This window comes from Streptomyces zinciresistens K42 (assembly GCF_000225525.1).
Taxonomy (GTDB): Bacteria; Actinomycetota; Actinomycetes; order Streptomycetales; family Streptomycetaceae; genus Streptomyces; species Streptomyces zinciresistens.
Genome location: NZ_AGBF01000008.1, coordinates 1 through 57671, shown reverse-complemented (window position 1 = coordinate 57671; position 57671 = coordinate 1). Strand labels below are relative to the sequence as shown.

The window sequence follows — 57671 nt, the reverse complement described above, 5'->3', positions numbered from 1 at the left end:
GGGTGCGCTGGCCCCGGGGGAGCGCGGCGACGAAGAACCAGGTGTCGTAGCGGCGGGGTTCGAACTCCGGGGTGATCCAGCGGGTCCAGGCGCCCAGGAGGTCGGAGCGGACCGCGAGGCCGCGGCGGTCCAGGAACTCGGCGAACGACACGTCGCGGGCGACCAGGGCGGCGCGGTCCGCCTCCCAGTCGTCGCCGGTGGTGTCGCCCACGACCGTTTCCTCCGTGGGGCCCGCGAGCAGGACGCCGGCCTCCTCGTACGTCTCGCGGACGGCGGCGCACACGATGGCCTGGGCGGTGGAGTCCTCCACGCCGAGCCGGTTCGCCCACCACGCGCGTGTGGGGCCCGCCCAGCGGACGGGCTGTTCGTCCCGGGGGTCCACGCCGCCGCCGGGGTAGGCGTACGCGCCGCCCGCGAAGGCCATGGAGGCGCGGCGGCGCAGCATGTGAACGGTGGGGCCGGCGGGGGCTGTGTGGCCCGTGGGGGCGGAGTCCTTGAGCAGCATGACGGTGGCCGCGCGCTTCGGGGCGACGGGGGTGAGACGTCCGTCCGCCAGCGCGCGGATGCGGTCCGGCCACTCCGGTGGGTACCACTGCCCGTTCGCCATGGCCGGAGGCTATCTCGTGGCGGGCGGATGTTCGAGAGGGGAGCGGGGTGCCTGCGGCGCCTGTGCGGGGTGACGGGGCGCGGGTGATCGCGTGTCCGCGCGCGTGCGGTGCCTCGGGGGCGTGTCCTCGCGTGGGGTGCGCCGCTTTGGCGGGGGTGCGCGGGGTGCCAGCGGCGCCTGTGCGGCGTACGCGCGGGCTCGCGTCGCGCTTGCGGTGGCGTTCTGGGGTGGGGCTGTGCCGGGGGGTGTCCGTCCTCGGTCCGGCGGTTCCGCGGGTCGGGGAGTGCAGCCTCTTTTGACGCCGGACGCCGGACGCCGGACGCCGGACGCCGGACGCCGGACGCCGGACGCCGGACGCCGGACGCCGCGGGCGGGCCCCGCACGTCCCCTCCTCGCCGTACGCGGCCAACGCCCGTGCCCTCTGGCGCGGGCGCCCTCGTCGTACGTGGCGGCCCTGGGCGGTCGCCGGTTCGTGGGCGTCTTTCCGGCCGGGGCACGCGTGCGGGGTCCCGTCTGCCGGGAGGCGGGACCCCGTGGTGGTGTGGAGGGTCAGCGGGAGCGCTTCGCCAGGCGCTCCACGTCCAGGAGGATCACCGCGCGCGCCTCCAGTCGCAGCCAGCCTCGGCCCGCGAAGTCGGCCAGCGCCTTGTTGACCGTCTCGCGGGACGCGCCGACCAGCTGGGCGAGTTCTTCCTGCGTCAGGTCGTGCACGACGTGGATGCCCTCCTCGGACTGCACGCCGAAGCGGCGCGAGAGGTCCAGGAGGGCGCGGGCCACGCGGCCGGGGACGTCGGAGAAGACGAGGTCGGACATCGCGTCGTTGGTGCGGCGCAGCCTGCGGGCGACGGCGCGCAGGAGCGCGGTGGCCACCTCGGGGCGGGCGTTGAGCCAGGGCTGGAGGTCGCCGTGGCCCAGGCCCAGGAGCTTGACCTCGGTCAGCGCGGTGGCGGTCGCCGTGCGCGGGCCGGGGTCGAAGAGGGAGAGCTCGCCGATGAGCTCTCCGGGGCCGACGACGGCGAGCATGTTCTCCCGGCCGTCGGGCGAGGTGCGGTGCAGCTTCACCTTGCCTTCCGTGACGACATAGAGCCGGTCGCCCGGGTCTCCCTCGTGGAACAGGGAGTCGCCACGGGCGAGCGTCACCTCACTCATGGAGGCGCGCAGTTCCGCGGACTGCTCGTCGTCGAGAGCCGCGAAGAGCGGATTGCGCCGCAGAGGGTCGTCCACGAGTTCTCTCCTTGTCGACCTGCTCAGGGGATCTTTCCCCTGCGTACCAGGGGTCCGAGTTCCCCATCTTGCCGGACGGTCCAAACAGTGTGATCTGTCACAAGGATGCCGCACACCTGTCCCGCGGTAAGCGGCAGGGGTCCAATCGGGGGCTGATCTTCAGGGTCCGGGGCGGATGTCAGTGCCGGGCTTTAGGCTGGCCGGGTGTCCAAATCGCCGGTGAGAGCACAGGCCAAGGGGGCTGAGCGGGTGGTTGCACGGCGCGATTCCGCTGTGGGCGAACAGAACCCGGGCGGCGGAAGGAAAAAGGCGAAAGCGGCGAAAGTGACGCCGAGTGGGATGACGGCACATGGTGGGAAATCTGCGGTGAAGAAGACGACCAGCAAGAACACCGATGGTGAGAAGACGTCCGGCGGGGAAAGCGTTACCGCGAAAAGGGCCGTCGCCGGGAAACCCGCCGCCGTTCCCGAGAAGGCCGCCGCCGCGGTGAAGGGCGCCGGTGCCGTGAAGGGCGTCGCCGCCGAGCCCGCGAAGGCCGAGTCGCGCACCGCTCTCGTGCGCCGTGCCCGGAGGATCGACCGCGAGCTCGCCGGCGTCTATCCGTACGCGCACCCGGAGCTGGATTTCGACAACCCCTTCCAACTCCTCGTCGCCACGGTCCTGTCCGCCCAGACGACCGACCTGCGGGTCAACCAGACGACACCGGCGCTGTTCGCCGCGTACCCCACGCCCGAGGACCTCGCCGCGGCCGATCCGGAGGCGGTCGAGGAGATCCTGCGCCCGACCGGGTTCTTCCGGGCGAAGACCAAGTCGGTGATGGGCCTGTCCAAGGCCCTGGCCGAGGAGTACGGCGGTGAGGTGCCCGGACGGCTGGAGGACCTGGTCAAGCTGCCGGGCGTGGGCCGCAAGACCGCCTTCGTCGTCCTGGGCAACGCCTTCGGGCGGCCCGGCATCACCGTGGACACCCACTTTCAGCGGCTGGTGCGGCGCTGGAAGTGGACCGAGCAGACCGACCCCGACAAGATCGAGGCCGAGATCGCCGGGCTGTTCCCCAAGAGCGACTGGACCGACCTCTCCCACCACGTGGTCTGGCACGGCCGCCGTATCTGCCACGCGCGCAAGCCCGCCTGCGGCGCCTGTCCCATCGCGCCGCTCTGCCCGGCCTTCGGTGAGGGCGAGACGGACCCGGAGAAGGCCCGAAAGCTCCTGAAGTACGAGAAGGGCGGCTTCCCGGGGCAGCGGCTGAAGCCCCCGCAGTCCTACCTCGACGCGGGCGGCAAGCCGGCCCCGCCGCTGGGGGCCGGGTGACGGGGCCGGCCCGGGGTCCCGCGGCACACCGGCGCGCGCCGGGCGGGTGTACCACCCCCGGCGCCTTGAGCGCTCCTTCGGAACGATCCCGGTGCCGCCGGGCGTTGGACGGGGCAGGACGACGGGGGTGGCGATGACACGGGCGAGCGACACGCGGGACGGGCCGGTGGTACTGAGCAAGGACGGGCTGCCGGACTGGCTGGAGCCGGTGGCGCGGGTCGTCGAGACGGTCGAGCCGATCCAGCTGAGCCGCTTCCTGCCGCCGGAGAGCGGCGCGGGGCGCCAGTCCGCCGTCCTGGTCCTCTTCGGGGAGGGCGAGCGGGGGCCCGAGCTGCTGTTGATGGAGCGGGCGAGTTCGCTGCGCTCGCACGCCGGGCAGCCCGCGTTCCCGGGCGGCGCCCTCGACGCCGAGGACGGCGACCCGCAGGCGGACGGGCCGCTGCGGGCCGCCCTGCGCGAGGCCGAGGAGGAGACCGGGCTCGATCCGAGCGGGGTCCAGCTCTTCGGAGTGCTGCCCAGGCTCTACATCCCCGTGAGCGGTTTCGTGGTGACACCGGTGCTGGGCTGGTGGCGCGAGCCGAGCCCGGTCGACGTCGTCGATCCGAACGAGACGGCACGCGTGTTCACCGTCCCCGTGGCGGATCTCACGAATCCGGACAACCGCGCCACCACCGTCCATCCCAGCGGCCACCGGGGTCCGGCATTCCTGGTCGAATCGGCCCTTGTCTGGGGGTTCACGGCCGGTGTGATCGACCGTCTGCTGCATTTCTCGGGGTGGGAGCGCCCGTGGGACCGGGGGAAGCAGGTCCCGCTCGACTGGCGGTCATGACAGGGTGTGCACGAACCACCCCCGGTGAGCGAAGCGTGATGAGGCGAGGCTAGAACACGGTGAACGTGCTGGACATCCTGTTGCTGGTCGCCGCCGTGTGGTTCGCGATCGTGGGCTACCGCCAGGGTTTCGTCGTCGGCATCCTGTCGGTGATCGGCTTCCTCGGCGGCGGGCTGGTCGCGGTGTACCTCCTGCCGGTCATCTGGGACGCCCTCACCGACAACGCCGAGGTGAGCACGACGGCCGCGGTCGTCGCGGTCGTCGTCGTCATCGTCTGCGCCTCCGTCGGCCAGGCCCTGACCACCCATCTGGGCAGCAAGCTGCGCCGGTACATCACCTGGTCCCCGGCCCGCGCCCTGGACGCCACGGGCGGCGCCCTGGTCAACGTCGTCGCGATGCTCCTGGTGGCCTGGCTCATCGGCTCGGCCCTCGCGGGCACGACGCTGCCGACGCTCGGCAAGGAGGTCCGCAACTCCAAGGTGCTGCTCGGTGTCGCGCGGGCGCTGCCGGCCCAGGCGGACACCTGGTTCGCGGACTTCTCCTCCGTCCTCGCGCAGAACGGCTTCCCGCAGGTCTTCAGCCCGTTCTCGAACGAGCCCATCAACGAGGTCCAGCCCCCCGACCCCGCCCTCGCGGGCAGCCCGGTCGCCACCCGCGCGCAGCGGTCCATCGTCAAGGTCGTGGGCACGGCGACCAGTTGCGGCAAGGTGCTGGAGGGCTCGGGCTTCGTCTTCGCGCAGCGCCGGGTGATGACCAACGCGCATGTCGTCGGCGGCGTCGACGAACCGACCGTCCAGATAGGCGGCGAGGGCAGGAGGTACGACGCGACGGTCGTCCTGTACGACTGGAAGCGCGACATCGCGGTGCTCGACGTGCCCGATCTCCAGGCCCCCGTACTGCGGTTCACCGCGACCGGCGCCCGCAGCGGCGACGGCGCGATCATCGCGGGCTTCCCGGAGAACGGCTCGTACGACGTGCGCGCCGCGCGCGTGCGCGGGCGCCTGCCGGCCAACGGCCCCGACATCTACCACCGCGGCACCGTGCGGCGCGACGTCTACTCCCTGTTCGCGACCGTGCGGCAGGGCAACTCCGGCGGCCCGCTGCTCACGCCCGAGGGCAAGGTCTACGGCGTGGTGTTCGCCAAGTCCCTCGACGACGCCGACACCGGCTACGCGCTGACCGCCGACGAGATCCGCGAGGACATCGCCAAGGGCCGTACCGCCAACCAGCAGGTGGACAGCGACAGCTGTGCCATGTAGTGCCGTGACCGGGAGGGTTCACCGGCTCGACCTTCCCCGGCACCGGCCCCGAGCCGGGGCGGGCGAGGGTGGGGGAGCCGGCGGCCCGTCAGCCGCGCGGGTGGCGCAGTCGTACCGAGACCCAGCGGGCCCGGCGGCGGAGGATACGCGGAATGCCCACGCGGAGATCGGCGCCCGCCGTCTGCGGGGTGCTGCCTCGCTGGTGGGGGCTCAGCCCATTGGCCGAGCGGCGATTGCGTGCTGCGTCACTGTAGTCGTGCGTCCAGCCCATACACCGACGTCTGCCCCCGCCCAAAGGTCGATAACCTCCGCCGAGGGCCCCAATTGGCCTATGCGCCAGGCAATTGGCCGTTCGTAGTACGCGTGTTCAGTTCCGCATGCCGGGGGCGCCGGAACGGTCACCGATCGGGTTCGGGATCCTTCAGCCAGTTGATGAGTTCGGTGGAGAACGCCACCGGGTCCTCCTCGTGCGGGAAGTGCCCGAGACCGTCGAACAGCCGCCAGCGGTAAGGCGCTTCGACGTACTCCCCGGAGCCCGCCGCGCTGCGGGTGCGCTGTACGGGGTCCAGCGATCCGTGCAGATGCAGCGTCGGCACCCGGACCGGCCGCTTCATCCGGCGGTTGAACTGGATGCCGTCGGGGCGGGCGAGGGAGCGCACCATCCAGCGGTACGGCTCGATCGAGCAGTGCGCCGTGGAGGGGATGCGGATCGCGCGGCGGTACGTCTCCACCGCGTCGTCGTCCGGCAGCCGCGGGCCGGACCAGTCGCGGATCAGCCGGCCCACCAGCGCACCGTCGTCGGCCATGAGCCGGCGCTCGGGGATCCAGGGCCGCTGGAACCCCCAGATGTAGGAACTCGCACTGGTCTGCTTGACGTCGGAGAGCATCGCCGAGCGCCAGCGCCGGGGGTGCGGCATGGACGCCACCGCGAGCCGCCGTACGAGCTTGGGGCGCATCGCGGCCGCCGTCCACGCCAGATATCCGCCCAGGTCGTGGCCGACCAGCGCGGCGTCGGGCTCGCCCAGGGAGCGGATCACGCCGGTGACGTCGAGGGCGAGGTTGGCCGGGTCGTAGCCGCGCGGGGTGCGGTCGCTGCCGCCGACGCCGCGCAGGTCCATGGCGACGGCCCGGAAACCCGCGTCGGCGAGGGCGGGGAGCTGGTGCCGCCAGGCCCACCAGAACTGGGGGAAGCCGTGCAGCAGCAGCACCAGCGGCCCGTCGCCCATCTCGGCGATGTGGAAGCGCGCGCCGTTGGCGGCCACGTCCCGGTGGGTCCAGGGACCGTCCAGTCGTACGACCGAGGAAGGGGGCTGGGCCGCGGGGGCGGCGGGATCCGTCATGACGACGAGCGTGCCACAGCCTCGATGGCCGCGGGCGCACGGTCCTCCAGCTCGGGCTTGGTCACGGGGCGCGGGTGGGGCTTGGCGTTCTGCAGGACGCCCGCCGACTCCTTCACGGAGGCCGCGACCTTCTGCGGGCCCTTGCCCTTCTTGGCCTTCTTCGCGAAGACGACGCCGATCAGCGCCAGCACCGCGGCGACGAGGACGTTCGCGGCGAAGGACAGCAGGAAGCAGATCGCGAGGTTCCAGTTGCTCCAGGTCCTGATGCCGTACGCGAGGGCGAAGTTCAGCATCGGCAGGGAGAACACCAGTACGGCACCGGCCAGCGAGAACGCCCCGCCGCTCGTCGCGCCGCGCTTGACGTCCTGCTTCAGCTGCGCCTTGGCCAGCGCGATCTCGTCGTGCACCAGTGCCGACAAGTCGGTCGTCGCCGAGGCGAACAGCTGTCCGATGCTGCGTTCGGCGCCGACCGGGCTGCCGTCGGGTGCGCTCATCGCGGTCTCCCTCGTCGTGTTCGGTTCCGTCTTGTGTCTGACCGAGTACGGTTCCGTCTTTTGTACCGTCCCGTCAGATCATGCCCGACGGTGCCCCTCCTCGCCTGCCCTGCCCGTCACTTCGGCAAGCGCGTGGCGCGCGGCGCGTTTCTCCTCGGCGAGCCGGCGGTGCTCGGCGGCCTTGCGCTCGTGCAGGGCGGCCATCCGCAGGTGGTACTCCGGCTCGTCCTGCTCGTAGATGTCCGGGATGCCGTCCGCGTCCTCGTCGCGGTCCTCGGCCTCGACCAGCGAGCGGTACTCGGCGTTGCGGATCTTCAGCAGCACGGTCGCCGTGGTCGCCGCGATGAGCGAGCCGAGCAGGACGGCGGCCTTCACCTCGTCGGTCAGCGCGGCCCGGCCGGCGAAGGCGAGTTCGCCGATGAGGAGGGAGACGGTGAAGCCGATGCCGGCGAGGGTCGCCACGGCGAACACGTCGGCCCACTTCAGCTCCTCGCTCAGCGAGGCCCGGGTGAAGCGTGCCGTCAGCCAGGTGCCGCCGAAGATGCCGAGTGTCTTGCCGACCACCAGGCCGAGGACCACACCCAGCGTCTCGGGCTGGGTGAACACCTCGCCGAGCGCCCCGCCGGAGACCGCCACACCGGCGCTGAACAGCGCGAACAACGGCACCGCCAGACCGGCCGACAGGGGGCGCACGAGGTGTTCGATGCGCTCACCGGGGCTCTGCTGCTCGCCCTCGCGCCGGGTGCAGCGCAGCATCAGGCCCATCGCCACGCCCGCGATGGTGGCGTGCACGCCGCTGTTGTACATCAGCGCCCAGATCACCAGGGCCAGCGGGACGTACACGTACCAGCCGCGTACGCCCGCGCGCAGCAGGAACCAGAAGAGTGCCAGGCAGGCGGCGGCACCGCCGAGCGCGGCGAAGTTCAGGTCGGAGGTGAAGAAGACCGCGATGATCAGGATTGCGAGCATGTCGTCGACGACGGCGAGCGTCAGCAGGAACGCGCGCAGGGCGCTGGGCAGCGAGGTGCCGATGACGGCCAGTACGGCCAGCGCGAAGGCGATGTCGGTGGCGGTCGGGACGGCCCAGCCGGCGAGCGAGCCGCCCTGGCTCACGTTGGTGAGCGTGTAGACCAGCGCGGGTACCGCCATGCCGCAGAGCGCGGCGGCGACCGGAAGGGCGGCCGCCTTCGGGTCCTTGAGGTCGCCGGCCACCAGTTCGCGCTTGAGCTCGATTCCGGCGACGAAGAAGAAGAGCGAGAGGAGTCCGCTGGCGGCCCAGTACTGGATCGACAGGTCGAGGCCGAGGGCGGCGGGGCCGAGGTGGAAGTCGCTGACGGCCTCGTAACTGTCCTTGAGCGCGGGGACGTTGGCCCAGATGAGCGCGGCGACGGCGGCCACCAGCAGGAGCACGCCGCCGACGGTCTCGGTGCGCAGCGCGTCCGCGACGTACGTCCGCTCCGGCAGGGACAGCCGGCCGAGGACCTTGCGTGCGGTGGCGGGGGTGCGGGGCGCGGCCACGGGGGAGACCTCCGGTCGGTGGGCAGGACGAAAAAACTGCCGACCAGACTTCCCGGCGCACCTGAGGATCACGCGTTTTGGTTAGTTTACCTAAGCGAGTTTACCTGGTGGCGCGGCGGGCCGCATCCGTTCCCGTCCGCCGTACGCACGGCGGGGCATCCGGCGCGCCACCGGCGCCGGATGCCCTCGGGGCCGTCCTCAGTCCTCGCTGGGCGCGGTCGGGAGCTTCGCCTGGATGAGATCCATGACGGCGGAGTCCGTCAGGGTCGTCACATCGCCGAGCTGGCGGTTCTCGGCGACGTCCCTCAGCAGCCGGCGCATGATCTTGCCCGAACGGGTCTTCGGCAGCTCGGCCACCGGAAGCACCCGCTTCGGCTTGGCGATCGGGCCGAGCGTGGAACCGACGTGGTTGCGCAGCTCCCCGACGAGGTCCTCGCTCTCGGCGGCGGTGCCGCGCAGGATGACGAACGCGACGATGGCCTGCCCGGTCGTCTCGTCCGCGGCGCCGACCACGGCCGCCTCGGCGACCGAGGGGTGCGACACGAGCGCCGACTCCACCTCGGTGGTCGAGATGTTGTGCCCGGACACGAGCATCACGTCGTCGACGCGGCCCAGCAGCCAGATGTCGCCGTCGTCGTCCTTCTTCGCCCCGTCGCCCGCGAAGTACCTGCCCTCGAAACGCGACCAGTACGTGTCGAGGAAGCGCTGGTCGTCGCCCCAGATGGTGCGCAGCATCGACGGCCACGGCTCGGTCAGGACCAGGTAGCCGCCACCGCCGTCGGGCACCTCGCTGGCCTCGTCGTCGACGACGGTTGCGGAGATGCCGGGCAGCGGGCGCTGCGCCGAGCCGGGCTTGGCCTCGGTCACGCCCGGCAGCGGCGAGATCATCATCGCGCCGGTCTCGGTCTGCCACCAGGTGTCGACGACCGGGGTGCGGTCGCCGCCGATGTTCTTGCGGTACCAGACCCATGCCTCGGGGTTGATCGGCTCACCGACGGAGCCGAGGACGCGCAGCGAGGAGAGGTCGAACTTGGCGGGGATGTCGTCCCCCCACTTCATGAACGTGCGGATGGCGGTCGGCGCCGTGTACAGGATCGTCACCCCGTACTTCTGCACGATCTCCCAGAAGCGGCCCTGGTGCGGGGTGTCCGGGGTGCCCTCGTACATCACCTGCGTCGCGCCGTTGGCGAGCGGTCCGTAGACGATGTACGAGTGCCCGGTGACCCAGCCGACGTCGGCGGTGCACCAGTAGACGTCGGTCTCCGGCTTGAGGTCGAAGACCGCGTGGTGGGTGTAGGCGGTCTGGGTGAGGTAGCCGCCGGAGGTGTGCAGGATGCCCTTCGGCTTACCCGTCGTGCCCGACGTGTAGAGGATGAAGAGCGGCTGCTCGGCCTCGAACGCCTCCGGGGTGTGCGCGGTGGACTGCCGGTCCACGAGTTCGTGCCACCACACGTCGCGGCTGTCGTTCCAGGCGACGTCCTGGCCGGTGCGGCGGACCACGAGCACGTGCTCGACGTTGCCCGCCTTGTCGGCGGCGTCGTCGACGGCCGGCTTGAGCGCGGAGGGCTTGCCGCGCCGGTAGCCGCCGTCGGAGGTGATGACGACCTTGGCGTCCGCGTCCTGGATCCGGGTGGCGAGGGCGTCCGCCGAGAAGCCGCCGAAGACGACCGAGTGCGCGGCGCCGATACGTGCGCAGGCCAGCATCGCGACCGCCGTCTCGGGGATCATCGGCATGTAGACCGCGACCCGGTCGCCCTTGCGGACTCCCAGCTCCAGCAGGGCGTTGGCGGCCTTGGAGACCTCGTCCTTCAGCTCGGCGTAGGTGACGGCGCGGCTGTCGCCCGGCTCGCCCTCGAAGTGGATGGCCACCCGGTCGCCGTGCCCGGCCTCGACGTGCCGGTCGACGCAGTTGTACGCGACGTTGAGCTCGCCGTCCTTGAACCACTTGGCGAACGGCGGGTTCGACCAGTCCAGCGTCTCCGCCGGCTCCTTGGCCCAGGTCAGCCGACGGGCCTGCGCGGCCCAGAAGCCTAGCCTGTCAGCCTTGGCCTGTTCATACGCCTCCGCCGTGACGTTGGCGTGGGCGGCCAGGTCGGCGGGGGGTGCGAACCTGCGCTCTTCCCTCAGCAGGTTGGCCAGGCTTTCGTTGCTCACGACATCTCCCTTTCCCAGGGTGTCCGTTGTGTCCCAGGCCACAGCTCATCAGACCGGGGGGCCCGATGACAAGGGTCGGCGGAAAATTGGTTTAGACCTGTCGGGCAACGGGTCCTGAGCTGCTTCTGTCGCCGCGGTCACTCGTTCCCACGGACGCCGGACGGGCGCGGTTCAGGTCTGCGACTCCTTTCCCCTTCCCTGCCGGGTCCGGCCGCGACACGGATCGCCCCCGGGGGCCGTACGGCGCGGGTCCCGCGACGGGCGGCTCGGCGAGGCGCGACCCCGCGACGGCACGCGGCCCCGCACCGGGGCGGGGCCACACCTCCGTCTCCCTCCCCCGCCGTCTCACACGGACAGGCCGGCCACCCCGACATGGTCGAACACCTCGTCGTCGCCCGTCTCCGTGAGCAGATACGCCTGTGCCTCACCCACGTGGAAGTACATCCCGTGCAGCGCCAGCGCCCCCGCCCGCAGGGCGCGCGCCACCGACTCGTGGGCGCGCAGGTGCTCCAGCTGCTGGATCACGTTGGTCAGGCAGAGCTGCTCGACCGCGTCGGCCGGTGCCCGCCCGGCGAGCCTGGCCCACGGGCGGCCGTCGTCGGACATCCGCTCCACACTGGGCCGCCCGTGCCGCAGCCATCTTCGGAGCGGGGTCTGCGCGCCGTCCGGCTCGGCGGCCAGCAGGGCCTGCATCGCCCCGCAACCCGAGTGCCCGCACACCGTGACGGACCGCACCCGCAGCACGTCCACCGCGTACTCGATGGCCGCCGCCACCGAGTCGTCGCCGCTCTCCCGGCCGGGCGGCGGGACGAGGTTGCCGACGTTGCGCACGACGAACAGGTCGCCCGGACCGCTGGACGTGATCATCGACGTCACCAGCCGTGAGTCCGCGCACGTCAGGAACAGCTGCGAAGGCTGCTGTCCCTCGCGCGCCAGCCGCGCCAGCTCGCCGCGCACCAGGGGGGCGGTGTTGCGCTGGAACGCGCTGATGCCCCGGGCCAGTTGGTGCCCGCTCATCCGGCCCGCCTGGGAACCACCGGCTCCGTCACCGTCGCCACCGGACAGACCGGCGGGACGGGCGGGACGGGCAGGACTCGTGGGGTCTGTGGGGCCCGTGGGTCCGGCAGGGGCGGCGGGTGTGGTGGGTTCGGCGGAGGCGCCGGTGGTGGCGGTCGCCGCGGAGGCTTCCGGCCTGTCGGCAGGGTCGGTGGCTGCGGCGGGGCGTCCGGTGTCGGCCGACCTCCTTCCCGTGCTGTCGTGGTCGTCCTCGTCCTCGGCCCCTGGACCCTTCTCGCGCCACCCCGGTCGGGTGTCGCGGGCCGGGTCCGCGTGCGGGATCTCGCACTGGTGGTTGCGCCAGGGCGTCCAGGGGTGGCATCGGCAGCCGGTCGGCTCGGCCGTCGCCGTCCCCGCGTCGAGATGGAGTCGCACCGCTCCCGCCGGCTCACCGATGCGGACGCCCGATCTGCGGCCGACCAGCTCGACGGTGCCGCCGTGCGCGGCCTGGGTGTTCTGCCAGTCCTGCAAGGACTCGTAGGCCGCGTGGTCCATGAACGACCCGTCCAACTCCACGACGGCATGGGCGCCCTGGGGCACGAGATGCAGGGCCCGGCTGAGCCGGGGCACGGCGAGGAACGTCAACTGCCCTCGCACTCTGACGTGGTGGACCCCCTCCTTCTCGTCGTGGGTGATGCGGGTGCGGGTGAGGCGGTGCAGGGCGACCGCGACGGCCATGCCGATCCCCAGCGCGACGCCTTCCAGGACGCCGAGGAAGACCACGCCGAGGGTGGTGACGGCGTAGACGAGCACTTCGCGATGGCGGGTCACCGTGCGGATGTGGTGCAGGGACACCATCTGGATGCCGACAGCCATCACCAGGGCGGCGAGCGAGGCGAGCGGGATGAACTCCAGGACCGGGACCATCAGCAGCGCGGCGATCACTACGAGAACGCCGTGCAGCATCGTGGAGTTCCGGCTGACGGCACCCGCTTGGACATTGGCGGAACTGCGCACGGCCACGCCGGCGACCGGCAGTCCGCCGAGGGTGCCGGAGACCACGTTGGCTGCACCCTGCCCGAGCAGCTCCCTGTCCAGGTCGGAGCGGCCGACGCGGGCGGAGAGCTCGGGCCGTCCGGCGACCAGCTTGTCCACGGCGACCGCGCCGAGCAGCGACTGCACGCTGCACACCAGCGTGATGGTCAGCACGGCGGCGACCAGCCCGAGCACCGGACCCTCGGGCAGCGAGGCCAGGGCGTGACTGCTCCACGACGGCAGGTCCACCTTCGGCAGGCTCAGCCCGGCGAGCGAGGCGGTCGAGGTCGCGACCGCGACGGCCACGAGCGGCGCGGGCACCTTGCGCAGCATGAGTCCGGCGCGTCCCGGCAGCCGTGGCCAGAGCATGAGCAGGGCGAGCGTGAGCACGCTCACCGAGATCGCGGCGGGGCGGACGACGGCCAACTGGGCAGGAAGCTCGTGCAGGTTCTCCAGGACCGAGCTGCGCGGGGTGCCGCCCAGGACGATGTGCAGCTGTGCGACGGCGATGGTGACACCGATGCCGGCGAGCATGCCGTGCACGATGGCGGGGCTGACGGCGAGCGCGGTGCGCGCCACGCGCAGCAGGCCGAGGCCGAGCTGGGCGAGTCCGGCGAGCACCGTGATGGCACAGGTCGTACGCCATCCGTAGCGCTGGATGAGTTCGGCCGTGACGACGGTGAGTCCGGCCGCGGGGCCGCTGACCTGGAGCGCGGACCCGCCGAGCCGCCCGGCGACGACGCCGCCGACGGCCGCGGCGACCAGGCCGGCCTGGAGGGGTGCGCCGGTGGCGAGGGCGATTCCCAGGGAGAGGGGGAGGGCGATCAGGAAGACCGCGACGGAGGCGGACACGTCCGCGCCCGCGAGACCGCGGCGGCGCGGCGGCGGGCTGTGGGGCTCGTGAAACCGCTTCTCACGGTCGGGGCGGTCGGTGCGGGCAGGGACGAAGGCTGTCATGTTTCCCGTCTCCTCCGGGGCAGCGCGGTCGCGGTTGTGGGGGGTCCCCGCGCTTCTCGGCGAGGAGTGGGTCGCGGCCGTGTGGTCACGGCGTGCAGCGGCGGGATTGCGGCAACAATCGGTAAACGGATCGTAATGCAGAGTAAAGGTCCGGAATATGCTTTACGAGCAAATGGACGAATGAATCCCTCTAGAGAGTGATGTGGTCGATTAGTCGGCTTGTCGTACTAATTCCTTCTCTGTCTCATGCGACTTTGACGGCGCTGTCGGCACCCGGAGAGAGACCCGAGAGAAGCCCGAGAGAAGCCCGAAAAGGCACGGAGGAGCCACCGGGAAGGGCACCGACAGAGCACCGACAGGCGCCCGAGAAGAGCCCGAGAAGAGCCCGAGAGAAGGAAGAAGGTGGACGGAGCATGGCCGCCACCCGCAGGATCGCTGTTCTCCGCGTGATCGCAGCCCGCCGCCGGGGCCCCGGCGCGGGTACCGTCACCGGCCCGCGCGGGATCGCCGCGGGCGCCGCGCTCGCCGCCCTCTGCGTCACGTCACTCGCCGCGTGCGGCATCGGCGCCGACGAGGCCGGACGGGCCGCATCGGGGCCGCAGAAGCAGAAGCCGGTGGCGCCCGCGCCGAAGAGCGCGATCCGCGTGATCGGAGACGGCTCCACCGCGTATACCGGCGCCCAGCCGCGGCTGCCGCGACCGGAGCGGCTGAAGCCGGGGCAGAAGCCGCCGCAGTTCGTGGTCTTCTCCTGGGACGGCGCCGGCGAGGACAGCCAGAAGCTCTTCTCCCACTTCCGCAAGGTCGCCCGGGAGAACAACGCGACGATGACGTACTTCCTCAGCGGCGTGTACATGCTGCCCGAGGACAAGCGCGACCAGTACCGTCCGCCGCAGCACTCCCCGGGCCGCTCCGACATCGGCTTCAACGACCAGCGGGGCATCGCCGACACCGCGGAGCAACTGCGCCTCGCGTGGCTGGAGGGCAACGAGGTCGGCACCCACTTCAACGGGCACTTCTGCGGCAGCGGCGGCGGTGTCGGCGAATGGTCGGTGAAGGAGTGGAAGGACGAGATCTCCCAGGCGAAACGGTTCGTGAAGTCCTGGAAGACCAGCACCGGAATGGCACAGGCGGCGCCCCTGCCGTTCGACTACGACAAGGAGCTGATCGGCGCCCGCACGCCCTGCCTGGAAGGCAGGACCAACTTCGTGAAGGCCGCTCGGGAGATGGGCTTCCGCTACGACTCCAGCGGTGTCAACAACCAGGTCTGGCCCACCGAGAAGCAGGGCATGTGGGACCTGTCGATGCAGCTCGTGCCGTTCCCCGGCCACACCTACGAGCAGTTGACCATGGACTACAACTTCATGGTCAACCAGTCGGGCGCCACCAGCCAGGGCGACCCCGCCAAGCACGGCCTCTGGGGCGACCAGATGCGCGACGGCCTGCTCATGGGCTTCAGTCGCGCCTACGACGGCAACCGCGCGCCCCTGATCATCGGCAACCACTTCGAGTCCTGGAACGGCGGCACCTACATGCGTGCCGTGGAACAGGTCGTGCGAAGTGTCTGCAACAAGCCCGACGTGCGCTGTGTGTCCTTCCGCCAACTGGCCGACTGGCTGGACGCCCAGGACCCGGCGGTCCTCAAGAAGCTGCGCACCCTCACGGTCGGTGAGGCCCCGAAGCAGGGCTGGGCGTCCTTCCTGTCCGGCCCCTCGGCACCGGCCCCGAGGGGCGTACCGGGGGCACCGGCCGTCAAACCGTAGGCATGCTTGCGGAGTCGGCCGCCAACCCGCAGGCGGTGCGGGCGGAGCCGGCGGCGGAGGGGACACCGTGGTCCTCGCCCAGGACGAACCCGGGGTCGATCTGAGCCGCCAGGTCGGCCCCCGTCCGCTCGTTCCCCCAGGAGTGGGCGTTCTTCAGGTGGAAGTGGGTCATCTGCCGGGTGTACCGCTCCCAGTCCCGGGACGCGTACGTCTGGTCCGCGGCCCTCCGCAACCGGTCCAGGGCACGGCGGTTGACGTCCTCCAGGAGACCGAACCGGGGCGGCCGGCCCTTCTCCATGGCGCGCACCCAGTCCGAGTGCGCCACGGTCTCCAGCAGGTCGTCCCCGATCTCGGCGCGGAGGAAGTCGAGGTCGTCCTGGCCCTGCACCTTGTTGCCGACGACCTTGAGGGCGATCCCGAAGTCGCGGGCGTACTCGGCGTACTGGCGGTAGACGGAGACCCCCTTCCGGGTCGGCTCGGCGACGAGGAACGTGATGTCGAAGCGGGTGAACATCCCGGAGGCGAAAGAGTCCGAGCCCGCGGTCATGTCGACCACGACGTATTCGTCGGGGCCGTCCACCAGATGGTTCAGGAACAACTCCACCGCTCCGGTCTTGGAGTGGTAGCAGGCGACTCCGAGATCGGAGTCCGTGAAAGGGCCGGTGACCATCAAACGGACGGCGCCGCCGTCGAGTTCCACCGGCCGGGCGCAGGCGTCGTACACCGGGTTCTTCTCGACCACCCGCAGCAGACGCGATCCCCTGCCGGGCGGTGTCGTCTTGATCATCTCCGCGGCGGAGGCGATGCGCGGATTGGCGCCGCGCAGGTAGTCCTTGATGAGCGGAAGCCGCTCACCCAGCGCGGGCAGCGCGGCGGCGTCCGCCTCGTCGAGGCCGAGTGCGGCGCCCAGGTGCTGGTTGATGTCGGCGTCGATGGCGACGACCGGTGCGCCGGCGGCAGTGAGGTGCCGGACGAAGAGGGACGACAGGGTCGTCTTGCCGCTGCCGCCCTTCCCGACGAAAGCAATTTTCATGTTCACTAAGAGTAGTGCTGTCATTTCCCTGCGTGGTGGATGCGGGGTGGGGGGTCACCCGTTCGAGGCGCGGGGGGTCGGGCGGGGCGGGGCTGGCGGCGGAGGCCCGGGGAGGGGTGAGGTTGCCGCGAGGGTGCAGGTCAGGGCGGGTGCGAGGCGGGCGGCGGCCTGCGGGGCCAGGCGGGCGCGTAGTGTCTTACTCATGAGTACGACAGGCGCGTCCGCCGATCCGCTCGCGGCTCTCGGGTCACTGCCCGGCGTCCCCCGGGCCGTGGAGTCCGTACGCAAGGCCGTGGACCGGGTGTACGGGCACCGGGTCATGCGGCGCCGAAGCAACGAGGTCACCTCCGAGGCGGCCCTGCGCGGTTCGCGCGGTTCGGCGGCGCTGTCCGGAGCCGACTGGGCGCTCGAAGAGGTGCGCCGCCGTACCGACTTCAGCGGTGACGACGAGGCCCGCGTGGTCGGCGCCGCCCTGCGGCTTACGGCGGAGGCGGGCCAACTGCTGTCCATCTGGCGGCAGTCGCCGCTGCGGGTGCTCGCCCGGCTGCATCTGGTGGCGGCCGCGAGCGCGGACGACCGGGTGGGGCGCCCGCGGCAGGGCGGCGAGTCGGTGGAAGAGCCGCTGATCGAGCTGCCGTTGCCGGGCGCCTCCGAGGTGAACGGCCGCCTGGAGGGTCTGTCCGAGCTGGTCGTCGTCGGCGGTACGGCGCCCGCGCTGGTGACGGCCGCCGTCGTGCACGGCGAACTGCTCGCCCTGCGCCCCTTCACGTCGCACAACGGCCTGGTGGCGCGCGCCGCCGAGCGGATCGTACTGGTCGGCAGCGGTCTCGATCCGAAGTCCGTGTGCGCTGCCGAGGTGGGGCACGCCGAACTGGGCCGTGCGGCCTACCTGGCGGCGCTCGACGGGTACGTCTCCGGCACGCCCGAGGGTGTGGGCGCGTGGATCTCCCACTGCGGCAGGGCGATCGAACTCGGGGCGCGCGAGTCGACGGCGGTCTGCGAGGCCCTGCAGCGCGGAGCGGCCTGACCGGCGGCCGGAACAGTCGTAAGCCGCGGAAAAACTCCAGGGCCTCACAAGGGATACCGCGGGCAGCCGCGCGGCGGTCTCGCGACAAGGGCACGGAAGTCTCTGTGTCACGAAGCGCGAGAGGGGGCGGCCACGGTCAGCAAAAGATGCGGCGGTACGAGGATTCGTACCGCCGCTGGCATGTTCACCGGGTTACCAAGCGTCCTCGGAATGGTGCCCATCAGGTCGGGAACTTTGCCCGTCACCTGGTGCGGCTGGCCCGTAATCGACGGGTCGACGTCGCGTGGGTGCCCAGTGTTCATGCGCGGTCCGTGGGGCCGAAATGCGTAGTAAAGGTGATCCTCTCGGATGTCCTTGGTCTCGCGGGCCGTTGTGTCCTTTGTACTCCTGGACTCCGGCAAGCGGAAGACCCTGCCGCACTTCTTTACTATTGCGCGCAAAACTGCGCTAAACGGGCATGGCTTTACCGGCTGTGGCGCGCAGGGCGCCGAAGGCCGGCCGGGCCGCCTGGGCGGCACCGCCGGCCTGCTGTCCGGGCGGCGGTCAGACCGGCGCCGCGCGGCGCCGGCTCGCGTACCAGACGAGGCCCGCCGTGGCCGCGGCCGCCCCTATGGCCGCCGCCGCGACCAGTGCGGGGCGCGGTGGAACCGAGAAGGACGGGATGCGCTGCTTGAGCCGGACCGGGCGGTTGAAGTCGAGAATCGGCCACCCGCGCGCGACGGCCTCGCGGCGCAGCGCGCGGTCGGGGTTCACGGCGTGCGGATGCCCGACGGCCTGGAGCATCGGCAGGTCGGTGACCGAGTCGCTGTAGGCGTGGCAGCGGGCCAGGTCGTAGCCCTCCGACGCCGCGAGTTCCTTGATCGCCTCGGCCTTCGTCGGGCCGTACGCGTAGTACTCCACCTCGCCGGTGAAGCAGCCGTCGTCGCCGACGACCATGCGCGTGGCCACGACGCGGTCGGCGCCCAGCAGTTCACCGATGGGTTCGACCACCTCGGCGCCGGAGGTCGACACGATCACGACGTCCCGGCCGGCGGTGTGGTGCTCCTCGATGAGGGACGCGGCCTCGTCGTAGATGATCGGGTCGATCAGGTCGTGCAGCGTCTCGGCGACGAGCTCTTTGACCTGCTGGACGTTCCAGCCGCGGACGAGTGTGGACAGGTACTCGCGAGTGCGCTCCATCTGGTCATGGTCCATACCGCCCACGCGGAAGACGAACTGGGCATATGCGGTACGCAAGGCGGCCCGGCGGTTGATCAGACCGCCTTGGTAGAACGACTTGCTGAACGTGAGGGTGCTCGACTTCGCAATGACCGTCTTGTCCAGGTCAAAGAAGGCGGCTGTGCGGGGCAAGGAGTGGTTTTCCACGCTCCCGAGCATAGGCGCAGCCCATTCGGCGTAAGGTGGGCGCGTGGGTTTGCCTGAGAAGGCTCTCGGGTACACCATGGAAGTCACGGATCGTTCGCGACCGTGCTAACCCGGTCCGACTCCTCCCCCCCCGAGTCGGCCGTGGAGACGACCCCCGCTCTCCCCCCCGGCGGGGGTCGTCGCATGTCCGGGGTGGTTTTTCTGTTTCTGACGCAGATGCCGGTGCGGAGCGACGTGTTCGCGTCCGCTTCTTCTGTGCGCCCATGATCGGTGACTCTGTGTAGCGGCGGCTCCGCTCTGCGGCAGCCGCACGGGTGCCGGTAGGGGGCTCACCGGTTCGGGTGATGCCGATATCCACAACTCCCAAGTTGTCCACAGTTATCGACCAAGATCCACACGATTTCCGGGATCGCGGCACGGTGATTCCAGACACGCCCCGGGCGAACGGAGTTCATGGCCGGTTCCGGTTAGTCGGGGGTGTTTGGCCGGTTCGTATCGGCCGCTCATATGGAGACCGCTTACCGGTTCTTCACATGTTCGGGAATCGCGGGGTCCACGGGGCCGCGCGAGGGATGCACAGAAGGGGGACGGACACCGTGACCGCAGCCGTCACACACGATCCGCCCGCGCCCGCCTCCGGGCGGCCGGGCAAGCCACTGATCGTCACCGAGGACGCCGATCTGCTCGACGACCTGCTGCGCCTGTGCGCGGCGGCCGGGGCGACACCCGAAGTCCACCACGGGGTGCCCGCATCCCGCGGAAGCTGGGAGACCGCACCACTCGTGCTGGTCGGCGACGACGCCGCACGGCGGGTGCGCGGCGCCGTGCGCAGACGCGATGTGGTCCTCGTGGGCCGTGACCAGGACGACTCGGGTGTGTGGCGCCGGGCCGTCGAGATCGGCGCCGACCATGTGCTGATGCTGCCCGACGGCGAACAGTGGCTGGTCGACCGCATCGCCGATGTCGCCGAGGGCGTCGGTCGGCCCGCCCTCACCGTCGGCGTCATCGGGGGCCGGGGCGGTGCCGGGGCGTCCACGCTCGCGTGTGCCCTCGCCGTCACCGCGGCGCGGGAGGGACTGCGCACGCTGCTCGTGGACGCCGACCCGCTGGGCGGCGGACTCGACGTCGCCCTGGGCGGCGAGGCGGTCCAGGGCCTGCGCTGGCCCGCGTTCGCCGGCTCGCGGGGGCGGCTCGGCAGCGGTGCCCTGGAGGAGTCGCTGCCGAGACTGCACTCGTTGCGGGTCCTGAGCTGGGACCGCGGCGAATGCTTGGCCGTCCCGCCGCAGGCGATGCGGGCGGTGCTGGCCGCCGCCCGGCGCCGGGGCGGCACGGTCGTCGTGGACCTGCCCCGCCGCCTCGACGACGGCGTCGCCGAGGCTCTCGCCCAGATCGACGTCGGACTCCTCGTCGTCCCCGCGGAACTGAGGGCCGTCGCGGCGGCCCGCCAGATGGCCTCCGCGGTCCGTCTGCTGTTGCGCGATCTGCGCCTCGCGGTCCGGGGGCCCTACGCGCCCGGCCTCGACGACCGCGAGGTGGCCCGGCTGCTGGATCTGCCGCTGGTGGGCGAGGTTCCGGTGGAGCCGGGGCTGCTGCGTCCGCACGACGGCAGGGAACCGCCGGGTGCGGCGGGCCGGGGACCGCTGGCACGGTTCTGCCGGGAGTTCTGGGAGCGCGCAGTGCTTGAGGCGAGGGCGACGTGAGGCCGGACTTGGCGGCTGGACGGGCGCGTGGGGCAAATGCGGCGTTCGGGGCTGATGTCGCGGAGCGCTCGGTCGGCGAGGCGGAAGGTTCGGCGGGGGTGAAGGGCGTTCCGGCGGACGAGGGCGGCGGGGCGGCGGCCGCGGGGCTCGAACCGGTGAGGAGGGCGGCGGACGGTTCGGCGAAGGCAGGACCCGCGCGGTGGTGGTCGGGCGGCGGCGCGGTGCGGGTGATCGCCGCCGAGGGCGCCTCGGCGGGCGGGCGACGTCCGGAGGCGGCCGGGCCCGTACCGCCCGGTGGGGTAGGAGCGCACGGCGGGGCTCGTGCCGGGCGGCCGGGATGGGCGTACGGCGGGCCGGCGGGGCAGGAGCGCGCGCGTGCCGGGGAATGGGCGCCCGGCGGCGCGTCGGTCGCGGAGGGGATGCCGACCGGGCTGCTCGACGGGGTCCGGCAGCGGCTGGCCGAGAGCGGGGCGGAACCGACTCCGGCACGCGTGGCACAGGCGCTGCGGGAGCAGGGCAGGGTGCTCGGGGACGCCGAAATCCTGGGAGCGGCAGATCAGTTGAGATCCGAACTGGTCGGCAGCGGCCCGCTGGAGCCGTTGCTCGCCGACCCCGCCGTCACGGATGTGCTGGTGTCGGCCCCGGACCGGGTCTGGGTGGACCGCGGCCGGGGGCTGGAACCGACCTCGGTGCGCTTCGCGGACGCGGCGGCCGTACGGCGTCTCGCGCAACGCCTCGCGGCGGTGGCCGGCCGGCGCCTGGACGACGCGCGCCCCTGGGTGGACGCCCGGCTCCCGGACGGAACCCGGCTGCACGCGGTACTTCCGCCCGTCGCCGTCGGCTGCACGTGCCTGTCGCTGCGGGTCGTGCGGCCCCGGGCCTTCACGCTCGGCGAACTGGTCGAGGCGGGCACGGTGCCGCCGGGCGGGGACCGGGTGCTGCGAGCCCTGGTCGAGGCGCGGCTGTCCTTTCTCATCAGCGGGGGCACGGGCAGTGGGAAGACGACGCTGCTCAGCGCGTTGCTCGGGCTGGTGGGGCCGGGTGAGCGGATCGTGCTCGCGGAGGACTCCGCCGAGCTGAGGCCGGACCATCCCCATGTCGTACGGCTGGAGAGCAGACCCGCCAATCAGGAGGGCGCGGGGCTGGTCACGCTGGAGGACCTGGTGCGGCAGGCGCTGCGGATGCGGCCGGACCGGTTGGTCGTGGGCGAGGTGCGCGGAATCGAAGTCCTCGATTTGCTGGCCGCGTTGAACACGGGCCACGAAGGGGGCTGCGGGACCGTCCACGCCAACGCCGCGGCCGGGGTCCCGGCCCGCCTGGAGGCGCTGGGCACGGCCGCCGGGCTCGATCGAGCGGCGCTGCACAGCCAGTTGGCGGCCGCGTTGTCCGTCGTCATCCATCTGGTCAGGGACGCGAGCGGTCGTCGGCGGATCGCCGAGGTGCATGTGCTGGAACGGGACCCCTCGGGGCTGGTGCGGACGGTGCCCGCACTGCGGTGGGGCGCGCGGGGGTTCGTGTCGGAGCGCGGGTGGGAGCGGCTGCGGGGGCTGCTTCGGTCCGCGGGGGCCCTTCGGGACGAGAGAGAGGCCGGCGCCGAGAGCGCGGTCTACGGCGAGGACGACGAGGTGCGGGGAAGGGGTTCGCGTGGGTGAGGTGGCGTCGGGTGCGGCGGCGCTGTGTCTCGGGGCGGCGTTGTGCCTGCTGGACGGGCCGGGCTCGGGGGCTCGGCGGGCGCGGCTGCTGTTGGCGGGCGGTGCCGCCGTGGGCGCGGGACCGCCGGGGCGGCGGAGGCGGGTGCGGGAACTGCGCCTACTGCGCGGGCGCCTGCGGGCCGAGTGGTGGGCGTTGGCAGCCGGGGCGGTGCTGGCGGTCCTGGGGACGTCGGTACTGCCGGTCGTCGCGGGGGCGGCCGGGGTGCCGCTCCTGCGACGGGCGCGCGCGGTCCGGGACGCGCGGAAGGCGCGGGACAGCCGCGGGGAGGCGGTGATCGCGCTGTGCGCGGCCATCGCGGGCGAAGTGCGGGCGGGCCGGCATCCGGGCGAGGCGTTGCAGCGGGCGGCACGGGACTCCGACGGGCTCGGTGAGACGCGGTCCGCGGTGCTCGCGGCGGCGCGGTTCGGCGGAGACGTACAGGGCGCGCTGGCCTCCTCGGCGCGGCGGCCCGGCGCCGAGGGGCTCTCCGGACTGGCCGCGTGCTGGCGGGTTGCCGTGGACCAGGGCGCCGGACTCGCGGACGGACTCGACCGGCTGGAAGGGGCGTTACGCGCCGAGCGGGATCAACGCGCTGATCTGCGAGCGCAGTTGGCGGGAGCACGCTCGACGGTGGTGATGCTCGCGGGGCTGCCGGTCCTGGGGTTGGCGCTCGGCGCCGCCATGGGCGCGAACCCGCTGCGGGTGCTGCTGCACACGGGCGCGGGGCTGGGCTGCCTGCTGATCGGCGGGCTGCTGGAAGGGCTGGGGATGTGGTGGGCCGCGCGGATCGTGCGGGGAGCGGAGGCGGCGTGACGACGCGAGGGCGGCCGGGGGCCGTGAGAAGGGTGAGCGGATGAGCGGGGAGGTTTTCCACAGGCTGGGGACAGTGGCGGTCGTGACCCTGCTGGTCGGCTGGCTGCTGCGATGGGCCACGACGGTCCGGCAGGAACGGCGGACTCGGCGTCGGCTGACGGGGTTGCTGGCGATCGGCGACGTGACGCGGGCTCGACAGCGGGTGGAGGTGCTGCGGGCCGCACGAAGGTGGACGCCCGTCGTGGCGGTCGTCGCGGCTGGTTGGGCGTTGGTCGGGGGAGTCGCGGGTCTGGTCGTGGGGTGTGCCGCCGGGAGTGGGCTCTGCCTGTGGAGCCGACGGCGGACGGTTGAGGCTGCGTCGGCGGAACCGGACGCCGACGAGGTGACCGGGCAACTGCCGCTCGCCGCAGATCTGTTGGCGGCTTGTATCGCCGCTGGGGCGGGACCGGTCGTCGCCGCACAGGCTGTCGGCGAGGCACTGGGCGGCCCGGTCGGGGATGCGCTGGCCCGAGGCGCGGCGGAGGTCAGACTCGGGAGTGAGCCGGGTGCCGCGTGGCAGCGGCTGGCGTCGATGCCGAAGGCCCGGGGGCTGGCCCGGTTGCTGGAGCGGGCCGATGTGTCGGGTCTTCCCGCGGCGAGCCCGGTGGCCCGGCTGGCCGCGGACGCCCGCGCCGACTGGGGACGGGCGGCGACGGAGCGGGCGAGGCGGGCGGCCGTCATGGTGACCGCCCCGGTGGGGCTCTGCTTCCTGCCGGCGTTCATTGCGATCGGCGTCGCGCCCGTGGTCATCGGGCTCGCGGGCGGAGCGCTGGGCGGGGGTGGAAGGTGACGGGGCCTCAGCGCCGGGCGGGACGGTGGCGGAGGCGCCGTGGGAAACCGGAGGCGAGGAGGTGCGAAGGAGCCGGCGGAGGCGGGGCGGGCGGGTGAGAGGAGTCGCGGAGCGGTTTGCCGCGGGTGCGTGAGGGGCGGAATCAGCCACTTCGGCGCAACTGGCGTATCAGACACGGAACAGCGGACTCGGTGACCGGCGCAAGGCGGGTTCACCGGCACATGACCGGTTCAACGGGACCGGAAAGTACGGGGGTTCAGATGCACAGGGTGGTACGGGCACGGATGCGAGCCATGGCAGTGCGGGCGTGGGCGCGGGTGGCGGCGCGGAGGGACGACGGGATGGTCACCTCCGAGTACGCCATGGGGATCGTCGCGGCGGTGGCGTTCGCGGTGGTGCTCTACAAGGTCGTGACGAGCGGGCAGGTCAGCGCGGAGTTGCAGGCCATCGTGAAGCGGGCGCTCGATGCGCGGATGTGAGCGGAGGGCATGGCCGGGGCGTTGGGTGGGCCGGGGCGCGGACCGGGGTTTCGTGACCGCGGAGTCGGCCGTCGTCCTGCCCGTGCTGGTGATGTTCGCGATGGCGCTGGTGTGGGGGCTGCTCGTGGTGGCGGCACAGATCCAGTGCGTGGACGCGGCCCGGACGGGTGCCCGCGCCGCGGCACGGCAGGATCCCCCGGGCACGGTGGTCGAGGTGGCACGGGACGCGGCCCCACGGGGTGCGGAGGTCAGCGTCACCCGTGAGGAGGGCGAGGTGCGTGTGGTCGTCGTGGCCAGGCCGCCGCTGTTGAGGGGGCTCCCCTTCGAGGTACGGGAGGAGGCCGTGGCATCGGCGGAGGAGAGCGTGGGGGAGGCGCCGTGAGCAGGCGATGCGGTGGTGGGCGCAGGTCGCGGGGGCGATGGCGGGCGGTCCGTTCCGGTCTGAGTGCCGGTCGGGGTGCCGATCGGGGTGCCGATCGGGGTGCCGATCGGGGCTCCGCCACCGTCTGGAGCGTGGCAGCCGTCGCCGTGCTGTGTGTCGTGTTCGGGGCGGTGCTCGCCCTGGGGCAGGCCGTGGTGACGCGGCACCGGGCGGCGGGCGGTGCGGATCTCGCAGCGCTGTCCGCCGCCGACCACTGGGCGGAGGGCGCAACGGCGGCTTGCGCTCGGGCCGAGCGGGTGGCTCGGGCACAGGGTGTCCGGTTGGCGCGGTGCGCGGTGATGGGCGAGGTGTCGGACGTGACGGCGGCGTCGGGGCGGGGTCCCTTCGCCGCGGAGGTCAGGGCGCGCGCGGGACCGGCCGTCCCGACGGGGCGGACTGCTCCTCAGCCGCTCGCCCCACCGGAGGCGGACAGACCGGCATCAGCTCCGCGCGACCCATGATCGCCCGCTGAGCCCGCTGAGCCCGCTGAGCCCGCTGAGCCCGCTGAGCCCGCTGAGCCCGCTGAGCCCGCTGAGCCTGACGAATCCGCCGCCACCGGCCCGCCATCAGGCTCACCGGCCACGGCCACGACCACAGCCCCGTCACCGGGCTCCTCCGCCACCGAGTTGGCTCCCTGTGTCGTCGGCGCCCCCTCCGTCTCTCCCGGCGCGCCCCGCAGCAGTGTGGTGAGGAGGCGTACCGCTCCCCGCTTGTGCAGGGGGTCGTTGCCGTTGCCGCACTTGGGGGACTGGATGCAGGACGGGCAGCCCGCCTCGCACTCGCAGGAGGCGATGGCCTCGCGGGTCGCGGTGAGCCAGGCGCGGGCCGTGTGGAAGGCGCGCTCGGCGAAGCCCGCGCCGCCGGGGTGGCCGTCGTAGACGAAGACCGTGGGGAGCAGCGTGTCGGGGTGGAGCGGGACCGACACACCGCCGATGTCCCATCGGTCGCACGTCGCGAACAGGGGCAGCAGGCCGATCGAGGCGTGCTCGGCGGCGTGCAGCGCGCCGCCGAGGATCTCCGGGTTGATCCGGGCCTCGTCGAGTTGGTCCTCGGTGACGGTCCACCACACCGCGCGCGTGCGCAGCGTACGAGGAGGGAGGTCGAGCTTGGTCTCGCCGAGGACTTCGCCCGTGATCAGCCGTCGGCGCAGGAAGGAGACGACCTGGTTGGTGACCTCGACGGAGCCGTAGCACAGGCGGCCGTCGCCCCAGGGGACCTCGGTGTCGGTCTCCAGTACGGAGATGGCCGTCGTGTCGCGGGCGACGGTGGAGTAGGACGGGGACGCCTGTTCGACGAGGGCGACGGAGTCCTCCAGGTCGAGCGAGCGCACGAGATAGGTGCGGCCCTGGTGCAGATGGACCGCGCCCTCGTGCACGCTGCCGTGGGCGGCGCCGGCGTCGACCGTGCCGAGCAGCCGGCCCGTCCCCGCCTCGACGATCTGGACCGGGCGGCCTCCACCACCGCGGATGTCGGTGAGGTCGGCGGCGCGTTCACGGCGGGTCCAGTGCCAGCCCCGGGTGCGGCGGCGCAGCAGCCTGGCGGCCTCCAGCTGCGGCAGAAGCCCCTCGGCCGCCGGGCCGAAGAGGGGCAGGTCCTCCTCCGTCAGCGGGATCTCGGCGGCGGCCGCGCACAGGTGGGGCGCGAGGACGTACGGGTTGTCGGGGTCCAGGACGGTCGACTCCACCGGCTGGTCGAACAGGGCCTCGGGGTGGTGGACGAGATAGGTGTCCAGGGGGTCGTCCCGGGCGACGAGGACGGCGAGGGCGCCCTGGCCGGAGCGTCCGGCGCGCCCGGCCTGCTGCCACAGGGACGCGCGGGTGCCCGGGTAGCCGGAGATGAGGACGGCGTCCAGGCCGGAGACGTCGATGCCCAGTTCCAGGGCGGTGGTGGCGGAGAGGCCGAGGAGTTCGCCGGAGTGCAGGGCCTGTTCCAGGGCGCGGCGCTCCTCGGGGAGATATCCGCCGCGGTAGGCCGCGACACGCCGGGCGAGGGAGCGGTCTACCGCGGCGAGCCGCTCCTGCGCGATGACGGAGATCAGCTCGGCGCCGCGGCGGGAGCGGACGAAGGCGACGGAGCGCACGCCCTGCACGGCCAGGTCGGTGAGCAGGTCCGCGGTCTCGGCGGTGGCGGTGCGGCGCACAGGTGCGCCCTTCTCTCCCTGGAGTTCGGTGAGCGGGGGCTCCCAGAGGGCGAAGACCAGCTCCCCGCGCGGGGAGGCGTCGTCGGCGACCTCCACCACCGGCAGGCCCGTGAGCCGGCGCCCGGCGACCGCGGGGTCGGCGGCGGTGGCCGAGGCCAGCAGGAAGACGGGGGAGGCGCCGTAGCGGGCGCACAGGCGGCGCAGGCGCCGCAGCACCTGGGCGACATGGGAGCCGAAGACGCCGCGGTAGGTGTGGCACTCGTCGATGACGACGTACTTCAGCGCCTTCAGGAACGACGACCAGCGGGGGTGGGACGGGAGGATGCCGCGGTGCAGCATGTCGGGGTTGGTGAGCACGTAGGTGGCGTACTGGCGGACCCACTCGCGTTCTTCGAACGGAGTGTCGCCGTCGTAGACGGCGGGACGCACCGAATGGCCCAACGGTTGTGAAAGTTCCTTCACCGAGCGGCACTGGTCCGCAGCGAGGGCCTTGGTCGGCGCCAGGTAGAGGGCGGTGGCGCCGCGTCCGTTCGGCGCCTCGGCGCCGTCCAGGAGCGTCGAGAGGACCGGCACGAGGTAGGCGAGGGACTTGCCGGAGGCGGTGCCGGTGGCGACGACGACGGACTCGCCGTCCAGCGCGTGTTCGGCGGCGCGTGCCTGGTGGGCCCAGGGGTGATCGATTCCGGCCTTCTGCACCGCGGCGACGACCTCGGCCCGGATCCGGTCCGGCCAGACGGCATGGCGGCCCTCACGTGGGGGCACATGCTCCGTATGAGTGATGCGCGAAGCCCGGTCCGGCCCCGAGGCCAGCCGGTCGAGCACCGTGCCCGGATCCACCCGGGAGACGGGGCCCGTCGGGGTGCGATCGGATCGCAGATTCTTGGCCATCGGCACCGAGTGTGTCACTGGCGTGACGGACAATGGGACCAAGGCGTCGTGCACGCCCGCCCGTAAGTGATTGAATGCCATCGCGGCTGGCGAACCGACCTGGGGGCTGCAAGCCGAGGTGTCCCTAGGGGGCGACCGCTCGATAGCAAGGTGCTGGAGGATCCGTGGACCTGTCCCTGTCGACCCGTACCGTCGGCGATCGTACGGTCGTCGAGGTCGGTGGCGAAATCGACGTATATACCGCGCCCAAGCTGCGCGAGCAGTTGGTCGAGCTGGTGAACGACGGGAGTTTCCACCTCGTCGTAGACATGGAGGGCGTGGACTTCCTCGACTCCACCGGTCTCGGCGTGCTGGTCGGCGGCCTGAAGCGGGTGCGAGCCCATGAGGGCTCCCTGCGCCTGGTGTGCAACCAGGAGCGCATTCTGAAGATCTTCCGCATCACCAGCCTCACCAAGGTGTTCCCGATCCACACCTCGGTCGAGGAAGCGGTGGCGGCGACCGACTGATCACCGCTCCCTGGCCCGTCGCGAGGCGGGTCCGGGGCGGCAGAAGTGGAACAGCCGGGGGACCGGGGCCTTCGGTGCCCGGTCCCCCCGACCGCACGCCCGAAGTCGCGAGGGGGATGCATGGCCACCGTTGAACTCCGCTTCAGCGCGCTGCCCGAGCACGTCAGGACCGCCCGACTGGTGGCGGCAGCGGTGGCGCGCAGGGCCGGAGTGGACGAGGCCGTCCTCGACGAGGTCAGGCTCGCCGTCGGCGAGGCGTGCAGCCGTGCCGTCGGGCTGCACCGGAGCGTCGGCATCACGGCGCCGGTGAAGGTCGCGCTGATCGAGGAGGAGAAGCAGTTCTCCATCGAGGTCGGCGACGAGGCGCCGCGTGCCGTTCCCGGCGCGGGGCCGTCCGGCGACGGGGGCGAGGCGGAGGCCGAGGCCGAGGCCGAGGAGGACGAGATGGGCCTCGCGGTCATCAGCGGCCTCGTGGACGACGTGGAGGTCTCCTCGGGGGAGCACGGCGGGCTGATCCGTATGACCTGGCCCACCACCCCGCCGGCCGTCGTCCTTCCCTGAACGGCCGTACCCGCACATCTCTTCCCGAAGGGGCCCTGCTCGGCAGGGCCCCTTCGGGCATTCATGCGGCACGCGGAGCCGCCGCGGCACCGGGGAGGGGCCATCGCCGCAGGCTCGCAGGCCCGCAGGCCCGCACCCCCCTCCCACTCCCTCCGGCGCTCCCCGGCACCCCCTGGCCCCCGCAGCGCCCCCCTCACGCTGCCCAGGGGCCCACGCCCCCACCCCCGCCCAGGGCCGCGCGGTCGTGCCGGGGAGCCGCGACGATCCCCGGATCTCCGGTTCGCCCGGCCTCGGTCTCCCGACCCCGACCCTCCGCGCGCCCACCCTCCCCGGAATTCGTGAATGAATTCACGATCGGATTCCTCTGATCATTGATCAAGCTCTCCATCATCTGATCAAGGCACAATCGGAGGGTCAATGGTTTCAGGGCATTAGCACTTTCGGGTTCCCTGGCTTGACGTCGATCATTTGCTGAACGGCAAGTGAAGGCCAATTCCGTTTACCGCGCTCTGTTTTGATCAGGTTCCGGTACCTAGAATCCGTCCACATCTTGAGCTCAGCCCAAGCGTCAAGGAGGACGAATGGCGGGGCTTCCTACCCCTCATCAGCTGGACCAGCCCACAACCCTCGCGGCCGCGGTACTGACGGACGACAACCGGATCATCATCAGCGTGATCGGGGTCGTCGCCCTGGCGGCACTCGTGGTCGCCGGTGTCCTGGTGCGCCAGGTGCTCGCGGCGGGCGAGGGCACCGACAGCATGAAGAAGATCGCGGCGGCGGTCCAGGAAGGCGCCAACGCCTATCTGGCCCGGCAGTTGCGCACCCTCGGCGTATTCGCCGTCGTCGTGTTCTTCCTGCTCATGCTCCTGCCCGCGGACGACTGGAATCAGCGCATCGGCCGATCGGTGTTCTTCCTGATCGGCGCCGCGTTCTCGGCGGCCACCGGCTATATCGGCATGTGGCTCGCCGTGCGCAGCAATGTGCGGGTCGCCGCGGCCGCCCGGGAAGCGACTCCCGCGGAAGGTGAGCCGGAAAAGGATCTCACCGCCGTCTCGCACAAAGCCATGAAGATCGCTTTCCGTACCGGTGGCGTCGTCGGCATGTTCACGGTGGGGCTCGGTCTGCTCGGCGCCTCGTGTGTAGTGCTCGTGTACGCGGCCGACGCGCCGAAGGTGCTCGAAGGGTTCGGTCTCGGCGCCGCGCTGATCGCGATGTTCATGCGCGTCGGTGGCGGCATCTTCACCAAGGCCGCCGACGTCGGCGCCGACCTGGTCGGCAAGGTCGAGCAGGGCATTCCGGAGGACGATCCGCGCAATGCCGCGACCATCGCCGACAACGTGGGCGACAACGTCGGCGACTGCGCGGGCATGGCGGCCGACCTCTTCGAGTCGTACGCGGTGACCCTGGTCGCCGCGCTGATCCTCGGAACGGCCGCCTTCGGCGACTCCGGGCTCGCCTTCCCGCTGATCGTCCCCGCGATCGGTGTGGTCACCGCCATGATCGGCATCTTCGCGGTGGCCCCGCGCCGGTCCGACCGCAGCGGGATGACCGCGATCAACCGCGGGTTCTTCATCTCCGCGGTGATCTCGATCGTGCTCGTCGCGATCGCGGTCTTCGCCTATCTGCCCTCCTCGTACGCCGACCTCGACGGCCTCACCGACACCGCCATCGCGGCCAAGAGCGGCGACCCGCGGATCCTCGCGCTCGTCGCCGTGGGCATCGGCATCCTGCTCGCCGCCGTCATCCAGCAGTTGACCGGCTACTTCACCGAGACCAACCGGCGCCCCGTCCGGGACATCGGCAAGACCTCGCTGACCGGCCCCGCGACCGTCGTCCTCGCCGGCATCTCCGTCGGCCTGGAGTCGGCCGTCTACACGGCGCTGCTGATCGGCCTCGGCGTCTACGGGGCGTTCCTGCTCGGCGGTACGTCGATCATGCTCGCGCTGTTCGCGGTGGCGCTGGCCGGCACGGGCCTGCTCACCACGGTCGGCGTGATCGTGGCGATGGACACCTTCGGCCCGGTCTCCGACAACGCGCAGGGCATCGCCGAGATGTCCGGCGACGTCGAGGGCGCCGGAGCCCAGGTGCTCACGAACCTGGACGCGGTCGGCAACACCACCAAGGCCATCACCAAGGGCATCGCCATCGCCACCGCCGTCCTCGCGGCGGCGGCGCTCTTCGGGTCGTACCGCGACGCCATCACCACCGGCGCGCGGGACGTGGGCGAGAAGCTCAGCGGGGACGGCGCGCCGATGAGCCTGATGATGGACATCTCGCAGCCCAACAACCTGGTCGGCCTCGTCGCGGGCGCGGCGGTCGTCTTCCTCTTCTCGGGGCTCGCGATCAACGCCGTGTCGCGTTCGGCGGGCGCCGTGGTCTACGAGGTGCGGCGGCAGTTCCGCGAGCGCCCCGGGATCATGGACTACACGGAGAAGCCGGAGTACGGCAAGGTCGTGGACATCTGCACCAGGGACGCCCTGCGCGAGCTCACCACGCCCGGTCTGCTCGCCGTGATGGCGCCGATCTTCATCGGGTTCACACTCGGCGTCGGCGCGCTCGGCGCCTTCCTGGCGGGTGCGATCGGCACCGGCACGCTGATGGCGGTCTTCCTCGCCAACTCCGGCGGCGCCTGGGACAACGCCAAGAAGCTCGTCGAGGACGGCCACCACGGCGGCAAGGGCAGCGAGGCCCACGCCGCGACGGTGATCGGCGACACGGTCGGCGACCCCTTCAAGGACACCGCGGGACCCGCCATCAACCCGCTGCTGAAGGTGATGAACCTCGTCGCGCTGCTCATCGCGCCCGCGGTCATCCAGTTCAGCTACGGCGAGGACAAGAGCGTCGCGGTGCGCGTGCTCATCGCCGTCGCCTCGCTCCTGGTGATCGTGGGTGCCGTGTACATCTCCAAGCGGCGCGGGATCACCATGGGTGACGAAGGCAACGCCGAGAGGGTGGCCAAGCCGGCGGACCCCGCGGTGGTCTCGTAGGCGGTCTCCCGACGGCCCGGCCCACGGGGCGGGCGGACGGCGCGCATCGACGTGCCGGCCGCCCGCCCCGCACTTGTTCGCGCCCCGGCCCGTGACGCTTGTCTCACATGAGGCAAAGGGCGAGGAAAGGTAATAAAGCCGCATCGGTCGCTCTGCGGCGTCCCGTCCGGCGTGTAGGGTCCCGTGGCCGAGAGCCACGGAAGGGACCAAACCGGTGAACAAGAAGCTCACGGCCGCGCTGTCCGGCGGTGCGGTACTGGCACTGGCGCTGACGGGATGCAGCAGCGACGCGGGCAACCCCGAGCTGGACGCCTGGGCCAAGAAGATCTGCGACACGGCCCCGGCCCAGAACGCGAAGATCGCGGCAGCCGACGCCGCGATCACGAAGGCGGCCAAGGACAGCCCGCCCAAGGAACTGCAGCAGATCGACGCCAAGGCGTTCCAGGATCTCTCCGACGGCTTCAAGGCGCGCGCCACGCTCCTCAAGGACGCCGGAGCGCCTCCCGGCGAGAAGGAGGGCGCCAAGCAGCAGCAGGACGCGATAGCCAAGCTGACCGCGGTCTCCGTGAAGTACGCCGAGCTGAAGAAGCAGACGGACGAACTGAACACCAAGGACCAGGGTGAGTTCGCCACCGGCCTGCGCAAGGTCGGCGAGGAGATGCGGGACCTGGTGAGCCAGCGCAAGACCGCGCTCGACGCGCTGAAGAACCTGGAGGCCAGCGGCGGCACCAAGGACGCGCTCCTGAAGCAGCAGGGCTGCAAGCAGGTCGCGGCCCCGGGCTCCGGGGCGGGCGCCGGCGGCTGAGTCCGGCGCCCGGCGGGGCGGGCGGCGTCCGCGGCGGGTCACAATATGTACGTGAGTGACTCCAGCCTGCCGGACCTGCCCGCCACCGACCGCACCGATGTCGCCGCCCGGCTGCGGGAGGCCCTGCTCGGGGCCGCCTTCACCGCCGACGGACTGCTCGAACTCCTCGGCGCGCCCGCGTACGCTGCGCTCGCCCGCAGCGAGACCGTGCCCGCGCTCCGGGCCACCCGTGGCGACACCCCGCTGGAAGCGCTCGTACGGCTGTTCCTGTTGCAGCAGCCGGTGCCGCACGCGCGCGTGGCGGACGTCCTGCCCCTGGACGCCTGCCTGGACAGCGGCTGGCTGGTCCGGGCCGGCGCCGACGTCGCCGCGGCGGTGGACGTGCGGCCGTACGGCGGGCCCGGCGGCGAGGACTGGTTCATCGTCTCCGACCTGGGCTGCGCGGTCGGCGGCGCCGGCGGGATCGGCGGCCGGGGCGGGCCGGCGGACGCCGCCGTCGTCCTCGGGGTCGGCGGCGCCTCCACGACCCTCGCCGGCATCACCGTCCGTACGCCCGTCGCCTCGGCCCTGGACCTCGGCACCGGCTCGGGCATCCAGGCGCTGCACGCCGCCCGGCACGCCACGCGCGTGACGGCGACCGACCTCAACCCCCGCGCGCTGCACATCACCGCGCTCACCCTCGCGCTGTCCGGCGCGCCGGCGGCGGATCTGCGGGAGGGCTCGCTGTTCGAGCCGCTCAAGCGCGGCGAGACGTACGACCTCATCGTGTCGAACCCGCCCTTCGTGATCTCGCCGGGCGCGCGGCTGACGTACCGCGACGGCGGGATGGGCGGCGACGACCTGTGCCGGGCCGTCGTGCAGGGCGCGGGGGAGCGCCTGAACGAGGGCGGGTTCGCGCAGTTCCTCGCCAACTGGCAGCACGTGGCGGGCGAGGACTGGCAGGACCGGCTGCGGTCGTGGGTGCCGCGCGGCTGCGACGCGTGGATCGTGCAGCGCGAGGTGCAGGACGTCGCGCAGTACGCCGAACTGTGGCTCAGGGACGCCGGTGACCACCGGGGCGACGCGGCGGGCTACCAGGCGCGCTACGACGCGTGGCTGGACGAGTTCGAGGCGCGCAAGGCCAAGGCCGTCGGCTTCGGCTGGATCACCCTGCGCAAGGCGTCCGGGGCGGTGCCCTCGATCACGGTGGAGGAGTGGCCGCACCCGGTGGAGCAGCCGCTCGGCGACACCGTGCGGGCGCACTTCCGGCGGCTCGACTACCTGCGCGCCCGTGACGACGCGGCGCTGCTGGAGGACCACTTCCGGCTCGCCGCCGAGGTGGTGCAGGAGCAGATCGGGCTGCCCGGCGCCGAGGACCCGGAACACGTGGTGCTGCGCCAGCACCGCGGCATGCGCCGGGCCACCCAGGTCGACACGGTCGGCGCGGGCTTCGCCGGGGTGTGCGACGGCACGCTGAGCGCCGGCCGCATCCTCGACGCGATCGCCCAGCTGACGGGCGAGGACCCGGTGCTGCTGCGCGACCGTACGCCCGCCCAGATCCGGCTGCTGGTCGAACAGGGGTTCCTCGAACCGGCGCTGTGACGCCTGCGCGATGCCGTAGCGCTCGCGCGATGTCGTGACGCCCGCGCTGTCCGGAGTCGTTCGCCCGATGTCCGGGTGTCCGGGTGTCCGGGTGTCCGGGTGTCCGGGTGTCCAGACGTCCGCGTCCGCGCGTCGTCCACAGGCTGTGGATTGCGGGAGCCCGCGGTTTCCGTGCCACGTGCTGCGGAAGCCGCGGGCTCCGGGAGCGCGGACTCCGGGAGGGCGGGCTCCGAGGCCGTGCATTCCGGCCAACCCCGTGGCCGGTCTCGGTCCCCCGCGACGTGCCGTGCCGCGATCCCGCGGGGGCGCGGCGCGAGAGGCGCGTGGGCGGACGGCGCCTTTGCCGGTCCCGTGCCGTACCCGCATCCGCCGGCGCACGCCCTGCGCGGGGCGGACCGCCCCGAGAGTCCACGGCTCCGCCGGGCCCGCGTTCACCTCGGGTTCGCCCGGCCGCCGCCCGCGCGTGCCAGTCTCGCCGGGCTGGTCATGAGCGCACGGGAGAAGAGGGGCGACCGCAACCATGGAGAGGGGACCGGCGATCTACGCCGGCGTCGTGTTCGCCCTGTTCGGAGGCGCGCTGCTGCTGTGGACGGCGGCCCGGGTGCGGCAGCGCCGGCCGGTCGCCCACGGTGTGAACCCCGTCGCATCGGCGACGCTCGCGGGCCTCGCCTCGGTGATCGCCCTGATCCTCGGCGCGTGGTGCCTCACCCGCCTCTGAGAACGCCGCGTGAGCTGCGCGGCCGACAATTGAGGGCCCTCCTTCCGGAAAGGCTCCAAAAGGCCGGTGGGCACTCCGGGCGGCAGGAATGGCGGAAGTCGGGTTACCGTTCGAGTGGCCGTTGCGGGCTTTTCCCGTTTGACAACGGGGCGGGATGTACCGTCACACTCCGCAGCGTCACCACCACCGGACCCCGGGTCCGGGCGTCGACCGGAGAGAAGAGCGAAGTTGTCCCCGACCAGCGAGACCGCACAGGGCGGCCGCCGACTCGTCATCGTCGAGTCGCCTGCCAAGGCGAAGACGATCAAGGGCTACCTCGGCCCCGGATACGTCGTCGAGGCGAGCGTCGGGCACATCCGCGACCTCCCCAACGGCGCCGCGGAGGTGCCGGAGAAGTACACCGGCGAGGTCCGCCGTCTCGGGGTGGACGTCGAACACGACTTCGAGCCGATCTATGTCGTCAACGCCGACAAGAAGGCCCAGGTCAAGAAGCTCAAGGATCTGCTGAAGGAATCCGACGAGCTCTATCTCGCCACCGACGAGGACCGCGAGGGAGAGGCCATCGCCTGGCATCTCCAGGAAGTCCTCAAGCCCAAGGTCCCGGTCAAGCGGATGGTCTTCCACGAGATCACCAAGTCCGCGATCCAGGCCGCCGTGGCCAACCCGCGCCAGCTCAACCAGCGGCTGGTCGACGCCCAGGAGACCCGCCGCATCCTCGACCGCCTCTACGGCTACGAGGTCTCGCCGGTCCTGTGGAAGAAGGTCATGCCGCGGCTGTCCGCCGGGCGTGTCCAGTCCGTCGCCACCCGGCTCGTGGTGGAGCGCGAGCGCGACCGTATCGCCTTCCGCTCCGCCGAGTACTGGGACCTGACGGGCACCTTCGCGACCGGCCGCGCCGGGGACCCGTCGGACCCCTCGTCGCTGGTCGCCCGCCTCCAGTCCGTCGACGGCCGGCGTGTCGCGCAGGGCCGCGACTTCGACTCCCTCGGGCAGCTCAAGGGCGCGAACATCCTCCACCTCGACGAGGCGAACGCCCGTGCGCTCGCCGCCGCGCTGGAGCGGACCCGGTTCGCGGTGCGGTCCGTCGAGTCCAAGCCGTACCGCCGCTCGCCGTACGCCCCGTTCCGCACGACGACGTTGCAGCAGGAGGCGAGCCGCAAGCTCGGTTTCGGCGCCAAGGCCACGATGCAGGTCGCGCAGAAGCTGTACGAGAACGGCTACATCACCTACATGCGCACGGACTCCACGACGCTCAGCGACACCGCCGTCGCCGCGGCCCGTGCCCAGGTCACGCAGCTCTACGGCGCCGACTACCTGCCGCCCGCCCCGCGCACCTACGCCGGGAAGGTCAAGAACGCGCAGGAGGCGCACGAGGCGATCCGCCCCTCCGGCGACCGCTTCCGCACGCCCGCCGAGACCGGGCTGACCGGCGACCAGTTCAGGCTCTACGAGCTGATCTGGAAGCGGACCGTCGCCTCCCAGATGAAGGACGCCACCGGCAACTCGGTGACCGTGAAGATCGGCGGCACCGCGGCCGACGGCCGTGACGTGGAGTTCAGCGCGTCCGGCAAGACGATCACCTTCCACGGCTTCCTCAAGGCGTACGTCGAGGGCGCCGACGACCCGAACGCCGAGCTGGACGACCGCGAGCGGCGGCTGCCCCAGGTCGCCGAGGGCGACGCGCTGAGCGCCGAGGAGATCACGGTCGACGGGCACGCGACCAAGCCCCCGGCCCGCTACACCGAGGCGTCCCTGGTCAAGGAGCTCGAAGAGCGCGAGATCGGCCGCCCCTCGACGTACGCGTCGATCATCGGCACGATCCTCGACCGCGGCTACGTCTTCAAGAAGGGCACGGCCCTCGTGCCGTCCTTCCTGTCCTTCGCCGTGGTCAACCTGCTGGAGAAGCACTTCGGGCGGCTCGTCGACTACGACTTCACCGCCAAGATGGAGGACGACCTCGACCGCATCGCGCGCGGCGAGGCCCGGTCCGTGCCGTGGCTGAAGCGGTTCTACTTCGGCGAGGGCACCGGCAACGGCGGCGCGGCCGAGGCGGGCAACGGCGACGGCGACCACCTCGGCGGCCTCAAGGAGCTGGTGACCGACCTGGGCGCGATCGACGCGCGCGAGGTGTCCTCGTTCCCGGTCGGCGAAGGCATCGTCCTGCGGGTCGGCCGCTACGGCCCCTACATCGAGCGCGGCGAGAAGGACACCGAGCAGCACCGGCGCGCGGACATCCCCGACGACCTCGCCCCGGACGAGCTGTCCGTCGAACTGGCCGAGGAACTGCTGGCCAAGCCGAGCGGCGACTTCGAGCTGGGCAACGACCCGCAGACCGGCCACGCGATCGTCGCCAAGGACGGCCGCTACGGCCCGTACGTCACCGAGGTGCTCCCCGAGGGCACCCCGAAGACCGGCAAGAACGCGGTCAAGCCGCGCACGGCGTCCCTGTTCAAGTCGATGGCGCTGGACACGGTGACGCTCCAGGACGCGCTGAAGCTGATGTCCCTGCCGCGGGTCGTGGGCACCGACGCCGAGGGCGTGGAGATCACCGCGCAGAACGGCCGCTACGGCCCGTACCTGAAGAAGGGCACGGACTCGCGCTCGCTGCAGTCCGAGGACCAGCTGTTCACGATCACGCTGGAGGAGGCGCTGGCGATCTACGCCCAGCCCAAGCAGCGTGGCCGTGCCGCGGCCAAGCCGCCGCTGAAGGAGCTGGGCGAGGACCCGGTCAGCGGCAAGCCGGTCGTGGTCAAGGACGGCCGCTTCGGACCGTACGTCACCGACGGCGAGACCAACGCGACCCTGCGCTCCGGGGACAGCGTCGAGGAGATCACGCCCGAGCGCGGCTTCGAACTGCTCGCGGAGAAGCGCGCGAAGGCGCCCGCCAAGAAGACGGCCAAGAAGTCCGCCGCGAAGAAGACGACCGCCAAGAAGGCCGCCCCGGCCAAGAAGACGGCCGCCAAGAAGACCGCGGCGAAGACGACGACCGCTGCCAAGAAGACCACGACGGCCGCCAAGAAGACGACCGCCACGAAGAAGGCGTCCGCCTCGAACTCCTCCGCGGAGGGCTGAGCCGGCCGGACCGCGCGCCGTCCGGCCGGTCCGCGCCGCAACCCGGGTGCTCCGGCGGCCGGTTGAGGGCACGCCGGGGGCGCGGGTCTTCACGTCGGCTTCGCAGAACGAACGCCCCGGCATCAGTTTGGTGTCGGGGCGGGCGTACGTTCGGCCGCATGCGCCGGGCTGTCGGTGCGTCCCGATAGGCTGAAAGCATGACGCGAGCCGAGCAGCCGACGGCCCACCCCACGGCCCCCGACGACGCCCTTGTCGCGGACTCCCGGGAGCGCGCCGTGCGCGCCCTGTTGCGACGACCTCAGCTCAAGCGGCTGTGGAGCGCGCAGCTGGTGGGGGGTGTCGGCGACATCCTCGCCCTGCTGGTCCTGGTCCTGCTGGCCCTTCAGACGGCGATCTCCGAGGGGTCGTTCGGCGGGGGCTACCGGGGCGCGGCGTTCGCGGTGGCGACCGTCTTCGGGGTACGCGTCCTGGCCACATTGCTCTTCGGGGCCGTCCTGCTCGGCCCGCTCACCTCGCTGACCTCCCAGGAAGGTCCGCTCGACCGGCGCTGGACCATGATCGGCGCCGACGGTCTGCGGGTCGCCCTGCTGATCGTGGCGCCCCTGTGGATCGACTGGACACCGGACAGCGCCCTGGCGGTCCTCCTGGTCACGGTCTTCGTGACCGGTGTCGCCGAGCGCTTCTGGACGGTGTCGCGGGAGAGCGCGGCGCCCGCGCTGCTGCCGCCCCCGCCGCCGGAGGGCGCCACCGTGCGTCCGCTGCCGGACCACATGGACGCCCTGCGGCGGCTGTCGCTGCGCACCAGCTTCGTCTCGGTCCCGCTGGCCGCCGCCGTGCTCGTCGCCGCCGCCCTGCTGAACAACGTCCTGGGCACCGGACTCGACTGGTTCGACCAGCACCAGGCGGCCCTCGGGTCCTACGTCGCCGCCGGCCTGTTCGCCGCGTCGCTGTCCCTCATGACCTTCCTGGAACTGCCCGACACGCGCACCCCGCGCGCGCGGTCGCCGCTGGAGGGGCTGCGCCGCCCGAAGACCGGCACGGGCGTCGACAAGGGCCGTACCGGCGTGATCACGCTGCTCGTCCTGGCCTGCGCCACCGTCGCCGGAGCGGTGGCCGCCGCGGTCGCCGTGGCCGTGCTGCACGCCAAGGACCTGGGCGGCGGCCCGGTGCTCTACGGCCTGCTGGTGCTCGCCCTGACCGGCGGAGTCGCCGTCGGCATCCGCACGGCCCCCTCGGTGCTGCCCGCCCTGTCCCGGCGCCGGCTGCTGGCCCTCGCGATCGCCTTCACCGGAGTAGCCCTGCTCGCGGCGGGCCTGGTCCCGGACGTCACCACCGTGCTGCTGATCATCACGCTGGCCGGCGTGGGCGCCGGCATGTCCGCCAACACCGCGCACACCCTCATCGACCAGGAGGCGGAGGAGTCCCGCCGGCCCCGGACCACCGAGCACCTGTACGCGGTCGTCCGGGTCTGCGTCGCGCTGTGCGCCGTGGCCGCGCCGCTGGTGGCCGCGCTCATCGGGCCGCACCGCCTGGAGAGCGGCAAGTTCGTCTTCGCGCACGGCGGCGCCGCGTTCACGCTGATGCTGGCCGGGGCGCTGCTGCTGCCGGTGGCCGTGCTGGTGCTGGCCAAGGTCGACGACCGCTCCGGGGTGCCGCTGCGCAAGGACCTGCGGGACGCCGTCCTCGGCGGGGACGACCCCGAGCAGGTGCCCGCGGAGACCGGTTTCTTCATCGCCCTGGAGGGCGGCGACGGCGCCGGGAAGTCGACCCAGGCCGAGGCGCTCGCCGAGTGGATCCGCGGCAAGGGCCACGAAGTGGTCCTCACCCGCGAGCCGGGCGCGACCCCGGTCGGCAAGCGGCTGCGGTCGATCCTCCTGGACGTGTCGAGCGCCGGGCTGTCCCACCGCGCGGAGGCCCTGCTGTACGCGGCCGACCGCGCCGAGCACGTCGACACCGTGGTGCGGCCCGCCCTGGAGCGGGGCGCGGTCGTGATCTCGGACCGCTACGTCGACTCCTCGGTCGCCTACCAGGGCGCGGGCCGCGACCTGTCGCCGACCGAGATCGCCCGCATCAACCGCTGGGCGACCAACGGGCTCGCCCCGCATCTGACGGTGCTCCTGGACGTCGCGCCGGACATCGCCCGCGAGCGGTTCACCGAGGCGCCGGACCGGCTGGAGTCGGAGCCGGCGGAGTTCCACGCGCGTGTGCGCTCCGGCTTCCTGACGCTGGCCGCGGCCGACCCGGGCCGCTATCTGGTGGTGGACGCGGGCCAGGAGGCCGAGGCCGTGACCACGGTCGTCCGCCACCGGCTCGACCAGTTGCTGCCGCTGTCCGAGGCGGAGATCCGCGCGCGGGAGGAAGCGCGCCGCAAGGCCGAGGAGGAGGCCAGGCGCAAGGCCGAGGAGGAGGCCGCCCGCAAGGCCGAGGAGGAGCGCCTGGAGCGCGAGCGCCAGGAGCAGCTGGCCCGGCTGCGCGCCGAGGAGGAGGAGCGCAAGCAGCGCGAGCTGGAGGAGGCGCAGCGCCGCGAGGCCGAGCGGCAGGCGGAGGAGGCCCGGCAGCGGGCCGAGGAAGCCAGCCGCCGGGCCGAGGAGGAGCGGAAGCGGCTCCTCGCCGAGGAGAAGGTCAGGGCCGAGGAGGAGGCCCGCCGCAAGGCGGAGGAGGACCGGCGCCGCAAGCAGGCCGAGGAGGAGGCGCGCATCCGCGCCGAAGCTGAGGAACGCCGCCTGGAGAAGCAGCGCAAGGCGGAGGAGGCCCTGCTGCGCGCCGAGGAGGCGCGCCGCCTCGCGGAGCAGGCCGCGGCCGCCGCGGAGGCGGGCCCGAAGCCGAAGAGCGCACAGGGCGGCTCCTTCCGGGAGGCTGCCACGGTGCCCACGCCCGTGGTGACGCCGGAGCAGGCCGCGAACCGGGCCTCGGACGACACGGCCGTGCTGCGCCCGGTGCGCGACGAGGACCCGCGCGCGGCGGACCGCGCGCCCTCGGACGACGGTGACGGCGGCCGTGCCGGTGCCCGTGACCGCGCCGCGGGCCGGGGCGGCGACGCGTCCGACGCCGAGGTGACGACCCAGCTGCCCCAGCCGCCGGCCCCGGCGGGCGCGGCGGACGAGACGGCCGTGCTGCCGCCGGTTCCGCCGAGCGCCGCGGAGGAGACGGCCGTACTGCCGCCCGTCGCGCCGGTGTCCGGGGAGGAGCCCGCGGACGGGACCCCGCCGGGACACGCGCGCGGGGACGACCGTACGCGCGAGATGCCGCAGCTCGACGAGACCGGCGCGCCCCGCCGCAGGTCCCGTCCCGACTGGGCGGAAAAGACGCCGCTGGACGATCTGCCGACCCTGGCGGACGAACTGCTCGGCCCGCACGACGACGCCCGCGACGAGGACGGCGGGAGCGGCGGACGCGCGCGGGGTCGGCGACGCTGAGACCGGGCCCGCGCGGGAGCGGCGTGCTTCCGCGCGGTCCGCGGAGGCGGGCGCGGTCGGCGCGGCTGCGGCCGGGCGCCCCGGGATCGGTGGCCTCCCGCGAGGTCGACGGCGTCGAGACCGGGCGCACCGAAGGGTTGCGTGCTTCCGCGAGGGTGCCGGAGGCCGGCCGCGCTGAGACCGGGTGCGCCGGGGTCGGGGCCCGCTCCCGCGAGAGGGCGGCCGGGCCCGGGACACCGGCGTTGTCAGTGCCGCCCCGCACAATGGACCCCGTAGCGCGAGACGTGACGAAAGGCGGGCGTGGCCCATGACCGTGTGGGACGACCTGGTGGGGCAGGAGCGGGTCGGCGAGCAGCTCGACGCCGCCGCCCGTGACGCCGACGCCCTGGTCACCGCCGCGGCCACCGGCACCCCGCCGCCCGAGGCGTCGAAGATGACCCACGCGTGGCTGTTCACCGGCCCGCCCGGCGCCGGGCGCAACCAGGCGGCGCGGGCCTTCGCCGCCGCGCTGCAGTGCGTCAGCCCCGACCGGGCGCTGGGCGGCTCGCCCGGATGCGGCTTCTGCGACGGATGCCACACGGCGCTCATCGGCACACACGCGGACGTGACCACCGTGGCGGCAGTCGGCACCCAGATCCTCGCCGACGACATGCGCGACACCGTCCGCAAGTCCTTCACCTCGCCGGCGACCGGCCGCTGGCAGATCATCCTCGTCGAGGACGCCGAGCGGCTGAACGAGAAGTCCGCCAACGCCGTGCTGAAGGCCGTCGAGGAGCCCGCCCCCCGCACGGTGTGGCTGCTGTGCGCGCCCTCCGTCGAGGACGTCCTGCCCACCATCCGCTCCCGCTGCCGCCATCTGAACCTGAGCACGCCCTCGGTGGACGCCGTGGCCGACATGCTCGTCCGGCGCGAGGGCGTCGAGCCCGCCGTCGCCGCCGCGGCGGCCCGCGCCACGCAGGGCCATGTCGACCGGGCCCGCCGGCTGGCCACCGACCCGAGCGCGCGCGAGCGCAGGGCCGCCGTCCTGAAGCTGCCGCTGCGCCTCGGTGAGATCGGTGCCTGCCTCAGAGCCGCGCAGGAACTCGTGGACGCCGCCGCCGAGGACGCCAAGCAGCTCGCCGAGGAGGTCGACGTCAAGGAGACCGAGGAGCTGAAGGCGGCGCTCGGCGCGGCCCAGGGCGGCAGGATGCCGCGCGGCACGGCCGGGGTGATGAAGGACCTGGAGGACAAGCAGAAGCGGCGCCGCACGCGCACCCAGCGCGACAGCCTCGACGTTGCCCTGACCGACCTCACCGCCTTCTACCGCGACGTCCTGGCCCTCCAGCTCGGCTCCCGCGTGGCCCTCGCCAACACCGACGCCGAGGACGCGCTGCAGCAACTGGCCCGCGACAGCTCCCCGGAGGCCACGCTCCGCCGCGTCGAGGCGATCGCCGCCTGCCGCGACGCCCTGGACAGGAACGTGGCGCCGCTGCTGGCGGTGGAGGCGATGACGATGGCCCTCAGAGCGGGCTGAGCCCGACGGCAGAGCGGTACGGGCAAGGCCGGGGACCGAGACCCTTCGGGGGCGGTGCGGGGGAGGGCGTCGTCGTCCCCCGCAGGTGATCAACGGGAGGTTGACGGCGTCACACGTACGAGCCGAGATGTGTACGCAGAGCATCCGGGAAACCGCACAGAGTTACGCTCACCAGATGCACATCAGGCGCAGCTCACCAGTCAGCCCCGCCCCGAGTCCCCGGAGCCGGGGTCCACGCGGCCGTCGTACGGCCTCCCGCCGGGCCGGCACCGTCGGTACGTTCCTCGCCGTCGCGGCGCTGCTCGTCTCCGCCTGCACCTCCTCCGGGCAGCCCGAGAGGCCGAAGCCGGGGAACCCCGCCGCCGGGGCGGCCCTGGCCGCGCTGCCCCGGGCCACGCCGGCCGCGCTCAAGCCGTACTACGCGCAGAAGCTGGCCTGGCGCGGCTGCGGAGTGCCCGGTTTCCAGTGCGCCACGCTGAAGGCGCCGCTCGACTACGCCAAGCCCGAGGCCGGGGACACCGAACTCGCCGTGGCCCGCAAGAAGGCGACCGGGCCGGGCGAGCGGATCGGATCGCTGCTGGTGAACCCCGGCGGACCGGGCGGCTCGGCGATCGGCTACCTCCAGCAGTACGCGGGCATCGGCTACCCCGTCGACGTGCGGGCCCGCTACGACATGGTCGCCGTCGACCCGCGCGGTGTCGCCGGCAGCGACCCCGTGGAATGCCTCGGCGGCCGCCAGATGGACCGCTACACGCAGACGGACCTCACACCCGACGACGCGCGGGAGACCGACCTGCTCGTCGGGGCGTACAGGAAGTTCGCGCGGGGCTGCGGGGCGGACGCGCCGCGCCTGCTGCGCCATGTGTCCACGACCGAGGCGGCCCGGGACATGGACGTCCTGCGCGCCGTGCTGGGCGACGACAGGCTGTCCTACGTGGGGGCGTCGTACGGCACCTACCTCGGGGCGACGTACGCCGGTCTCTACCCGGACCGGGTGGGCCGGGTGGTCCTTGACGGAGGCATGGACCCGTCCCTTCCGGCCCGCCGGATGAACCTCGACCAGACGGCGGGCTTCGAGACGGCGTTCCAGGCGTTCGCGCGGGACTGCGTGCGGCGGTCGGACTGCCCGCTCGGCTCGAAGACGGCCGACGTCGGCCGCAACCTCAAGGCGTTCTTCGACAAGCTGGACGCGCGGCCCCTCCCGGCCGGCGACGCGGACGGCCGCAAGCTCGGCGAATCCCTGGCCACGACCGGTGTGATCGCGGCGATGTACGACGAGGGCGCCTGGCCGACCCTGCGGGACGCGCTGTCCTCGGCGATGCGCGAGAACGACGGCGCGGGCCTGCTGTCCCTGTCCGACAGCTACTACGAGCGCGACGCCGACGGCCGCTACTCCAACCTGATGTTCGCCAACGCGGCCGTGAACTGCCTCGACCTCCCGCCCGCCTTCACCACGCCCGACCAGGTCCGCAAGGCTCTGCCCGCCTTCGAGAAGGCGTCCCCGGTCTTCGGCGAGGGACTGGCGTGGGCCACGCTGAACTGCGCGTACTGGCCGGTCCCGGCGTCGGGACAGCCGCAGCGCATCGAGGCGCGGGGCGCGGCGCCGATCGTCGTGGTCGGCACGACCCGCGACCCGGCGACCCCGTACCGCTGGTCGCGCTCCCTCTCCCGCCAGCTCACCTCGGCCCGCCTCCTCACCTACAACGGTGACGGCCACACGGCGTACGGCCGCGGCAGCAGGTGCATCGACACGACGATCAACACCTACCTCCTCCGAGGCACACCCCCGGCCCGGGGGAAGCGCTGCTGAGTACGGGGGCTGGGGTGTGAGTACGGGGGCGGGGACGGGGAGGGGACGGGGTCTGGAGGTCGGCCCCCGGACTGCGCCGCCGCGTGCGGAGAACCCGGCGGCCCAGCCCAGGGGCACCGCGAGCGGAGAACCGACCACGGCCTCCACGGCCTCCTGCGGGCCCCGCGCGCGGCACGCCCCGCTTTCCGCGGCGAGCGCCGCAGGGCTCCCGGGAGGGCCCCCAGGCACCCCTGACGGGGGCCTGCGGAGGCTGGTACGGAGCACCTCGGAAACTGTGTAGACTTACCGACGTTGCTGATCGCACCATAGTGCGGACAGTGCGCCGCCTTAGCTCAGATGGCCAGAGCAACGCACTCGTAATGCGTAGGTCTCGGGTTCGAATCCCGAAGGCGGCTCACACGGGACCCAGGTCAGAACGTTCTGACCTGGGTCTTTCTGGTTTTCAAGATCAAACAGCGGGTTCGGGGTGTCCTCTCGGAGCACAGTGATCGCTCCCGGTGCACAACCGGTGGACAGGCGTGCAGCGAGCGTGCAGACCGGTGGACAAGCGCGTGTCTGTCGCCGGGCCATGAAAGGGCGATTCTGAGGGTGCGCCCCAGTTCGCAGCCTGCGCCGAGCGGTTCCGTTCCTGGACGGTGGAGCGCGGCAGCGGCACCACGTGGACCCTGGAGCAGCCCAAGGTCAACCACTACGACGGCGAGGAGGACAACCCCCGCTGGATCGTCGAGGACGCGACCACCGGAGCCCTGACCCGTAACGTCGACTCCGCGAGCGGTGACCTGGCCGCCACCACCGGCAAGACCGGTGACGTGGTCCTCCAGCTCACCAACCTGCACGGCGACGTGGCCCTCCAACTGCCGCTGGACGCGGGCAAGGCGCCCGTCGCCCTGGACTCGGACGAGTACGGCAACCCCCGGGCCGGGCAGTCGGCGACGCGTTACGCCTGGCTCGGCGGCAAGCAGCGGTCCACCGAGACCCTGACCGGCCTCACGCTCATGGGCGTCCGCCTCTACAACCCCGCCTCGGGCCGGTTCCTGTCCACGGACCCGATCTACGGCGGCAACGCCAACGCCTACGACTACTGCTCCGCCAACCCCCTGAACTGCTACGACCTCGACGGCCGGTGGGGCTGGCTCGCGGTCAGCGCAGCGGCCTGGGCCTGCTCCAAGTGGTGCCCAGGCAAGCGGACGCGCCAGATCGCCGGCGTGGTGAGCGCGGTGTCGGGCGGCGGGTTCCTGCGCAGCATGGCGATCAAGGCCGGTACCCGCTACATCGCAAAGAGGTCGGTCAAGAACAGCATCCAGACCAAGCGCGGCTACCGCGTCGACGTCCGGGGAAAGAAGCCTCACTACAACAAGTGGGGCGCTCGGCCCAAGGGCAAGGGACCAGGCGCGAGGTGGCGCCAGATCCGCTACAAGAACAAGCACATGGGATTCCCGCACGTGCAGTACTACCGGGGCGGCAAGGGGTACGGAAAGTGGGCCTACCGGCCCGGCCTCCGACACATCTACCGCGCCTGGCGATCCCTGTGATGCTCGGCCCTGAGCCGAGAACTGACATCATCTGACAGAAGACTCGGGGAGCGTGGGGCAGGAGAGGCAGGGCCACTCCCACCCGGCGCTCCCCGAGTGCTGTGAAGCGAAAGGCTGTACCCACATGTGGCTTGGCTGCACACCGGTCCTCGCCGACGAACCCGGCCCCGCCGGGCGCGAGATCTCGGGCTGGCAAGTTCCCGGCATCGGTGAGATCGACGTCGAGTCCGAGGGCTTCCGGCTGTCCGTACTGCCCACCGGCGAGACCCTGCGCGTCGAACTGGCCTTCGCCGCCGCGTACGCCGAGTCTGAGACAGAACCGTACCGCCCTCTGGGACCGGCGACATTGACCCTCGACGACGTGCGGTCCGTCGCCCTGCACACACCGGGAGCGCCTTCCGATCCCCTGTGGAAGAGGGTTCTTCACGGAGACCCCCACGACGAGGTCCTGCGCATGACGTGGGACGAGGACGACGACATCCTGCACGTACGGGACGGCGGTATCGTCGTGTCCTGCCAGGGCGGAACCTGGCGCTGGGCGACCACCGCGTAGGTGCGAAGGGGCTCGGGCTGTCACGGCAAATCCCCGTCGAAGTCCTGGCGAACGCAGGACAGTTGACCTCAACTTTCCGGGATTCCTGGCCAGAGTCACAGCGAGCCCGGAGAGCATCATGGGGCTGCCGTGAGATACGGCAGCCCCATGATGTCCTCACACTTCGCCAGCACCGCGCGCAGGTCAGCCACGCTCCCCATTCTTCGGAGCCCCGCCTCGGAAGTCGCAGCCGGGGCACTCGTCCTCGCCCTGGATGTGGCCCTCGTACCACCCAAGGCTCGGTGTTCACGTGAGGTGTACTCCGAGCCGCGGTCCGAGTGCGTGATGCAGCCTTCCTTCAGCCCGCCACGGGCGGCGGCCATCCGAAGGGCGCCGACGACGAGAAAAGCCCGGTGATGGTCGGCCATCGCGTACCCGATCACCTCCCGTGAGGCCAGGTCGATGACCGTCGCGAGATACCACCAGCCGGCCAGCGTGGGCAGGTACGTGATGTCGGACACCAGCTTCGTGCCGGGCTCGGCGGCGGTGAAGTCACGGCCGACCAGATCCGGCGACGGCGCCGCCTTGGTGCCGGCCTTCGTCAGGCTGCGACGCCGACGCCGACGCCGACGCCGACGCCGACGCCGACGCCGACGCCGCGCAATGCCGCGGATGCCCCGCTCCCGCATGATCCGCTCGACCTTCTCCCGGTTGAGCCGCCGCCCGTCGCGTCGCAGAACCGCGGTCACCCGAGGAGAACCATAGGCACCACGTGACCCGGCATGGATCCGCCGGATCTCCCCGGCGAGCTCGTCCTCGGCATCCCGTCGGACCAGGGCTGCCTCCCGGCCCTCGAGATACGCGTAGTAAGCCGATCGGCCCACCTACAGCGCCCGGCACAGCAGTGACACGCCGTAACCGGCGGGAATGTCCGCACTGGCCTTCTCCGCGTCGATGAACAGGTAGCGCGCGGCTACTTCGTCTTCTGCTGCGCGAAGAAGGCCGTCGCTTTTCCCAGCACCTCGATCGTCTGCTCTTGCTCACGAACCTTGCGCCGCAGCCGCACGAGCTCCTCACGCTCCGCCGTCGTCAGCGCACCGACCGGCCCCTCGCCCCGGTCGATCTTCGCCTGCTTCACCCAGCCCCGCAGGCCCTCCGGACTCACACCCAGATCCCGGGCCACCTCGGTGACCGTCTTGTCCGAGGACAGTGCCAACGCGACCGCGTCCCGCTTGAACTCGGCCGTGTACCGCTTGCTGGTGTTGCTCTTCGTGCTCACTTACCTGGACTGCTTCCTCCGGGACGGGTCGTCCCAGTATGAGGCTGTCCAGTCCGAGGGTGGAACTTCAGAATCGAGCCTCCATCTGACCCGGGGCGGTTCAGGGCGTCGCGGAGACGGCGACGGCGTACCGACACCGACTCCAGGAGATGGGTGTCGTAATCCTGGGCCGTCACGTCGGGAACTCGCCCAACCAGCTGTGCTCGACGAGGTGCTTGGGGAGGTACTCCGACTCCACCCCGAGGTCAACCTGCCCGTCAAAGGCCCAGCAGGCCATCGCCAGCGGGCCCAGGGCGATGCTGCCGTCGATGTTCGCGGCCCGTTCCTCGTTCAGGGTCCAGTACGCCTGGTGCAGCTTCAATGCCTCGATCAGGCCCGCGGCGAAGCCGTTCCAGTCGTTTGCGATCAAGCGGGAGAAGAGGTGGATCGGCGGATAGAGCACGCCGTCGAGCAGGTCGCGGGGCGTGACACGGGCGACCTCGGGGTGCGACATCTGCAGCGTGGTGGTGAGCTTCTCCACCAGCCCGGGCCGCCGAAGCCAGTACGTCTGTAGCGTGTCCACCCAGTGGTAGATGTACTCGTCGTACTGCCCCTCAGGCGATCGCAGCCGCTCCATCGGGATCTCACAGAGCTGCGTCATACGCTGCGGCTCCCGGCAGATGACCGCCAACCAGAAGGCGGTGAGCCAGTTGCCCGCATCGGCCGCCGGAAGCGGACCGACGGCCGGGAGACTGTGCACCTTGTAGTTGATGCGGCACTCGACGGGCCCCTCGCTCGCACCGGCCACGGCAAACAGCGCCGAGCCCAACTGCATCGCGTTCACAGTGGCGTCCCACGTCTCCGCCTTCGCTGCTCTAGGGTCGATGACACAGCGGGCACGCAGGTTCATCAGCGCGGTGTTGAACGTGAAGTCGATCATGCTCGGTGAGCCTTCGAGATCGTCGATCTCTTCGGCCAAGTCCGCCCCCACCCGCGCCGCGAACTCCGCAGCATCAGGGCGCGGTTCGAGGTGCCGGGAGATCTGTACGGTCACGGAAGGGTCCCCCTGCTGATGTCGAACCGTCGATAGCGGTAACCAGTGTACGTTCCCGCGTTTCTCTCCCCCTTGACGACGACGTATTCCAGCTTGCCGTCTCGCAGGGCCTTTCTGAGATCCGAGACGAGGTCGTGCTCGCCGCGCTTCCTCATTGCCTGGAGGATGTCGAGGAAGTATTCCCTACTACCTTGGGATACCTGCTTACCGCCAGGAAGGGTGCGTCGGCCCAGCTCGGTATCGGGACTGCTCTTGGCCTCGATGACGACTATTCGACCGCCCTCGTGCTTCCAAACCTGGTCGAACTGGTCGTTGCCGTTCTTCGGCCCGAGTAGTGTCTGCTTCTCGAAGTCCGGATAATTCTCGGCTATGTAGTGATACTCCGCTGCCTTTTCGCCGAACGCCTCAGTAGCGTCCCCCATCGCGGTATGCGATTCCTTGTACGCCCCCTTGGCCTCTCCCCACTGCGCGGCCGTGTCGACGGTACCGCGCTGTTCGTGGGCGGCGCCCGTCTGCGCCTTCCAGTCAGAGACGAGGTTGTCGTAGCGAACGGCGGCATGGCGTTCCCACGCGGCGTCTTGCAGAACCCGGAGTCTGTCCGCACTCGTCACGGTGTCCGCGCCCACGTGTATGTACTCGGCGTCACGGAAGTACGGCTTGGGCGGTTCCGGAACATCCTTGGCACGAATCCACGGACCGTTGTCCGACAGCCGCGTGAGCTGGGGCGGCGTGTACCCGCTCTCGTCGTGGAGTTCCAGGTCCAGGCGCGTGCCGTTCTTCCGGTAGTACTGCTTGCGGTACCCGGGCTCGTGGTTGGCCCGGTACACCTGGATCTCCTCGATCTGCTCCCGCGTGAGCCTTCCGCGAGGTCCGTAGGGATTGGCCCCGTCCCGCATGAAGCGGGGGCGCGGGGCCCCCGAGTGCTGGCCAGGGGGTCCACTGTCCGGGCCGGTCACCCCGTCCAGGCCGCTGCCGCCGGAGCCGGTACCGACATGGCCGTCGCCGACCGCCCCGGCACCGCCCGAACCGGACGCCTCAGAACCGACCGCATGGGTGCCCCCGGCCCCGCCGGACGCTTCCCCCGAGCCCCGCGACATCGCGCCGGCCGCGGCGAGTTCCCGCTCCCGCGCCGATACGGTCCTTTCGGGAACCGAGTGCTCCTGCTTCGGTGCCTCGCCGACGAGGTCGCCGTGTTGGTCGTAGGGGATGAACTTGCCGTCCGCGAGCACGAGTTTGGAGCCGTCGGAGAGTTCCAGGACGCTGTGCGGGGCGGACAGGTCGGGGATGTCGTCCACCCCGCGCAGGTTCGCGGCGATCTCGGCGATTTTTGGCACGGTGTGGCCGGTCACCTTGACCGCGGCGCCGATCGGGTCGATCACGTCGCCGACCTTCGCGACGGTGGTGGCGACCTTGGCGGCGGTGCCGGCTTTGCCTGCGGAGGCGATCTTGAGGGGGCCGGCGCCCAGGGTGAGCGTGTTGAAGACGACGGTGCCCGCGGCGCGGGCCGGGTTCTCCTTCCACATGTCCCAGGCGACGAAGGACTTGCCGAACTCCTTGGCGTACTTCTTGCTGTCCTGGGCGAAGCGGGTGGCGAAGACCCCGGTCGGCTTCTTGCCGCCGGACTCCATGAGGTAGGTCTCGGCCCCGACGACGGCCCGCAGCACGCCTTCCCAGGCTTGCCCGGCGCGGTCCGAGCCGCGGATGCCGGCCAGGGTCGCCAGGCCGTCGACGGTGCCCCAGACTCCGTCGACGATCAGCCCGTCCCAGAAGAAGCTCCTGGCGTAGTGGCCGAGGTCGTCCGGGTCCCACCAGTCGCGGGACTGGGTGACCGGTGTGCCCCAGGGGAGTTGCTTGGCCCGGTCCAGCACCTCGGCGCTGTAGCCGTACAGTTCCGCGTCGAGGGGCCTGAACTGCCTGTCGCCGGTGTTCATCACGTACTGGGTGCCGCCCACCAGCGCCGTGATCTTGTTGCTGCAGGCGATCTCGGCGGCCGTGAACGCGGCCTGCGCGACGTTCACTTCACGCATCAGCGCCTGGTGCCGGCCGACCTTGTCCGCGTCGTCGGTCCAAGTCTCGTCGAACTCCCCGCCGGGTGTCCTGAGTCCCGCCACGAACGCGGTCGCTTTGCTCTGCAGGCGCTCCAACCGCTTGATGATCGGGGCGACTTCGGCCGCGTACGCCGACAGGGCGTCCGCGACGGTGGCGACCTTGTCCGCGAACGCGTCGGCGCCATCACGCGCAGGCGCCGTCGACGCGAACAGCTTCTCCGCCTCCGGAGCCTCGTAGAAGGCCGACAGCCCCTGGAACTGCCGATGCGCCTCCCCGCCGGCCTGGCGGATGCCGCCCGCCTCGACCCGCAGGGCGTCGGTGTGCTGCTCCAGCCGGCCGAGATCGCCGGTGAACAGCGGAACGGACTCCGGCTGGATCACAGACGGCCCGCCTTCCAGCCGGCCGGCATACCGGGCACCACCAGCCCGGACGCCCGCCGCTGCACCTCGGCCGCCATCTCCAGGTCGCCCTCCTGGTACGCGACGGCGGCCTCCACCGCGCCATTGACAGATTTGCCGACGCGCACACCGACGAACTGCAACTCGTCGGCCGTGCCCTCGATGAACTCCGCAAGGGCGGCGGCCACCAGCCCGGTCTGTCCCTTGCGCTCCCCGCTCGCCCCGCCCGGAGCGAGCGTCCCGGCCGCCGTGGCCGCGCCCTCCACGTCCTTCCCGTACGCCCGGACGATGTCGTCCAGGACCCTCATCACCTCCGCGACATTCGAGGCCACACTCCCGACCCCGGACGGAGATACGTCCCACCTCGGCATGCGTCAGCCCCCGCTTCCCTCTCCCCGTTCCCGCACCGCTGCGCGCCCGGTGTCAGCCGATGTTGTCGACGGCAGCCTTCGCCCCGGCCAGGGTCGACTGCGCGGTCCCGTCGTTCTGCTCCATCGTCGTGCGGACCAGCCGGATGATCTCGCGGACCTCGCCGGCCGCACGGTGCCAGCGCAACTCCTTGCCGTGGTACTCGTCGGCCACGCCGTCCGCCGTGAACTCGGCCATCGCGGCCCTCACCGCGCGCTCACGGTCGGGCAGTACAAGCTCCAACTGGCCCTTGATGCTCCGGAGGTTGATCTGGACCTCGCTGGAGGCGCCGGTGTCGTACGAACGACGGTCCTGGTCCTGAGGCATGGTCAAGTCCCCCTGGAAGGACGATGAAGGTGGCTTCGGCGGACGGGCGTGTGCGCGCTTGCGCGGTCAGCGTGCGCCGAAGCGGGCCGCGTCGAAGTTGGCAGCGCCCATGTTCTGGTCGGCGTTGTCCCCCAACTCGACGTCACCGGTACCGAACGCGGTGTCCATGCCGGACTGACCACCCAGGATCGCGCTCAGTGAGCTGTTGAGCCCATCCGTGATCTCGTCGGCATGAATCTTGAAGGTGTCGAAGGCCGCCTTGCCGGCCCCGTTGAACTTCCCCTCCAACGGCTCCGCCGCCTGGATCAACTGCTGGATCAGCGTGCCCAGGTCCTCACTGGAACCGACGGTGCTCCTCCCGAGATCCGACAGGGTCGTCGACCCCATGTCGAACTTCATCAACCCACCCCCGTAAGCGTGTTGCATACCGGCGCTGCGTGATCACCTGCAGCGTACTCATGCGTCATGAATGATTTACAGCCCGTCGAACATCCTCTCGCACCTCACGTTGCAGACGCAATGTGAAACAGGCTGGACTGGCCTGATCCAGGGGGTGAGCAGCCGCACCGCTCCAGGCCGGCCGGGCTCGCCCGACCACCCGCTCTGCGCGCGCCGATGGAGGTCAAGAGGGCGTGTGTTGGCCGTCCGGGCATGTCGGGGGGAGGCTGACGTGATCCCGTTTGTCCTGCGACGAGATCTGCCGTCTGTTCATCGCGCTCGTCGTCCGGCCCGCCCGCGACACGGCCCACTCACTTGCCTGGTCCGACTGGCGCGGCCGTCCACCAGGCACGATCACGTGCCAGTCACTACCGGAGGCGAACCGCATCCCTCACATCAAGATGACGAACTGCTGCAGGAGTGGTCAGTGGCGGTGGCTGTGATGTTCAGTGGATCGGGGGCGTTGTCCGAGTCGGACAACTCGACGATTCGAGACCCGCTGCTTCGGGAGTACCCGATCCGGTGGCCGGACGGTGGCCGGACGCCTTCGGGCGGGGCAGCATGAAGCCGCAGAGGGCAGCTTGCCGCGAGTGCTCTGATCAGGTACGACATCACTCGGCGGCATCACGGGGCATCGTGCAACACGATCGCTCACGGCCTCGTAACGCGTAGGTCTCGGGTTCGAATCCCGAAGGCGGCCCCATGGTGAACCCCGGGTCGGGTATCCGACCTGGGGTTTCTTGTTTCGGACGACTTCGGAGTCCGGGCCGGTCGGGCGCCTGTGGTCTGCGCGTCGGAGCGCGCGGGTGAGGCCACCGTCCGGCAGGAGGCGCGAAACCGGCGCACAGTAGCACAAGTGGCATGGGCCGAGGAGCGGCTCACACGCACCGAACGGGGTGCGGCAGACTGGTGTGGATCCCGTGGTATCCGTCCGGCCGGACGGATAGCGGCCGCGGCAGGGGAGAAGGGAAGCACACGGTTCCGTGAGTGACGAGTTCGACGTCCCGCTCTCCGTCGACGAGGGCGCGTTCGGTATCGACGCGTTCTCCCTCGACGACCGGCTGCGGCTGTTCCACTTCGCCGCCGGCGAGAAGCGGCACGAGTACCTGTGGCTGCTGCGGGCCTTCGACCGCGGACGCGCCAACTACCAAGTGCTGCTGCACACTTCGGATGTGGTGGGACTGCTGGAGCGGCTCGCCGCCGACCACCCCGCCGCGGCCGTCATCGGCGGTACCGCAGGCGTTCAGCCGCTGCTCGACGCGCTCGCCGAATGGCAGGTGCTGGACCGGTCGTACGACGGGACGCGCGCCGCGAACCTCGCCGAATACCGCAACCGGCACTACGTGTACCAGTTCACCCAGGCCGGATACCGGGCCTACCGGGCGGTGGAGGACGTGCTCGGTGCGAGCCTGGAGGACGCCCAGCTCTCCCGCCTCGTCTTCCCCGACATCCTCGGCGACCTGCGTGCGCTGGCCGAGGCGAACACGGCCGGCGACGGCGAGGAGGTGTACCGCAAGCTCGGCCGGCTCGACTCGGTGCTGAACGAGATGGCGCAGCGGGCCGCCCGCTTCTACCTGATGCTGGGCGACCTGGCGCGCACCAACGACACCCGGCCCGAGGTGTTCCTGGCCCACAAGGACACCCTCCTCGGGCACATGCGGGAGTTCACCGCCGAACTCGGGCGCTACGCCCCGCTGCTCGCCGAGGCGGTCGAGAAGGCCGCGGCCACCGGTGTGGACCGCATGATCGAGTACGCGGCCGAGGCCGACGAACGGCTCTTCCGCAACCCCGCCGAGCGCCTCGCGGACTGGCGGCACCGGTGGGACGGCATCGTCCACTGGTTCGCGGAGCGCGAGCACAGCGAGGCCGAGCGGCTGCAGGACGCCACCGTCACCGCGATCCGCTCCGTCCTCGCCCTGCTGCGCCGGGTCACCGAGGCCCGCCGGGGCGGGGTGAGCCGGGAGAGCCAACTTCGCCACCTCGCACAGTGGTTCACCTCCTGCGAGAGCGACGAGGACGCGCACGCCCTGTTCCAGGCGGTCTTCGGGCTCGGCGCGCCCCGCCACGTAGCCGTCCCGTACGCCGACCCCGAGCGCATCCCGTCCCGTACGTCGTGGTGGGAGGCCGAACCGGTCGAACTGGCCCGCACCCTGGTCCAGTCCGGCCGTACCCCTGCCCTGCACGGCCCCGGCCGCATCGAACGCGACGACGACCGGCGGGCCCGACTCCGTGCCGAGCAGCTCAAGGAGCAGGCCGAGCGGCGCGGTGCCGCGAACTCCCTCGCTTCGGACGGTGTGTACGGCCGGACGCTCGACGAGCCCGAGACGCGCGCCCTGCTGGGCCTGCTGGACGTGGCCCTCGCCGCCCGCGTGCCCGCCAGTCGCCGGGTCACCGCCGCCTCCGGATCCGCCCACGGGGTACGTCTCACCCTCACGCCCGCCGAGGGTTCCACGACCGTCGACACCGTACGCGGCCGTCTCCATCTCGACGGGCTGCGCCTGGAGGTCACCGTATGAGCCGGGTCGTCGCGAGCAGGGGCGTCGTGAGCGGGGCCGTCGCATGAGCCGGGTCGCCGAGGGCGTCTCCCCGCTCGAACTCGCCGACTACCAGAAGGCGGTACGGCTCGTCCTGCGGCACCCCCTGGTCACGTCCGGGTACCCGGACAGGGCGGCGCTGGCGACCGTGCGCCGCTGGGCCGACCAGCTGCGCACCGACCTGATGGAGGTCCTCGGCTACCGGCTCGTCACCACCGCCGACACCGCCCGTCTCCAGCGCGCCCAAGACGGCCTGGACGCCACCCGCCCGGCCCTCACCCGCGCGGGACGCCCCTTCGACCGCCGCCGCTACGCCTACCTCGTCCTCACCCTTGCGGCCCTCGGCCGCCACGGCGCGCAGGTGGCGCTGGGCGAACTGGCCGACGCGGTCGCCGCCGACGCCGTGCGCATCGACGGACTCGGCCTCGACACCGCCCGCAAACCCGACCGGGACGCCTTCGTCGACGCCGTCACCTGGCTCACCGAACGCGGCGCGCTGACCCTCGCCGACGGTTCCGCCACCGCCTGGGCCGGCGATCCCGAGCGCGCCGAGGCCCTGTACGACATCGACCGCGAGATCCTCCTCGCCGTCCACCACCCGACCCGCGTGCTCCAGCACCTGACCTCGGTCACCGCGCTCCTCGACTCCTCCGGCGCGCTGGGACTGTCCGCGGGCCGCGCCGCCCAGCGCCGTGACCAGGCACGCCGGGCCCGCCGCCTCGTGCTGGAGAACCCGGTCGCGTACTACGCCGACGCCGACAGCGAACTCCTGGGCCAGCTGCGGGCCCCGGCTCTCGCCGAGGACCTGGAGCGGCTGACCGGGCTGGCGGTGGAGCGGCGTGCCGAGGGCGTCACGCTCGTCGACACCTCCGGCAGGCTGTCCGACCTCCGCTTCCCCGGCGGCGGCACCGTCGCGCAGGCCGCGCTGCTCCTCGCCGCCCGGATCAGTGCCGCCGTGCAGCGCTCCGGACGGCACGCCCTCGAACTGCTGCCCGCACCCACCGCCGCCGAACGTCTCGCGGCCCGCGCCCGGCGGATCGACGGCGCGCTGCCGTCGCGTGGGACGGTCGCCGAACTCACCGAACTCACCGAACTCACCGCGCTCACCGAACTCACGGAGCCCGATGCGGAGTCGGCGTACGAGACGGCCGTCGACGCGGATCACGAGCCGGGGGAGACCCGCTACCCCTTCGTCACGGACTCCTGGCTCCGGGGCCGGCTCAAGGACATCATCGGCGAGTACGGCGCGGGCTTCGCCGCCGGTCTGCGCGGCGACCCTGACCGGCTGCTCGACCAGGCTCTCGACCTGCTGGGCGCCATGTCGCTGATCGTCCGGGTCGACGGCGGGGCCCTCGCGCTGCCCCTGCTCGCCCGTTACCGAGGGGTCACCGCCCGCGTGAAGACCCGTACGGGCCCCCAACCACCCGCGCAGACACCTCTGTTCGACGACGAAACCGCCGAGGACCCGACTCCGTGAGCACTTCCGCTCCCACACCCGCAGCCCGCTACGTCCCCACCCGTGCCGGGATCATCAACCTGTGGGACTACCGGGACGAGGAGTTCTCCTTCGCGGGCGGTTGGCTGGTGCTGCGCGGCCCCAACGGCTCGGGCAAGACCAAGGCGCTGGAGGTGCTGTTCCCGTTCGTCCTCGACGGGCGCATCGACCCCAAGCGGCTCAACCCGTTCGCTGCCGAGGACCGCACGATGAAGTCCAACCTGCTCTTCCGCGGGCAGGACAGCGCGCTCGGCTATGTCTGGATCGAGTTCACCCACCGGGAGACCGGGGAAGCCGTCACCTGCGGCATCGGGCTGCACGCCCAGCGGCACCGCGACACACCCGCCCGGTGGCACTTCGTCGCCGAAGGCCGCGTGGGCGAGGACTTCTCCCTCCTCACCCCTGACGACCGGCCGATGACGAGGAAACAACTCGCCGCCGAACTCGGACGCGAACTGATCGCCTCCACGGCCGACTACCGCGCGGCCGTCGACCGGCGCCTGTTCGGTCTCGGTCCGGAGCGCTACGAGCAGTTGCTCACCCTGATCCTCACGCTGCGCCGCCCCCAGCTCGCCAAGAACCTCGACCCGGCCAAGCTCTCCGACACCCTCACCGCCGGTCTGCGCCCGCTCGACGACGACCTGATCGCCGAGGCGGCCCGCTCCTTCGACGACATGGAGTCCGTACAGCGCACCCTGGAGGGCCTGGCCGCCGCCGACGACGCCACCCGCGCCTTCCTCACGAGCTACTCCACCTACCTGCGGGTCCACGCCCGCGCCGCCGCGGACCGGCTCACCGCCCGCCGCGCC

The 57671-nt window shown here is 71.9% G+C and carries 43 protein-coding genes, 1 tRNA gene and 2 pseudogenes (1 of these 46 running past the window's edge); 28 read left to right on the top strand and 18 right to left on the bottom strand.

The annotated features are described in order from the left end of the window. A protein-coding gene (locus tag SZN_RS05060) for an NUDIX hydrolase (protein ID WP_007492022.1) crosses the window boundary here: on the bottom strand, window positions 1-607 show its 5' portion. Its footprint begins 281 nt before the window's first position; 607 of the gene's 888 nt are visible here — the first part of the coding sequence; it begins with the start codon at window positions 605-607; its stop codon lies off the left edge, out of view. A 549-nt stretch (window positions 608-1156) separates the two neighbouring features. Next, the gene (locus SZN_RS05055) at window positions 1157-1831 is read right to left on the bottom strand and encodes a Crp/Fnr family transcriptional regulator (protein WP_007492020.1); all 675 of its coding nucleotides are present in this window, start codon (window positions 1829-1831) and stop codon (window positions 1157-1159) included. Between the two features lie 339 nt (window positions 1832-2170). On the opposite strand from SZN_RS05055, the gene nth reads away from it, so the two are divergent. The 3 genes from nth to SZN_RS05040 all read left to right on the top strand — a co-directional run bounded on the left by nth (window position 2171) and on the right by SZN_RS05040 (window position 5227). After that, entirely contained in the window at window positions 2171-3139 is a 969-nt protein-coding gene (gene nth, locus SZN_RS05050; RefSeq protein WP_043728357.1) for an endonuclease III, read from the top strand. A gap of 133 nt (window positions 3140-3272) precedes the next feature. Next, the gene (locus SZN_RS05045; protein WP_007492016.1) at window positions 3273-3968 is read left to right on the top strand and encodes an NUDIX hydrolase; all 696 of its coding nucleotides are present in this window, start codon (window positions 3273-3275) and stop codon (window positions 3966-3968) included. A 59-nt stretch (window positions 3969-4027) separates the two neighbouring features. Continuing rightward, window positions 4028-5227, top strand: coding sequence for a MarP family serine protease (locus SZN_RS05040; protein ID WP_007492014.1), 1200 nt, complete (start codon window positions 4028-4030; stop codon window positions 5225-5227). Between the two features lie 88 nt (window positions 5228-5315). Here the strand turns inward: SZN_RS05040 and SZN_RS42300 are convergent, their stop codons facing one another. The 6 genes from SZN_RS42300 to SZN_RS05015 all read right to left on the bottom strand — a co-directional run bounded on the left by SZN_RS42300 (window position 5316) and on the right by SZN_RS05015 (window position 13721). Further along, window positions 5316-5498, bottom strand: a complete 183-nt coding sequence (locus tag SZN_RS42300; protein ID WP_078508447.1) for a hypothetical protein — start codon at window positions 5496-5498, stop codon at window positions 5316-5318. A gap of 127 nt (window positions 5499-5625) precedes the next feature. After that, a complete protein-coding gene (locus SZN_RS05035; protein ID WP_007492013.1) occupies window positions 5626-6567 on the bottom strand; it encodes an alpha/beta fold hydrolase in 942 nt (313 codons plus the stop codon). Next, the gene (locus SZN_RS05030) at window positions 6564-7061 is read right to left on the bottom strand and encodes a phage holin family protein (protein WP_007492011.1); all 498 of its coding nucleotides are present in this window, start codon (window positions 7059-7061) and stop codon (window positions 6564-6566) included. The genes SZN_RS05035 and SZN_RS05030 overlap by 4 nt, the downstream gene beginning before the upstream one ends. Before the next feature lie 78 nt (window positions 7062-7139). Continuing rightward, the gene (gene nhaA / locus SZN_RS05025; protein WP_007492009.1) at window positions 7140-8579 is read right to left on the bottom strand and encodes a Na+/H+ antiporter NhaA; all 1440 of its coding nucleotides are present in this window, start codon (window positions 8577-8579) and stop codon (window positions 7140-7142) included. Window positions 8580-8777: 198 nt separating this feature from the next. Then, window positions 8778-10733, bottom strand: a complete 1956-nt coding sequence (acs, locus tag SZN_RS05020) for an acetate--CoA ligase (RefSeq protein ID WP_007492007.1) — start codon at window positions 10731-10733, stop codon at window positions 8778-8780. A gap of 345 nt (window positions 10734-11078) precedes the next feature. Further along, window positions 11079-13721: a SulP family inorganic anion transporter gene (locus SZN_RS05015; RefSeq protein WP_007492005.1), complete on the bottom strand. Its 2643-nt coding sequence runs from the start codon at window positions 13719-13721 to the stop codon at window positions 11079-11081. A 413-nt stretch (window positions 13722-14134) separates the two neighbouring features. On the opposite strand from SZN_RS05015, the gene SZN_RS05010 reads away from it, so the two are divergent. Continuing rightward, a complete protein-coding gene (locus tag SZN_RS05010) occupies window positions 14135-15481 on the top strand; it encodes a polysaccharide deacetylase family protein (RefSeq protein ID WP_007492003.1) in 1347 nt (448 codons plus the stop codon). Here SZN_RS05010 and SZN_RS05005 read toward each other — a convergent pair. Then, a complete protein-coding gene (locus SZN_RS05005) occupies window positions 15471-16514 on the bottom strand; it encodes an ATP-binding protein (protein ID WP_050815007.1) in 1044 nt (347 codons plus the stop codon). The genes SZN_RS05010 and SZN_RS05005 overlap by 11 nt on opposite strands. Before the next feature lie 202 nt (window positions 16515-16716). On the opposite strand from SZN_RS05005, the gene SZN_RS05000 reads away from it, so the two are divergent. Next, window positions 16717-17541, top strand: coding sequence for a Fic family protein (locus SZN_RS05000; RefSeq protein WP_007491999.1), 825 nt, complete (start codon window positions 16717-16719; stop codon window positions 17539-17541). Between the two features lie 543 nt (window positions 17542-18084). On the opposite strand, the gene SZN_RS04995 is transcribed toward SZN_RS05000, so the two are convergent. Continuing rightward, window positions 18085-18918 carry an HAD family hydrolase gene (locus tag SZN_RS04995; RefSeq protein WP_007491998.1) on the bottom strand — a complete coding sequence of 278 codons (834 nt, stop codon included), beginning with the start codon at window positions 18916-18918 and terminating at the stop codon, window positions 18085-18087. 584 nt (window positions 18919-19502) lie between these two features. Here SZN_RS04995 and ssd point away from each other — a divergent pair. The 7 genes from ssd (at window position 19503) to SZN_RS38190 (ending at window position 25301) form a co-directional block, all read left to right on the top strand. Next, the gene (gene ssd, locus SZN_RS04990; protein ID WP_007491996.1) at window positions 19503-20606 is read left to right on the top strand and encodes a septum site-determining protein Ssd; all 1104 of its coding nucleotides are present in this window, start codon (window positions 19503-19505) and stop codon (window positions 20604-20606) included. Between the two features lie 419 nt (window positions 20607-21025). Continuing rightward, entirely contained in the window at window positions 21026-22258 is a 1233-nt protein-coding gene (locus SZN_RS04985; protein WP_007491995.1) for a TadA family conjugal transfer-associated ATPase, read from the top strand. Further along, complete coding sequence (locus SZN_RS04980; RefSeq protein ID WP_007491993.1) at window positions 22251-23111, top strand: type II secretion system F family protein; 861 nt, start codon at window positions 22251-22253, stop codon at window positions 23109-23111. Before SZN_RS04985 ends, SZN_RS04980 begins: the two co-directional genes overlap by 8 nt. Window positions 23112-23151: 40 nt before the next feature. Beyond that, on the top strand, window positions 23152-23940 hold the full coding sequence (locus SZN_RS04975; RefSeq protein WP_007491992.1) for a type II secretion system F family protein: 789 nt from the start codon (window positions 23152-23154) through the stop codon (window positions 23938-23940). Window positions 23941-24200: 260 nt separating this feature from the next. Next, window positions 24201-24419 (top strand): DUF4244 domain-containing protein, encoded by a 219-nt coding sequence (locus tag SZN_RS04970; RefSeq protein WP_078508446.1) that lies wholly within the window; start codon window positions 24201-24203, stop codon window positions 24417-24419. Continuing rightward, window positions 24406-24801: a TadE family type IV pilus minor pilin gene (locus SZN_RS04965; RefSeq protein WP_050815006.1), complete on the top strand. Its 396-nt coding sequence runs from the start codon at window positions 24406-24408 to the stop codon at window positions 24799-24801. The genes SZN_RS04970 and SZN_RS04965 overlap by 14 nt, the downstream gene beginning before the upstream one ends. Before the next feature lie 59 nt (window positions 24802-24860). Beyond that, on the top strand, window positions 24861-25301 hold the full coding sequence (locus SZN_RS38190; RefSeq protein WP_078508455.1) for an Rv3654c family TadE-like protein: 441 nt from the start codon (window positions 24861-24863) through the stop codon (window positions 25299-25301). Here the strand turns inward: SZN_RS38190 and SZN_RS04960 are convergent. Beyond that, window positions 25244-27949, bottom strand: a complete 2706-nt coding sequence (locus SZN_RS04960) for a DEAD/DEAH box helicase (RefSeq protein WP_244313294.1) — start codon at window positions 27947-27949, stop codon at window positions 25244-25246. The genes SZN_RS38190 and SZN_RS04960 overlap by 58 nt on opposite strands. Window positions 27950-28032: 83 nt before the next feature. Between SZN_RS04960 and bldG the strand changes: the two genes are divergently transcribed. The 13 genes and pseudogenes from bldG to SZN_RS04895 all read left to right on the top strand — a co-directional run bounded on the left by bldG (window position 28033) and on the right by SZN_RS04895 (window position 46922). Further along, complete coding sequence (gene bldG, locus SZN_RS04955; RefSeq protein ID WP_007491988.1) at window positions 28033-28374, top strand: anti-sigma factor antagonist BldG; 342 nt, start codon at window positions 28033-28035, stop codon at window positions 28372-28374. A 120-nt stretch (window positions 28375-28494) separates the two neighbouring features. Then, complete coding sequence (locus SZN_RS04950) at window positions 28495-28935, top strand: ATP-binding protein (protein ID WP_007491987.1); 441 nt, start codon at window positions 28495-28497, stop codon at window positions 28933-28935. Between the two features lie 581 nt (window positions 28936-29516). Further along, window positions 29517-31922: a sodium-translocating pyrophosphatase gene (locus tag SZN_RS04945; protein WP_007491986.1), complete on the top strand. Its 2406-nt coding sequence runs from the start codon at window positions 29517-29519 to the stop codon at window positions 31920-31922. A gap of 214 nt (window positions 31923-32136) precedes the next feature. Then, window positions 32137-32727, top strand: coding sequence for a hypothetical protein (locus SZN_RS04940; RefSeq protein WP_007491983.1), 591 nt, complete (start codon window positions 32137-32139; stop codon window positions 32725-32727). 45 nt (window positions 32728-32772) lie between these two features. Then, window positions 32773-34308, top strand: a complete 1536-nt coding sequence (locus tag SZN_RS04935; RefSeq protein ID WP_007491981.1) for a DUF7059 domain-containing protein — start codon at window positions 32773-32775, stop codon at window positions 34306-34308. A gap of 520 nt (window positions 34309-34828) precedes the next feature. Further along, window positions 34829-35026, top strand: coding sequence for a hypothetical protein (locus SZN_RS04930; protein ID WP_007491979.1), 198 nt, complete (start codon window positions 34829-34831; stop codon window positions 35024-35026). 228 nt (window positions 35027-35254) lie between these two features. Further along, window positions 35255-38098 (top strand): type I DNA topoisomerase, encoded by a 2844-nt coding sequence (gene topA / locus SZN_RS04925; RefSeq protein WP_007491977.1) that lies wholly within the window; start codon window positions 35255-35257, stop codon window positions 38096-38098. A 197-nt stretch (window positions 38099-38295) separates the two neighbouring features. Further along, the gene (tmk, locus tag SZN_RS04920) at window positions 38296-41514 is read left to right on the top strand and encodes a dTMP kinase (RefSeq protein WP_007491976.1); all 3219 of its coding nucleotides are present in this window, start codon (window positions 38296-38298) and stop codon (window positions 41512-41514) included. Window positions 41515-41821: 307 nt separating this feature from the next. Continuing rightward, on the top strand, window positions 41822-43027 hold the full coding sequence (locus tag SZN_RS04915; RefSeq protein ID WP_007491975.1) for a DNA polymerase III subunit delta': 1206 nt from the start codon (window positions 41822-41824) through the stop codon (window positions 43025-43027). Between the two features lie 175 nt (window positions 43028-43202). Beyond that, window positions 43203-44837, top strand: a complete 1635-nt coding sequence (locus SZN_RS04910; RefSeq protein WP_007491974.1) for an alpha/beta hydrolase — start codon at window positions 43203-43205, stop codon at window positions 44835-44837. A 321-nt stretch (window positions 44838-45158) separates the two neighbouring features. Beyond that, window positions 45159-45232, top strand: a tRNA-Thr gene (locus tag SZN_RS04905). 216 nt (window positions 45233-45448) lie between these two features. Then, a pseudogene (locus tag SZN_RS42295) lies at window positions 45449-45970 on the top strand (RHS repeat-associated core domain-containing protein); the annotation flags it as partial. Between the two features lie 523 nt (window positions 45971-46493). Then, window positions 46494-46922 (top strand): hypothetical protein, encoded by a 429-nt coding sequence (locus tag SZN_RS04895; RefSeq protein WP_007491972.1) that lies wholly within the window; start codon window positions 46494-46496, stop codon window positions 46920-46922. Between the two features lie 116 nt (window positions 46923-47038). On the opposite strand, the gene SZN_RS38185 is transcribed toward SZN_RS04895, so the two are convergent. The 7 genes from SZN_RS38185 to SZN_RS04860 form a co-directional block, all read right to left on the bottom strand. Continuing rightward, window positions 47039-47785, bottom strand: coding sequence for an IS3 family transposase (locus SZN_RS38185; protein WP_078508445.1), 747 nt, complete (start codon window positions 47783-47785; stop codon window positions 47039-47041). Between the two features lie 89 nt (window positions 47786-47874). Then, entirely contained in the window at window positions 47875-48180 is a 306-nt protein-coding gene (locus tag SZN_RS04885; protein WP_007491967.1) for a transposase, read from the bottom strand. A 172-nt stretch (window positions 48181-48352) separates the two neighbouring features. Continuing rightward, window positions 48353-49213: an immunity 49 family protein gene (locus tag SZN_RS04880; protein WP_007491961.1), complete on the bottom strand. Its 861-nt coding sequence runs from the start codon at window positions 49211-49213 to the stop codon at window positions 48353-48355. After that, the gene (locus SZN_RS04875) at window positions 49210-51642 is read right to left on the bottom strand and encodes a hypothetical protein (RefSeq protein WP_007491953.1); all 2433 of its coding nucleotides are present in this window, start codon (window positions 51640-51642) and stop codon (window positions 49210-49212) included. Before SZN_RS04875 ends, SZN_RS04880 begins: the two co-directional genes overlap by 4 nt. Then, the gene (locus SZN_RS04870) at window positions 51639-52031 is read right to left on the bottom strand and encodes a DUF6507 family protein (protein WP_043728332.1); all 393 of its coding nucleotides are present in this window, start codon (window positions 52029-52031) and stop codon (window positions 51639-51641) included. Before SZN_RS04870 ends, SZN_RS04875 begins: the two co-directional genes overlap by 4 nt. 52 nt (window positions 52032-52083) lie before the next feature. Then, window positions 52084-52395, bottom strand: coding sequence for a pore-forming ESAT-6 family protein (locus SZN_RS04865; protein ID WP_007491948.1), 312 nt, complete (start codon window positions 52393-52395; stop codon window positions 52084-52086). Between the two features lie 66 nt (window positions 52396-52461). After that, entirely contained in the window at window positions 52462-52794 is a 333-nt protein-coding gene (locus SZN_RS04860; protein ID WP_007491947.1) for a hypothetical protein, read from the bottom strand. A gap of 1022 nt (window positions 52795-53816) precedes the next feature. Between SZN_RS04860 and SZN_RS04850 the strand changes: the two genes are divergently transcribed. The 3 genes and pseudogenes from SZN_RS04850 to SZN_RS04840 all read left to right on the top strand — a co-directional run. Then, entirely contained in the window at window positions 53817-55349 is a 1533-nt protein-coding gene (locus SZN_RS04850; protein ID WP_007491946.1) for a TIGR02677 family protein, read from the top strand. Between the two features lie 43 nt (window positions 55350-55392). Continuing rightward, window positions 55393-56844 carry a TIGR02678 family protein gene (locus tag SZN_RS04845; RefSeq protein WP_007491945.1) on the top strand — a complete coding sequence of 484 codons (1452 nt, stop codon included), beginning with the start codon at window positions 55393-55395 and terminating at the stop codon, window positions 56842-56844. After that, window positions 56841-57671, top strand: a pseudogene (locus SZN_RS04840) (TIGR02680 family protein); the annotation flags it as partial. The gene SZN_RS04845 and the pseudogene SZN_RS04840, both read left to right, overlap by 4 nt.

What these genes read in the sequence shown, in the direction of transcription:
- SZN_RS04860 (WP_007491947.1), bottom strand. Translation starts at nt 52,794, where the DNA reads ATGAAGTTCGACATGGGGTCGACGACCCTGTCGGATCTCGGGAGGAGC.
- SZN_RS04895 (WP_007491972.1), top strand. Translation starts at nt 46,494, where the DNA reads ATGTGGCTTGGCTGCACACCGGTCCTCGCCGACGAACCCGGCCCCGCC.
- SZN_RS04915 (WP_007491975.1), top strand. Translation starts at nt 41,822, where the DNA reads ATGACCGTGTGGGACGACCTGGTGGGGCAGGAGCGGGTCGGCGAGCAG.
- SZN_RS04870 (WP_043728332.1), bottom strand. Translation starts at nt 52,031, where the DNA reads ATGCCGAGGTGGGACGTATCTCCGTCCGGGGTCGGGAGTGTGGCCTCG.
- SZN_RS05015 (WP_007492005.1), bottom strand. Translation starts at nt 13,721, where the DNA reads ATGACAGCCTTCGTCCCTGCCCGCACCGACCGCCCCGACCGTGAGAAG.
- SZN_RS05005 (WP_050815007.1), bottom strand. Translation starts at nt 16,514, where the DNA reads ATGAAAATTGCTTTCGTCGGGAAGGGCGGCAGCGGCAAGACGACCCTG.
- SZN_RS04845 (WP_007491945.1), top strand. Translation starts at nt 55,393, where the DNA reads ATGAGCCGGGTCGCCGAGGGCGTCTCCCCGCTCGAACTCGCCGACTAC.
- SZN_RS04865 (WP_007491948.1), bottom strand. Translation starts at nt 52,395, where the DNA reads ATGCCTCAGGACCAGGACCGTCGTTCGTACGACACCGGCGCCTCCAGC.
- SZN_RS05000 (WP_007491999.1), top strand. Translation starts at nt 16,717, where the DNA reads ATGAGTACGACAGGCGCGTCCGCCGATCCGCTCGCGGCTCTCGGGTCA.
- SZN_RS04935 (WP_007491981.1), top strand. Translation starts at nt 32,773, where the DNA reads ATGTACGTGAGTGACTCCAGCCTGCCGGACCTGCCCGCCACCGACCGC.
- SZN_RS04910 (WP_007491974.1), top strand. Translation starts at nt 43,203, where the DNA reads ATGCACATCAGGCGCAGCTCACCAGTCAGCCCCGCCCCGAGTCCCCGG.
- SZN_RS04985 (WP_007491995.1), top strand. Translation starts at nt 21,026, where the DNA reads ATGCCGACCGGGCTGCTCGACGGGGTCCGGCAGCGGCTGGCCGAGAGC.
- SZN_RS04975 (WP_007491992.1), top strand. Translation starts at nt 23,152, where the DNA reads ATGAGCGGGGAGGTTTTCCACAGGCTGGGGACAGTGGCGGTCGTGACC.
- SZN_RS04995 (WP_007491998.1), bottom strand. Translation starts at nt 18,918, where the DNA reads ATGCTCGGGAGCGTGGAAAACCACTCCTTGCCCCGCACAGCCGCCTTC.
- SZN_RS04960 (WP_244313294.1), bottom strand. Translation starts at nt 27,949, where the DNA reads ATGGCATTCAATCACTTACGGGCGGGCGTGCACGACGCCTTGGTCCCA.
- SZN_RS05010 (WP_007492003.1), top strand. Translation starts at nt 14,135, where the DNA reads ATGGCCGCCACCCGCAGGATCGCTGTTCTCCGCGTGATCGCAGCCCGC.
- SZN_RS04930 (WP_007491979.1), top strand. Translation starts at nt 34,829, where the DNA reads ATGGAGAGGGGACCGGCGATCTACGCCGGCGTCGTGTTCGCCCTGTTC.
- tmk (WP_007491976.1), top strand. Translation starts at nt 38,296, where the DNA reads ATGACGCGAGCCGAGCAGCCGACGGCCCACCCCACGGCCCCCGACGAC.
- nth (WP_043728357.1), top strand. Translation starts at nt 2,171, where the DNA reads ATGACGGCACATGGTGGGAAATCTGCGGTGAAGAAGACGACCAGCAAG.
- SZN_RS05035 (WP_007492013.1), bottom strand. Translation starts at nt 6,567, where the DNA reads ATGACGGATCCCGCCGCCCCCGCGGCCCAGCCCCCTTCCTCGGTCGTA.
- SZN_RS05045 (WP_007492016.1), top strand. Translation starts at nt 3,273, where the DNA reads ATGACACGGGCGAGCGACACGCGGGACGGGCCGGTGGTACTGAGCAAG.
- SZN_RS04970 (WP_078508446.1), top strand. Translation starts at nt 24,201, where the DNA reads ATGCACAGGGTGGTACGGGCACGGATGCGAGCCATGGCAGTGCGGGCG.
- SZN_RS42300 (WP_078508447.1), bottom strand. Translation starts at nt 5,498, where the DNA reads ATGGGCTGGACGCACGACTACAGTGACGCAGCACGCAATCGCCGCTCG.
- SZN_RS04950 (WP_007491987.1), top strand. Translation starts at nt 28,495, where the DNA reads ATGGCCACCGTTGAACTCCGCTTCAGCGCGCTGCCCGAGCACGTCAGG.
- SZN_RS04945 (WP_007491986.1), top strand. Translation starts at nt 29,517, where the DNA reads ATGGCGGGGCTTCCTACCCCTCATCAGCTGGACCAGCCCACAACCCTC.
- SZN_RS05030 (WP_007492011.1), bottom strand. Translation starts at nt 7,061, where the DNA reads ATGAGCGCACCCGACGGCAGCCCGGTCGGCGCCGAACGCAGCATCGGA.
- SZN_RS04965 (WP_050815006.1), top strand. Translation starts at nt 24,406, where the DNA reads ATGCGCGGATGTGAGCGGAGGGCATGGCCGGGGCGTTGGGTGGGCCGG.